This is a genomic window from Subtercola frigoramans (assembly GCF_016907385.1).
GTDB lineage: Bacteria > Actinomycetota > Actinomycetes > Actinomycetales > Microbacteriaceae > Subtercola > Subtercola frigoramans.
The window spans coordinates 3,554,858-3,611,939 of sequence record NZ_JAFBBU010000001.1 but is presented as its reverse complement, the minus strand read 5'-3'; the positions used below and the strand labels follow the sequence as shown (position 1 = coordinate 3,611,939).

Below are 57,082 nucleotides of genomic sequence, written 5' to 3'. Positions count from 1 at the left end.
CGTCGACGAGTTCGGGTGGAAAGTCGACGAACCCGCCCCCGTTGCCGAGGTCGACCGCGTGGATCCAGACCTCCCGTGTGCGCATCCAGACCGTCTCGGAGACCGGCACCAGCCGGCCGAGCGCGGTGCGGACTTCGTGGGTCCACGCTGACGGTTCGAGATCCCGCCACTCCACGTTGAGGTGGATGGCCGCGTGGTCGGACAGGTTGCGGAGCGCCTGCGTTGGCAGCGTGGCCGTGAACTCGATCTCCTCGTTGCGCTGGGTGGGGGAGGAGTACATCGGCGTCTCGATGCCCGTCGCCGCCCACTCGGTCAGCCGGGTGAGAGCCCGCGCGTTCAGGCCGACGTGGGCGATGAGCTGGCGACGACTCCAGCCCGGCAGCAGCGATGGTTCGTCGAAATCGTCGTTGTGCAGCTCGTTCAGCTTTCGCGAGAAGTACGCCTGCCCCCGTCGGGCCACCAGGAGCGCGCTGCGGATCTTCGGGTCGGTGACCCGGTCGGTGCGGGCGACCATGTCAGTCTTCGACGATGACGGCGTTACGCATCGTGCCGATTCCCTCGATCACCGTCGTGAGCACGGATCCGTCGACGAGGTACCGCGGGGGCTTGCGGGCGTGGCCGACGCCACCCGGCGTTCCGCTTGCGATGACGTCACCCGGGTTCAGGGTGAAGATCTGGGAGATGTACGAGACGAGGGTGGCGGGGTCGAACACCAGGTCGTCGGTGGTCGTTCTCTGTACGACATCGCCGTCGACTTCCGTGCGCAGCTCGGTGTCGACGAGATATTCGTCGCCGGTCACGAGCACCGGGCCGAAGGGCGAGGAACGCTCGAGGGTCTTGCCCTGGAACCACTCAGGGGTGCGGTACTGGTAGTCCCGCATGGTGACGTCGTTGAGGATCGAGTAGCCGGCAATGGCTCCTTCTGCCTCGTCCACGCTCAGTCGGCGTGCGGTACTGCCGATGACGATGGCGAGTTCGCCCTCCCAGTCGAGAGCATGGCTCGCGTATTCGGGAACCAGGATGGGGTCGTTCGGCCCGATCAGTGCTTCCGGGTATTTGGCGAAGAGGGTCGGGTACTCCGGCAGTTCCCTGCCCATCTCGAGGATGTGGTTCCGGTAGTTCAGGCCGACGCAGACGATCTTCGAGGGCTGCAGTACTGGCGCGTCCCAGTCGTCGGGGCCGACGGAGTCGAGGGGCGTGACAGCGCCGTCGGCTGCCTCGGCGATCGACCTCCAGTCCGCGTGGCGGAGAAGGGCGCCGACGTCGGCCATCCCGGAGATCTCCACGCAGACGTCATCGTCGACGCGAACGGCGATCGTCGTGTCACCGGTTCTCAGTGTTGCAAGCTTCATGTCTTCTCTTCTCTCAGGTTCGGGCAGTAGTACAGGCCGGCGGCGCGCTCGCGCGCAGCCGGAAGGGGAAAGGTACGGTGGTCAGGCTCTCGACGGAACGAACGTCCGCGAGAAGTTCAGGCGGTCCATGATCGGGCCGTCGTTGAAACGGAACAGGTCGAACTGCGAGTCTGCATGAATCGACCATGGTACCCAGCTCGGCACCACGAAGATGTCGCCGGTCGTGAGGCGTGTCTCCTCTGTGCCCAGCACGACCGTACCCTCACCCTCGAAGACCTGCCACACCGAAGAGCCGACTTCGTGCCGCACAGGCGTCGACGCACCGGCGCGCAGGCGGTGGAACTCGCAGCGGATGGTCGGCATGACGTCTCCGCCTGTGGTCGGGTTGGTGTACCTGATCGCCGCATGCCCCTGCTCGACGGTGGCGGGATACCCCTCGTCCTCCAAAGTGAGCTGTTCGCGCAGTGCGGCGTCGGTGTGCTCCCATCGGTAGGCGCTCAGCGGAGAACTGGCGGTGTTCTCGAGCACCGACAATGGGCGAAGGCCCGGGTGGGCCCAGAGGCGTTCCGCGCGGGAGGTGGGGGGAGACGCTTCGTCGGTGACCCGGTCCGAGCCGAATTCGAAGAACCCGACATCCATCTGACTGGAGAAGGGAATGTCGAGGCCGTCGATCCAGGCCATCGGGTTGGCCGTGTCGTTGTGGTGGCCGTGGAAGTTCCAGCCGGGAGTGAGCAGCAGGTCTCCCCGGCGCATCGCCACCGGGTCGCCGTTCACCACCGTCCAGACTCCTTCGCCTTCAACGACGAACCGGAAGGCATTCTGAGAGTGGCGGTGTTCCGGCGCCGTCTCGTAGCCGCCCAGGTACTGGATGGCGCACCAGAGGGTCGGCGTCGCGTACCCGGTGCCAGGCAGGCCGGGGTTCGTCAGCCCGACCGCTCGGCGCTCCCCCCCGCGGCCCACGGGCACCAGGTCACCCGATCGCCGGGCGATGTCGAACAGGGTCGACCAGCGCCACACGAACGGCACGGCTTTGGGTGCCGGGGTCATGGGCATCAGGTCATCGCGCTGGGTCCAGAGGGGCGCCATGTCATTGGCCGCGAAGTCGCGGTAGAGCTGCACCAGTTCGGGAGTGTCGGCTGTGCCGTCCATCTGCTCCATTGCATACCTCCATATAGTTGGTGCACCAACTATTCCATGGGAGGTGTTTGTCTCGCAAGTCCTTCTGCATGACAGTCGAAGGCAGGCGCCACGCTCGACCCGTCGACGCGCCACGTCAGCTCGACCGAATGACCACGCCCCAATGAACTAGTCAAAGCTTTGATTACTTTGTTAGGCTGCGGTCATGGATACCGACGCCCCACCCCTTTCGCCGACACACGGCTCAGACACCCTTCCCTCTGCCGAGCGCGCGTTCGTCACGAATGACGACGATTCTGCGACCGCAACAGCGGTGGTGGCAGCTGCGCAGCGGATCGCCGAAAGGCTCCTCGCTGAAGCAGCGGAGTCGGAGTCGCGTGGCCACTATTCCGTCGAAGCCCACGAGGAGATGCTGGCCGCCGGCCTCTACACGATCACTGTTCCGCGGATGTTCGGCGGCAGTCAGCTGCCCCTGCCCGTGCACACCCGGGTGGTCATCGAGTTGGCGAAGGGTGACGGCGGCAGCGCCTGGTGCTTCTCGCTCGCGGCCGGGCACAGCATCACGGCGACGGCCTTCTGGCCCGAATCCGTGCAGGCAGAGCTCTTCGCCGCCGACGGGAACTTCCTGGCACCCCACCAGTTCGCGCACGGCGGTTCGGTGGTGCCCGGGGAACGCGACGGGATGCCCGGGCTCATCGTCAACGGAACGTACCCCTTCAGCTCGGGCATCCCGTTCTCGACGCACCTGATGGTCAACTCCCCCGTGACAGACGGCGAGCTGGCGCCGTACGATGTGACGTTCGTCGTGCCGCGATCCGACTACGCGATCCTCGACAACTGGTCGGGAGCCTTCGGGATGAAGGCGAGCGGCTCGAATGCCGCGGTGCTCACCGATGTCTTCGTGCCGATGGAACGGGTCTACGACTACGGGCGTGCCCAGCCGTCCGCGTCATCGCACGGCACCGAGCTGCATGGTTCGTCGATGTACCTCGGCGGGCTCGACGCCTACCACCCCGCCGGAATCGCCGCAGTCATCGTGGGCGAGGCACGGGGAGCCCTGCGCGAGTTCGAAGAGATCATGGGCCGCTCGAAGAGCGGTCGCTCCGCGTCGAGCAAGCTCCACGACGCGGACTTCCAGCAGACGTTCGGCCTGGCGCTCGAACTGGTCGACTCGGCTGAGGCACTGGTGATGTCGAGTGTGAGTGCCTACCTGTCAGCCTGCGAAGCGGCCGTCACCACCGGCGTCCCCCTCGCCTCCGACCAGGTGCGGCGCATCGGCGGGCTGGGCCAGAGCGGCGGCCGTTTCGCCGCAGAGGCCATTGACATGCTGTTCGCCCACGTGGGGAGCCTGCACGTGATAGACGGAACTCGAATGCAGCGCATCCAGCGCAACGCGCTCATGTACCGCACGCATGGGCGAATGCAGCAGCGGGCGAACGCGGCCGGAATCGCTCGTTCGTACTGGGGAATCGCCGAGCCGGCCTAGCCGGACGCCCCAACCCGACCTTTTCGCTGGTCAGACCTCGGGGGACGCCGTCGACGGGTCTGGCAGGGCGCCAGTGTCACCGGTCGATCCGGCGGCCGGGCTCCCGCGAAGAACCTTCTCGAGCAGGCGCACGAAATCCGCCTGCTCGTCACGCGAGAGGGCCGACGCCCACTCCGACTCGCGGGCGTTGACGCGACCGAAGGCCGTTGCGATCATCCGGGTGCCTTCGGGCGTCAGCGAGTAGATGACAGAACGGCCGTCGCTCGGCGAGGGGGAGCGCAGGAGCACGCCGTGTTTGACGAGGGTCTTGGCCAGAGCAGAGACGGCTGCCCGGCTCATGCCCGCGATGGCAGCAAGGCGGGAACTCTCGAGGGGCCCGGCCAGCCAGAGGATTCCCGAGAGGTAGAAGCCGGGTGAACTGAAGCCCGACGGGCGCTGCGCGCGCGCCTCCAGGTCGAAGCTGATCACGCTCGACACCCTCACGAGCAGCAGGATCAGGTGCATCGCCTCGCGGTCGGTCTGTGGCAGCTTCTCGATCGTGGCGCTGGTGAAGAGTTCGGCGTACCGGGCGACGTGCAGGGGGTCAAAGGCCTCGGTCGCCGAAATCGAATCGAGTGCTGCGACCGCATCAGACTTCATGGATTCTCTGGCTTCCAGACCTCCCGCAGGCCGGAGGCGACCCGCGATCAGTTCAATCGTAACGAACCGATGACCGGGGTCCCTCCGTGCCTGTCACTGCCCGACCGGACTCAGGCGGCGGGGTCGAGCAGGAAGTCGTACGTGACCTCCAGGCCCTCGCCGTCGGCGCGCGGCTGGGGGTCGAGCATCAGCTCCGGCTTGACCGCACCGGCGATGTCGTCGTCGTTGTGCGGGTCGCCCGGGAAGTAGAGCTGTGTGGTGAGCAGTTCGTAGCCGGGCTGGGACACCTTGAGGTGCATGTGGGCAGGTCGCCACGCGTGCCATCCGGCGGCATCGATGAGCTGGCCGCAGGCACCGTCGGTCGGGATCATGTACGGAGCCGGCTTGATGGCCGTGATCTGGAACTGCCCGTCTTCGTTCGTGGTGAACGATCCGCGCAGATTCCACTCGGGGATGCCCGGGGCGAACTGCGAGTAGAAGCCGAGGTCGTCGGCGTGCCACAGTTCGATCTTCGCGTTGGAGAGGGCGGTTCCGTCGGTGCTCTTCACGGTGCCCTGGAAGAGGAGAGGCGTGCCGGGCTCGTCGGCGCGCATGGGCAGGGTGCCGTCCCACGGCAGTTCGGGTGACCCCTCGACGTAGTAGGGCCCTTCGATGGTGCCCTTGCTGCCCTCACGGTGATCGCTGGCGACCTGCTCGACGGAGTGCTCGACGAACACGTCGAGGAACAGGGGCCATTCGCCGTCTTGCCCGACCCTGATCAACCAGGCCTTGAGGGCGTTGTACTCGTCGTAGGTGACGCGCTCCTCAATGATGAGGTCGTTGAGCGCCTTGATCGCGCGCGTCGCGAGCAGGTTCACTCTGGCGGTGTCGGCCGCTGCACCGGTCGAGGCGGCGACCCGGCTGGCGAACGCCGCCGTCGCGTTCGCACCCGAGTCTGCGGCCTTCGCGCTGAACTCGGTGGTGAAATCTTCTGTAGTCATGAATCGAACTCCTTTGTCAATTGATTCTTGCGGGGGTGGTGGGTGGTGCGGGGGGTCGTGCGGGATGGTGCGGTGGTGTGGATCACGGATTCCCGGGTGCCAGGTCTTCTTCTGCAGCTATCCGGGACGGATGCGCGGCCAGCGGTGTGACCTGGATGCGCATGTACGGGAAGAGCGGGAGGCCGGCGAGAAGTTCGTGAAGCTCGTCGTTGCCCGCTACGTCGAAGACCGAATAGTTCGCGTATTCGCCCACAACGCGCCACAGTTCTGCCCACCGGCCGTCACGCTGGAGCTCCTGGGCATATCGCTTCTCGCGTGCCTTGAGTTCGGTCGCGTCGCTTTCCGGCATCGTCGCTGGCAGAGCGACATCCATGCGTACCAGGTAGATCACGTCAGTTCCTTTCGTCGAGGCGGTAGTGGGCCAGCTTCTCGGGGTCGATCTCGACCCCGACGCCGGGGGCGGTGGGCACCGAAACCGAACCGCCGCTGATGACCAGCGGTTCGGCCACGAGGTCGTCGGACATGTCGAGGAAGTTCGACAGCTCGGCGGCCCGCCGGGACGAGTATTCGAAGGCCGCACCGAAGACGACTGTCGCCGTACTGCCGATCTGCGTGTCGATCTGGTTGCCCATGATCACGTCGATACCGAGCGCTTCGGCGTAGGCGAGGATCTTCTGCGACTCAGAGAATCCCGAGCGGGCCGTCTTGATGCTGAGGGCCGTGGCTCCTCCGGTCTGGATCTCGCGCGCGGCGTCTCCCAGCGTGGGTGCGGATTCGTCGGCGACGATCGGGATGCGCGAGAGGCCGACCAGCCGCCGCCGCCCCAGGATCTCCTGGGCGTCATCGGGCTCCTCGAAGAAGGTCAGCCCGAGGCCCGATGTCGCTTCGAGAACCTCGATCGCTTCACTTGCCGTCCAGCCCCGGTTCGCGTCGAGGTAGAGCTCGACGTCAGAGCCGAGGCCCGCCCGCAGGGCGAAGCAGAGGTCGATGTCGAGCGAGAGGGGCCGCCGCCCGACTTTGACCTTGAAGACAGAGATGCCGTACTGCTCGCGGTAGCGAAGCGCCTCCTCCACCATCTCCGGCCCGTCGGCGAAACCGATCATGTGGGCGGCGCGCACGGTGTTGGTGTACCCGCCGAGCAGGCGGTGTACGGGTTGGCCGAGTGACTTGCCGATGATGTCCCACACGGCGATGTCGACGGCGCCCTTGGTCGCGTGGTTGCCGATCGTGCGGTTGAGACGCGAATGGATGACACCGCGGTCCAGTGGGTCCGTGCCGATGAGCGCGTCTGCGAACAGCGTCGTCAGGAGACCGATCACGCTGGCCTGGGTCTCACCATAGGTGTAGGGGCGAGGTGGCACGTCCGCTACCCCGACGATTCCCGTATCGGTGGTCATCCGGAGAAGAACGTGATCGATCTTCGTCACGGAACCGCTCGCGAAGTGCAGGGGTTTGGCCATGGGTATGGAATACGGGATCGCTTCGATCCGGTCGATGATCACTGGGATTCTCCTTGCAGGTCTCTGATGACTTCTTCGAGAAAAGGAGCGAAGCGCCGCACAGCGCGTGAATCCTCGTCGACGCGCCACGCGACGGCGAGTTCGGCCATGGGGGCATCCACGACATCGCGAAAGACGGTGCCGCCCAGATTCAAGCTCGTGGCCGACTCCGGTACCAGCGCTGCTCCGACCCCAGCCGCCACGAGCGACAGCAGCGTCGAGGTCTCTGACACCCGATGGCGATACAGCGGCCGGATGCCGTGCTGCAGCCAGCAGGCGGCGAGCGTCTGGTTCACGGTCGAGTTCTCGGGGTACCCCACGAGCACCTGGTTGTGGAAGTCGTCCATGCGGATTGCGGCGAGTTCGAGCATCCGGGAGTTCGAAGGCAGCGCCGCGACGATGCGCTCGCGGGCGACGACCGTGTGCTGGATGAGCTCTGACGATACGGGTGGCCGCAGAACGGCGATGTCGATGCGGTGCTCGAGCAGCTCGGCTACGAGGCCCGGAGTCAGCATCTCGCCGGTAACCGACAGTGCGAGGCCGGGAAAGGCGCGGCTGGCCTCCCGAACGACGCGGGGCATGATGCCGTAGGTCGCTGCGCCGGTGAAGCCCAGGCGGAGCGCGCCTTCGAGGCCATCGCCCACACGTTTGACGTCGAGCTCCAGCGATTGCAGGTCTTCGATGATACGGCGCCCGCGCTCATAGAGAAGCTCGCCGGCCGGGTTCAATTCGACCTTGCGGGTGGTGCGCGTGAGCAGTTCGGTGCCGAGTGCCCGCTCGAGCAGCCGGATCTGCTGGGAGAGCGGCGGTTGGGCCATCATGAGCCGTTCCGCGGCCCGACCGAAGTGGCGTTCTTCGGCGACGGCGATGAAATAGCGCAGCTGACGGGTCTCGAGTGCCACTCTGCCTCCCCGTGCCTTCGCTGGAACGAACTCCTTGTACGCTACGGGTTCGCTTTGTGTAGGGGAAATATCTGAATCATCAGGTTCCATATGCAAAACGTATCAATGACGCGCTTCAGACGCGCTGGCGACATCTCGATGCGTGATTCAGACCAGGGTTGCGGCGATCGCGCCCCCCAGCGACGCTCCAGAAGACCAGGCGGTCGACACGGCCGAGCGTTCTCCCCAGGCGTCCCCGCACACCCCGATCGCCCCACGCAGCAGGTGGTTGCTGTCGTGCTGGGTGGCGGGCAGGGCGAAGCTCCAGCGGTGCACGGAGGCCTGGGACGGCCGTTCGGCAGTGCCGAGAAAGGCGCCGAGTGCTTCGACGACGGGCGCAATTGCAGCACTCGGCTCTTCGAGATACTGGCGGGCACATTCCGGGGTCGTGTGCGCCACGAGAACGGCCGCGCCGTCGCCGCGCCGGTCGCCGTCGTCTGCAACGAAGGCCAGTGTCGCCGACCCGTTCACGAACGCGCCGTGCAGCTCCGCGGGCCAGAGTCGTTCGGGCCACGTGGCGACGACGGCGAGGGTCGGCAGCCACTCCTCGGGCCCCTGCAGTGCCAGCGCAACACTCGAGCCGGGGGCCACCAGCCGCCTCGCCTGCGGGTCGGGCATTGCGAGCACCACCGCGTCATACCGGATGCCCGAGACCTCGCCCTGGTCGGAGACGCCGCTGACCTCGTGCTCCAGCTCGAGGGTCACCCCGTCGGCGCGGAGCCGGTCGGCGAGATCGACGGCGAGGGAGCGCGTTCCGGCGGGGGCCGCGAATCGCATCGGCCCCTCTTTGCGCTCGCGGGATCCGTCTGGCGCGACCACGTCGAAAGTCGACGTCCACGGGCGCGCCAGGCCGCGCGCGACCCAGTCCTCGACCACTGCCGCGAACCCGTATTCCCCCGGCAGGGAGCTGTCAGGCACGGTGAAGTATCGCGCACCGATGTCGACGGGCCGATCATCCACTCGCTTCGTCGCCAGGCGGCCTCCGACGACTCTGCCGCGGTCGACGACTCTCACGGCGACCCCGCTATCATGCAATACCCGGGCGCAGGCCAGGCCCGCGATACCGGAACCGACGACTAGCACAGACGGAGAGGGCGAGGGGGAGGTCATTCTCCTATCCTGCCTTCCGCGGTGCGACCGCACGTGAATCGCTGGCTCAGGGAGCCTCCAGTTCGTCGAGCCACCTCTCCAACATCAGGCCGGAAGCTCGGTGAAGTGGAGCCCCGTGTCGCTCGGCGTCGGAACGGATGACCCCAGGGTCGATTCCGCGCACGGCGAGTTCGTGTGCGTGGCCGACAAGCCATCGCTCGATGTGTTCGGCGTCGAGTTCGGGGTGGAATTGCAAGCCCAGCACCGTCGTGCCCACCGCGAAGGCCTGGCATGCGCAGGCCGGAGTTCGCGCCAGCAGTGTCGCGCCGTCGGGGAGAACAATCTGGTCGGCATGCCAGGAGAAGACGGGAACTCCACCAAGCCCGGCGAGAACGGAGTCGCTGTGATCCAGATCGAGGGTCAGAAAGCCGATCTCCGGCGCCGTGCCCGCCTCGACAGTCGCTCCCATGCTCGCAGCGATGAGCTGTGCGCCGAGGCAGACCCCGAGCGTCGGGCCCGCCTTCGCGATTCGACGGCGGAGGAATTCGAGTTCATCGACGAGAAAGGGGTACTGGGCTGTCTGGTCGACCCCGATCGGGCCACCCAGAACTATGACCAGGTCGGCGTCCTCGGCCGAGGTCGCCTGCAGGTCGCGCGCGTCGGGCACGTCCACATAGCTGACGTCGTAGCCGTGTGCTCTCAGAACTGGCTCCCAGGTACCCAGGTCTTCGAAGCTGACGTGTCTCAATACTGTTGCGGTCTTCACAATCCCTGGCTTCATCAGTGGTTGGCACGAAGTGCGGCGCTGCCGATCGAGGACACAACGAGGACCGTCGCCGGGCGCCCGGTCGGGTTCTGCACGAAGTGGGCTCGCTCAGCCCTGAAATGCAGGGCGTCCCCCTTCTGCAGAGAGGTGACCAATCCGTCAACGCTCACGTCGACCTTGCCTTTCAGGACGTGGATCCACTCCTCGCCCAGGTGCATGGCCGGTTCGCCTCTGCGCCCAGGCATCAGCGTCAGCTCGATCGCCTGGAGTGTGGTTGAGCGCGGGTCCGACAGCGAGATCATCTGGCTGTCTTCCAGGGAGATCTCGGCCCTCTCGGAGATGCGCGAAATGTGAACCTCACTCTCCGTCGTGGGCGCGCCGGCTAGCTCGCCCATCGACACCCCGAGTGCGCGGGAGAGCTGGAGAAGGATCTTGACGGAGGGAGAGCGTTCGCCGTTCTCCATTCTCGAGAGGTGAGCGATGGAGATCCCCGACAGCTTCGAGACCTGGGCAAGCGTCATGGCGCGATTGGTTCGATAGGCCTTCAGTATCGTCGCGACGCTGTTGCCCGGATTCGTGCCGATCAGATCACTCATCTGTGTCCCAACTTCTCATGTCTCCCATCATGGCCCGACCTGCCGGGCAAATGTTTCAAACATGTAACCATCGTATTGCGTTTTGCCAATTGGCACATAATTTTTGCCAGTTTGATCGTAAGTTTGCAGACATCGAGCTACGACCCCCCATCTGCCAAGGAGAATGTGATGCCCACCACCCCCGACATCCACGGAATCATCGCCTACCCGATCACCCCGTATGGAACGGACGGAATCGATCGGGAACGGCTCGGCCAACTCGTTTCGACACTCGTCGCCGACGGCGCCGACGCCATCGCTCCGCTCGGAAGCACTGGGGAATCAGCCTATCTCAGCCGTGAAGAGTGGCGGGCTGTGGTCGATGTGACCATCGCCGAAGTCGCCGGGCGCGTTCCCGTCATCGTCGGCGCGTCAGACCTCACAACGGCAGAGACCGTTGACAGGGCGGTCTACGCGCAGAATGCCGGTGCCGATTCGGTCATGATTCTTCCGTTCTCGTACTGGCCCCTCTCCGCTCGGGAGATCACCCAGCACTATCGCTCGATCAGCGATGCGCTGAGCATTCCGATCATGGCGTACAACAACCCCACCACCTCGGGTATCGACATGAAGCCGGAACTTCTCGTGGAGATGTTCGCCACGATCGACAACGTCACCATGGTCAAGGAGTCGACGGGCGACATCTCACGGATGACGGCTCTCACCGAACTCACCGGCGGTGAACTGCCCTTCTACAACGGGAGCAACCCCCTCGTGCTCGAAGCGCTCAAAGCAGGCGCCCGCGGGTGGTGCACTGCTGCCATCTGTCTGCGACCCGTGGAGGTCACAGGACTCTTCCGGGCATTTGCGGAGGGCGATCTCGAATTGGCGACCTCGATCTACACGGAACTCAAGCCGTTCCTCGAGTTCATCGTCTCGCGAGGACTGCCGACAGCCGTGAAGGAAGGACTCGCCATTCTGGGGAGCCCTGCTGGAGTGCCGCGCCCTCCTCTCCTGTCGCTGACGGTAGACGATCGGGCAACGCTCGCTTCGATGCTTCCCTCCGCTTAGGGGGCCAGGTCCTCTCATGGTGCGCATGATTCTCTCCCGGGTCGCCTTTGCGATACCCGTGCTCTTCGTGATGACCTTTCTCACGTTCTTCCTGGCCTCGCTCATTCCCGGCAATGTCGCGCTCGTGCTTCTCGGCCCGAGCGCGACGGTCGAGAGCGTGCAGGCCCTGACTCGAGACCTTGGGCTCGACAAGCCGGTGTTGGTGCAGTACTTCAGCTGGGTGGGAAACGCGCTGCACGGTGACCTCGGCAAGTCGATCTACACGGGCGATACCGTGAGCCACATCGTGCTGCAGCGGTTCTGGCCGACCCTGTCACTCGCCCTGCTCGCAGCAGTGGTCTCTGCGATCATCGGCATCTCCCTGGGGCTCTTCGCCGCCATCAAGGGGGGTGCCTTGAGCCGCATACTCGACACCCTGGGCATGGTCGGGATAGCCGTTCCGGGATTCTGGATCGCACTCCTGCTCATCGTCGTCTTCTCGGGCCAGTTGCGCCTGCTGCCGGCGATCGGATATGAGAACCCCTCTGAGGACTTCTGGGGGTGGATCAGGCATCTGATCCTCCCGGTATCGGCAATGGCGTTGGCCGGAATCGCGCTCATTGCGAAGCAGACCCGTGACGCGTTCTCCGAGGCGCTGAGCCGGGACTTCATCCGCTTTCTTCAAGCGAACGGCGTCCCTCGGCGCTCGCTGTTGTTCCGGCATGCGCTTCGGTACGCGTCTGTGCCGATCGTCGCTGCCTTCGCCGTGACGTTCATCAACTTCTTCTCTGCCACCGCCACACTCGAGATCGTCTTCGCGATCCCCGGGCTCGGATCCCAGGTGGCAACTGCGACGGCCAATCATGACCTCTCCGTCCTGCAGGGTGCCGTACTCGCCTACACGATCGTGACCGTGGTCACGATCCTCCTCGCAGACATCATCTATTCGTTGCTCAACCCGAAGGTCGGTACCCGATGACCGTTCCAACAGCAGCAGTCCCTGCTGCACCTTCTGCCTCGCGACTGAAGCTTCCGCACGGCGGGCGCGCGGTTCTGGCCGCCTGTGCGGTGCTCTGGCTCGCCATTGTGATTCTCGCCTGCTCTCTCGCGGGATGGCTTGCTCCTCACGACGCGTACAGACAGGACCTGACGGAAGTGTTTGCTGGGCCTAGTGCAAACAACCTGCTCGGCACAGATTCGGTGGGGCGCGATGTACTGTCCCGCCTGATGTTCGGTGGAACGACGAGCCTGATCGGTGTCGCCAGCGCCGTCATCATCTTCTTGCTGGTGGGCGTTGTCGGAGGGCTGATCGCCGGGTATTTCGGCAACATCGCGGACCGGAGCGTCTCCGCAGTCAATATGATCATCCACTCGACGCCGTCGTTCATCGTGTTGTTCGTGGTGCTCTCGGTATTCCGAGACAACACCTACATCGCGATGGCCGTGTTCGGCTTCGTCGCATCGCCGACCATGTTCTTCCTGATCCGCGGGGCTACCCTAGCTGTTCGAAACGAGCTCTTCATCGACGCGGCCAAAGTCTCGGGCCTTGCCCCCTTCTACATCATCTTCCAGCACATCCTCCCCCGGGTGCGCGGACTGATCATCGTGCAGGCCGCCGTGTTCGCCGCCCTGGCCCTGGTGATCGAGAGCGCCCTGAGCTTCCTGGGCTTCGGAGCCCAGCCCCCAGAGCCGACGTGGGGCGGCATGGTCTCCGAGGCCGCGCGGCAGATCACGCTCAATCCATTCGTGCTCTACGCGGCTGGCGGCGTCATTGCGCTCACGTCCTTCTCTCTCGGGATTCTCGGAGACACCCTCCGGGATCGGATGGCGAGCAACTGGGCGGTGACCAAGCTCACCAGAGACCCGCGAAAACCGCGCCCTGAGACCGTTCAGAAGGTGCCAACCGGTGCGCTGCTGTCAGTGACGAACCTGAGTGTCGGGTATCGGTCGGGCGCCGAGATCGTTCCGATCGTGAAAGACGTCTCCTTCACTATCGGCAAAGGAGAGATCGTGGGGCTCGTCGGCGAATCTGGCTCGGGCAAAACGACGGTTGCGTTCGGTGTTCTCGGTGTGATCGGTGAGGGAGTGGCGATCACGGACGGGGCCGTAGTCTTTGCAGGAACCGATCTCGTGGGGCTGTCAGGCAGGCAGCTCGCCGAATTTCGAGGCAGACGCGTGGCGTATGTCGCTCAGGAGCCCATGGTCGCGCTCGATCCGAACTATCGGATAGCCGCGCAACTGGGCGAGGTCATCCGTCGGAACGACGGGTTGACCGGTGCTGCCATCAAGACCCGGATGCTCGAATTGCTTCGCCAGGTCGAGCTGCCGGATCCGGAAGCAGTCTCGCGCAAGTACGCCCATGAGCTCTCTGGTGGAATGGCGCAACGGGTCTCGATCGCGATGGCGCTCGCCGGGCGCCCTGAACTCCTGGTCGCCGACGAGCCCACCACCGCGCTCGACGTCACCGTGCAGGCAGGCATCCTCGGGCTTCTGATTCGCCTGCGTGACGAGATCGGGATGAGCGTGTTGATCATCACCCACGATTGGGGTGTCGTCGCCGACGTCTGTGACCGCGTTGTTGTCATGTACAAGGGCGAGATCGTCGAGCAGGCCGATGCCGAGACCATCTTCGCAAACCCGTCGCACCCCTACACCAGGGCGCTGCTCGTCTCGAATCCACACGGCGCCGAACCTGGCGTCGACCTCCCCGTCGTCACCGGAGTCTTCTCGACTCCGTCCCAGGGCCGCGAGAACGAACTGGAAGAGGCACGGGCATGAGCGCCGCAACCCCACTGCTGCAGATCGAGAACCTCGAGGTGACCTATGGCCACGGGCGCCGCGCCTTCACTGCGGTGCGCGACATCTCGCTTCACATCGACCAGGGCAGGACCCTCGGCGTCGTCGGGGAATCCGGGTCAGGTAAGTCGACCGTCGGACGGAGCATCCTCGGTCTGGCCCGTGCGACGAGTGGAACGATCCGTTTCGCCGGCGAAGACATCACCAAGGTCGACCGTAAGACCCGGCAGCGACTCAGTCGTGATCTGCAGGTGGTGTTCCAGGATCCTCGCAGCTCGCTCAACGAGGCGAAGACCGTGGGAGACATCCTTGCGGAGCCGCTCGTCGCCAGCCGCCAGATGTCGAGACGAGGAGCACGTGACCGCGCTGCCGAGCTGATCGAACGGGTCGGTCTCGGAACGGCGGCGCTCGGCCGATTTCCCGGTACCTTCTCTGGCGGCCAGCGCCAGCGCATCGCCATTGCCCGGGCCCTGATGCCCGCCCCCCGACTCGTGGTGTGCGATGAGCCGGTCTCCGCGCTTGACCTGTCTGTACAGGCGCAGATCGTGAATCTCTTCCGTGAGATCCAGCGAGACACGGGAACGTCCTATCTGTTCATTGCGCATGACCTCTCGATCGTGCGGCTCCTCAGTGACGACATCGCCGTGATGAGCCGCGGCAGCATCGTTGAAATGGGAACGGCGGAACAGGTCTACTCGGCACCGACTGCCCTGTACACCAAGAGACTGCTCGCTGCGGAGCCCTACCCTGACCCACGAATCCAGCGCGAGCGTCGCCGGCAATGGGAAGCGCTCGCCGTTGATCCCGCCGGGGCGCCACTCGGGCTGTGACCCACGCGCCGACCAGGCGCGCCAGAAGACGTACCATCCAGCACCACATCGCACTGCAAATCTGCACCACGCAACACCAGTCACCCGAATGCAATTCCCTCTATGAATCGGAGTAGTTCCATGAAAAAGAACGTCATCCAGGCAGTAGCGCGGCGTCCTCGCCGCACGCTGGCCTTCGCGGCTGTTGTGTCGGTCGCCGCGCTCACCCTCGCCGGGTGTGCGTCGAGTGACTCAGGTACGGCCGGTGCAACCGAGTCCAAGACCCTGACGCTCGTTGCAGCGGCGGCCCCCACCAGCATCAACCCGGCTCTCGCCAACGCAGACACCGTGGGCAGCTGGTACAGCCAACTCACCTATGACCCGCTCATCCGGTTGGCGCCGGATGGAACTCTGCAGCCGGATCTCGCCACCTCGTGGAAGTTCCTCGACGACCAGAGCAAGGAGCTCGAGCTCACGTTGCGCACAGGCGTGAAGTTCTCCGATGGCACGGAGATGACCTCGGAGGCTGTTGCTGACTCGATCAACTACATCGTCACGAACGGAGTGAACGGGAAGGCCTGGCTCGGAGGGGCAGACACCAAGGCCGAAGCCACCGGCGCCGATACCGTTGTCATGCATCTCGCGACGTCGAACTCCACAGTTCCCCGGTTCCTCACGCAGCGATCGCTCACAGGTTCGGTGATCGCACCGACAGGCCTGGCCGATCCAGAGACCCTGAAGAACAAGACGTTCGGAGCAGGCCCTTACGTGCTCGACACCGAACACACGGTGGCCGGCAGCAGCTACGTCTACATTCCGAACACGAACTACTGGAACCCCGACAACATCCACTATGGAAAGGTCGTGATCCAGGTCTCGGGCTCCAACGCAGCGTCGTACCAGGCGCTCGCAGCGGGTGACGCAGACATCATGCGCGGCGACCTGGCCACAGCCACGTCTGCGAAGGCGGCAGGCCTGACCGTGAAGACGACCCCGGCATCCATCCTCGGGATCAACTTCGCCGACCGCGACGGAACGGTGGTGCCCGAGCTTGCCGACATTCGGGTGCGCCAGGCGCTCTCGTACGCAATCGACAGGGAGACCATCGTCAAGGCGGCATGGGGTGAAGATGGGCTCTGGGGCAGTTCGCTGACCCTGCCCGAGAATGCAGGCTTCTCGAAGACTGTTTCGGACGCCTACGCCTACGATCCGGCGAAGGCCAAGAAGCTTCTGGCCGACGCAGGGCTGGCAAACGGCTTCTCGTTCACGATCGCCTCGGTGAGCACCGCACCAGCTGACGCAGTCACCCAGGCCATTGTGCAGAACTGGGCTGACATCGGCGTGAAGGCGACCATCGCGTTCTACAGCGACGCCAGCCTGCTGTCGACAGATGCGCTCGCGAAGAAGTTCGGTGTCCTGACCTACTACTACGGTGCGGGCCAGACCGGTGGAATCATGAACGACTTTCTCTCTGGTTCACCCACCCAGTACAACCCGTTCGGATCCACGGACCCGGCGATCAGCGAAGCTCTGGCCGCAGCGAAGACCTCGGCCGATCCAGACAGCCAGAGTGCAGCGTATGAGAAAGCCATGACCGTGGGAATCATCGATGACGCCTGGGTGACCAACGTCGCCTACGCGCCCTCGTTCGTGATCATGAGCGACAAGGTCGCTGGAACCGATTTCGGTTCGGCGCTGACTGCGCCTGACATCGCGCAACTGGTCAAGCCGGCCGGCAACTGACACACCAGCACCGGCCGCGGGGTGGGGACTGGACGCCCCTCCCCGCAGCCGGAGCCGCCGATCAGTATCGAACCGGATCCAACCCACTGGAGAAACACGTCATGACCTCCTCTGCCCCAGAGACGACCTTCCGCGGAGTCGTTGCCGGTCTCTACACCTGCGCTATCGCGGGCGAGGAGATGGCCATCCGTCAGTCACTCACGCTGATCGCGGGCCAGGGGGTGGAGGGGGATCGATATCTCCTCGGAACGGGGTACTACTCACGACGACCGCATGAAGACCGGCAGATCACGCTCATCGAGGCCGAGACCCTGGAGTCGATCAAGCGCGACCAGGGTATCGATCTGCCGCCAGAGGAGACTCGACGCAACGTCGTCACCAGGGGTGTGCCCCTCGCCCATCTTGTCGGGCGGGAATTCCGTATCGGAAACACCCGTCTGTACGGTGGGCGACTCAATGTGCCGTGCAAGTACCTCGAAGACCTGAACGACCGCCCCGGCGTCTTCAATGCCCTCGTCAATCGATCGGGCCTGAACGCCCGGATCCTCGAAGGAGGCGACATCCACCTCGGTGACGCAATCGAGGCCCTCGCGTGACGAAGCGACTCCTGATCGCCTCGCGGGTCGTCGGTCTCTCAGACATCGCCACGGGCATCCGGCGTTTCACCCTCCGACCCGAGCGAAGGGAACTCTTTCCGCCCAGTGTCGCCGGCTCCTACGTGACGGTGAGGCACCAGAGCGGCCTTCTTCGCACCTATTCCCTGTGCGGCGATGCCGACCGACGCGAGACGTTCGAATTCGCCGTTCAGCGCGAGCCCGATGGCCGCGGAGGATCAATGCTCTTCCACGATGACATCGACATCGGGGACCCTGTTCACGTGAGCTACCCGATACCGTCGCTGGTGCTCGCCGAGGATGCGCCTGAGCACGTGTTCGTAGCGGGCGGCATCGGAGTGACGCCTTTTCTGCCGCTGGCGCTCGAGGTCGATCGGCGGGGGCAACGGTCGGTACTGCACTACGCAGTACGCTCCCGCTCCCAGCTGGCATTTCTCGAGGAATTCGCCGGTATCGCGTCATTGACTGTCAAGGTCTATGTCTCGTCGGAGGGCAACCGCATGAGGATCGACGCGCTCCTGGCCGGCCTCAACGCGACGGCGCACCTCTACGCGTGCGGGCCGGATCGCCTCCTGTCGGCTGTTTCTGATGCGTGCGAGACGATGGCTGTCGGGCCTGAACGCATCCATCTCGAATCGTTCAGCGGACTCGACCCAGCGAAGGCGCGAGCTGGCGACCCCTTCACTGTGAACCTTCGGCTGTCCAAGCGGGAGATCGCGGTTCCGGCAGACAAGAGCATGCTCCAGGCGCTGAATGACGCCGGTGTCGGAGTCGACTACTCGTGCGAGGGGGGTGTCTGCGGTGCCTGCCGGGTCACTCTCGTCTCCGGCGACGTGATCCACCGCGACATCTGCCTGACCGACGCCGCCCGCGCCGAAACGATCATCACCTGCGTCTCCCGGGGGCGCGGCATTGTCACGCTGCAACTCTGACCATCTTCTGACACATTCGCCCTTTCGAGAAAGAACGCCGATGCCAACTCCCGCCCCACTGAGCCCCAGCCGTACGGTCGGTGACCTAGTCTTCCTTTCGGGAGTGGTCCCGCGGGATGCCACGGGCCTTCCGTCAACCGGAGACGTCGCAGAACAGACGCACACCGTTCTGCGGACCCTCTCCGGGGTGCTCGAAGCGGCCGGGTCATCGCTCGCCGACGTGTGTCGAGTCGGCGTCTACCTCAGCGACCTCGACGAGGATTTCGAGGCGTTCAATGCGGTGTACGTGCAGTACTTCACAGCCCCCTTTCCGGCCAGGACCACTATCGGCGCGCGCCCGCGGGGCGTCCGGGTTGAAATCGACGCGATCGCCGTCCGTCATGGTTGACGCGCCGGCGTCTGTGCACATCGTCATCGTCGGGAGCGGGCCGATCGGGGCGATCGTGGCCCGGCAGCTCCGGGTGTCCCACCCCGGCGCGACGATCGCCATGGTCGAGGCCGGGCCGAAGATCGGAACCAGGGCGGATGAACACCTCAGCACAACAGCAGACCCCGCGGTGCGCCGCTTCTACGCCAAAGCAGTCCGCTCGGCCGTGCAGTCCGAATATGTCTCTGCGTCCCCGGCGACGTGCCGCAGTGCCTCAGGTTCGGCTTGGGACCCGGGCGTACACCCGCTGAGTGTCTTGGGGGAGGCGCCCGGAACGATGATCGGCGCAGGCTTCTCCTGGAACGTCGGCGGCATGGGCGCCCACTGGACTGCCGCGTGCCCCTCTCCGTTCGGTCGCGAGATCCCCGCGTTCCTCGATCCGAGTGTGTGGGATGCGGATCATGCCGTGGCACAGCGGTTGCTCCAGGTCGACTCGTCGATCTTCCCGAAGACCACCGCCGGAGTGCAGGCTGCGGTCCGTCTGGCCGAGATGTTCCCTGAAATCGCGGAGGGTCGCGGAGTGCAGACGATGCCGATGGCGGGCACGGTCGACGAAACCGGCAGGTACCGTCGCACGGGCCCCGTCGACATCCTTCCCACCATGGCCGATCCGGCGGATTCCACCTTCGTCCTCTTGGCCGACACGCTGTGCACTTCGATCGTCAGCGACGGCGCGTCTGCAACCGGAGTTCTCCTGCGACACCTGCCAACCGGTGATACGTACGAACTCGACGCCGATGTGGTCGTCGTTGCTGCTGACACGTTCCGCACACCGCAGCTTCTGTATGCGTCAGGAATCCGGCCCCGGGCACTCGGGCGATTTCTCAATGAGCACGTTTTCGTGACGGGGTTCACGACCCTCAGCGAAGACCCGTCGGAGGACGTTCTGTCTCAGCTCGATGAGTATGAGCCGCACATCGGTGCCTGGTGGTTGCCGAGTGTGGATGATCGCCAGCCCTACCACGGGCAGATGATGGAGACGATCGATCGTGAATCAGGAACCCATCGGCTGGGAATCGCGTGGTACGTCAACACTGACATCGACGAGAGCAATCGCGTCGAGTTCTCGGATGACGCACGTGATGTACTCGGCATGCCCTCGATGAGCATCCACTTCGCGTATTCCGCTGCCGATGAGCAACGGATTGTCGCCGCGACAGCCAGTCACTCCGCTGTCGGCCGGGCTCTCGGCCGGTTCGACAGCGACTCGGTGACGCCTTTGCCTGTCGGTGGCTCGATGCACAGTACCGGCACCGTGCGGATGGGACTGGTCGACGACGGGAGATCAGTGTGTGATCCGACGGGCCGCGTCTGGGGTACTTCCAATATCTTTGTGGCGGGAAATGGCGTGATTCCCACTGCGGTCAGCTGCAATACGACCCTCACCGCCGCGACGCTCGCCGTGGGTACCGCCCGCGCGATCAGCGAATTCCTTACCACCTGCGGTGCTTCGACGCGTGTCGCAGGTCGGGAAACCGAATGAGCGGCGGATTGTCACGCCAGGTGGCGATCTGCCCCTTGCCTTGGATCCGCGAGGGCCGGGAGCGTTTTGACAACTCGCACTCGAACGTGGAACGAGCCCTCAGTGATCACCACGCTATGGGGTACGCCTTCGTCGCATTCGGCCTGCCCGACGAAACGGGCGAGAGTGAATACCGCGAACTGCTCGACCGCTATTCGTTCGCCCCCGCGCCTGGGTACTACTCATCGTTCTTCGAGAGCGACGACCGCGCACGTGAGAATGAAGAAGTCAGGCGGGTCGCCGCACTCCACTCGCGCTTCGGTCTGACAGATGTCTTCGTAGCGAGTTCCCTCCCGCCGGAGCGGCGAAGGAAGCCTGCCGTCGGCCACCTCGCCGATGCAGATCGACTTCTCCGCATCGCGGATAGGTTGAGCGAGGTCGCGGGCATCTTCGCCGAGTCGGGAGTCACTGCAGCTCTTCACCCGCATGTCGCATCGTGGATCGAGACGGAGGACGAAATCCGGGCCGTCCTCGACGCGACGGAAGGGTCCGAACTCGCCTTCGGGCCCGACGTCGGGCACCTCTTCTGGGCAGGCGCGGATTCAGTCGCACTGGTGAAGGACTATCGACGACGGATTCGGGGGATCCACCTCAAGGATGTGTGCCGATCGGCCGTTGCCGCTGCACGGTTCGCCTCAGCCGACTATTCAACGGCAACGGCCGACTACGGCATCTGGATGGAACCAGGTCGAGGAGATGTTCCCCTCGACGGCATCTTCGTCGAGCTGGGATCGGACTTCGACGGCTGGTTCATCATTGAAATCGACGTACCTCACCTTCCGGACCGGTTCGATTCGTCGGCCGCCGCCCTGCAGTTCGTGACCACACACCCGTACTTCCGTGTCGGCTCCTCGTGACGGCGCCCGGCACGCTGGCACGCTTTCCGTGGTGGGGGATGATCAGTCTCTCGGGTGCAGTCTTCGTCTCCATCACCACGGAGATGCTTCCGACGGGAGTACTCCCCAACATCTCCAGCGACTTTGGAGTGAGCACGGCGCGTGCGGGATTCCTCGTCACCATCTTCGCGGTGACGGTGGTGGTACTCACCGGGCCACTGGCCGCGTTCACACGCAGGTACTCACGCAAGCGAGTGATCGTCTACGTGATGCTTGTTCTTGCGCTCTCGAACGTCCTTTCAGCAAGCGCCCCGACCTACGAATTCCTGGTGGGCGCTCGGATCCTCGGCGGAATGGCCCACGGTCTGTTCTGGGCAGTGGTCTCGGCGTACTCCGCCCACCTCGTGCCCAAGGAGCAGTTGGGGCGTGCCATTGCCCTCACCGCGGGGGGAGGGTCGGCTGCCTTTGTCCTCGGTATTCCCGCGGGTACAGCGTTGGGAAATGCTGTCGGCTGGAGAATGGCGTTCGCTGTACTGGGTGTTCTGGTTCTCATCCTGACTGCGTGTATTGCCCTCTACCTCCCGCGAGTGCGCCACCATGTCGCACAGAAGGGTGACCGTGCCGCGGCGAGACTCCGCACCGACCCGACTCTCGGCCCCGTACTGCTCGTCTGCGCCTTGGTCGTGATCATGATCGCCGGTCACAACACGTTCTACACCTACGTTGTCCCGTGGCTCACCGACGCGGCCCACATTCCACCAGGGGCCGTTGCGTCGTACCTCCTTCTGTTCGGCATTGCCGGTGCTGCTGGCGTCGTCGTCGCGGGTTTTGTCGTCGGTCGGTTTCCCCGGGCCGGATTCGCCAGCGCGATCGGTGGGTCTGCTATTGCACTGCTCATCCTGGTTGCCTTTCCGGAGAGCACCCCAGCGGTCATCGTCGCGTTCGTCTGCTGGGGTGTTGCGTTCGGAGGCTTACCCACGATGCTCCAGACGCGCCTCATGCACGTCTCCTCGTTCCGTATGCGGGATCCCGCTGCAGCAATGCACACCACCGCTTTCAACATCGGGATTGGGTCAGGCGCCCTGCTCGGTGGTGTCCTTCTTGACGGTGCTGGTGTGGGAGCCCTCCCTGTCGTGACGATTCTGGTGTTGATCGCGGTCGTGCTGACGAGCGCAGCTGCGGATTTCGTTCTCGGTTTCCGGTCGAAGCGCCTGCCCCGGGTCGCGGCGAGCGACTTCGCGGCAACCCGGTAGGAGCAGGCAGGTCGGGCCTCGCGTGTCAGGCCGGAACAGTCGCGTTGGTCATGATGAAGAACTTCTTCATATAGCGGCTCTTCGACGTCCATGTGATGTTCGGTCCCATGTACTGCGCGATGATGTCTCCGGGTTCGACATCGAACTCCTCACCCGAATCATGATTGACGATGTGCGCTCTTCCGTTGAGCAACAACATGCTCTCGTCACCGATTCCTCGTGAAGCGCTGATCGTGTGGCCAGCACATCGACTTCCTTCGCAGACCGAACCAGCCTCGGGCGTAACTGCCGCGAGCTCCGTTCCGTCACCGGTATCCGGCCCGCTCCGCCACAATCCACACTTGAGGCTGCCTGTGGAGCCCGTCGATCGCATCACCAAGTTCTCACCGCACCTCCAGTGCCGGCCATCCGCGTCGTCCCATTCGTAGGGTTCCCATGAGGCTGGGTCGTCGTCATCGACGTGGCGCACGTACAGGTGGTCGTCTGCAGCAGCAGCGTCCGGGCTGTCCCAGATCACCCAGAACTTCCTGAATGCCGCTGACGTGATCTCCCACGTCAGCCCGAGACCCTTGGGGTGACTGACGATCGATCCGGGGCGCAGAACATGGGTTTCGCCCGTACCGGTCACCGTCACGCGGGCTTCGCCATCGAGGACGACGAGAGTCTCGTCACCATCGGGTGCCGAGTAGTCGATCCGGCAGCTTCCGTCGGGCTCGCATCCGGGAACACCGATACCCGACCGCCAGAGGCCAGCACGGTGCAGGCCTGTGGTGCTTCCCTCGCGTATCACCACCGACTCGCCCTTGGTCTGTGTTCCGCTCGCGGGTTCGACCCACGAACCCGGCGCCCAGTGCGCCGGGTTGGCGTCTCGATTGCCGATGACTGGCTTGCCGAATGGCGATGTCACCATGACCCCTCACTTCCGTTCACTTTCAGAATTCTCATGCCCAAGGTAAACATAGAGCGAAATTGGCAAAAGATTATGCCAAATGGCAAAATGCAACGTGATGGTTACATCACCGAAACACGGTCGCGGCGACGCCGACCAGAATTGAATCCATTGCCAGAGAGGAACGAAATGACTGCAGTCACACCGTGCTCTGCTGCGCGCCGGCGTCGGCTGGACCCGTTCGGGCCTCTTGGATTCGGTGGGGCGTCACTCGGCAACATGTTCGACGCCATCGATGACCAGACGGCAGACGACACACTCTCCGCGGCCTGGGCGTCGGGGGTGCGCCACTTCGATACAGCTCCCGTCTACGGCAGGGGGCTCGGAGAGCTCCGGTTCGGACACTTCCTGCGACGCCAACCGCGAGCGGACTACCAGGTGTCCACGAAGGTCGGGCGAATCGTCCGGGCCTCGTTCACACCGTCGAGTTCCCAGGTCGACACCAGCCAGGGGCCGGGCGCTGCCGAGACTTCGATCTTCACCGAAGCGCTCCCTTTTCGTGTCGACGTCGACTACGGGTATGACGCCGCATTGCGGTCCGTCGAAGGAAGCATGATCAGGCTCGGCCTCGACTTCCTGGACATCGTGTATGTGCACGACCTTGGTTCGGACCATCTCGGTGATGAGTGGCGCCGACACTTCACGGTCGCCGAGAGCGGGGCCTTCAGGGCCCTGGCCGAACTCCGGGACCAAGGGGTCATCGGGGCGTGGGGACTGGGAAACAACGTGCTCGCGCCGCAGATCCTGGCGATGGAACACGCAGACCCTGACATACTGCACATCTCCGGCAGGTACACGCTTCTCGACCAGACCGCACTGGATGACCTGCTGCCCCGCGCCCATGAGGCGGGCATCCCCGTGGTGATCGGCGGCCCGTACAACTCCGGCATCCTCGCCGGCTCCCATCGGTACGACTACCATGCTGCCTCACCGGATCTATTGGCCGCCCGGGACAGGATCAGCACACTGTGCGCGGAGTTCGACGTCGATATCCGTTCCGTCGCCCTTCAGTTCGCCACGGCTCACCCCGCCGTCGCGATGGTGATGCCGGGGACGAAGCATCCCCGGTTCGCCGCAGAGAACGCAGAACGCATGACGGATCCGATTCCGGAAGGCCTGTGGTCGGCTCTTGCTTCCGCAGGATGCATCAGCCCCGAATCCCCGATTCCGCAGCTGGTCTGACGCTACACATCACAACGCCAGGAACAGGAGAATATCAATGAGCCAACCGTCCGTGCAGCTCTACAGCATTCGCAATGCCATCGATGAAGATCTGCAGCGTGCAGTCGCGCGCATAGCCGACATCGGCTTCACCCTCGTTGAGCCGTATGGATTCGTCGACCGTGTCGATGAGTTCGAACGTGCCTTCGCCGACGCCGGGGTGAGTGCACCCTCGGGACACGCACCGGTCATCGATTCCGCAGAGCCAGAGCGCGCCTTCGCCGCCGCCGCGCAACTCGGCATCACGACCCTCATCGACCCATACATTCCGAGCGACCGCTGGCAATCGGCTGACGATGCCCATCGGATCGCCGATCGGGTGAACGAGCTTGCCACCCAGGCCGCGACCATCGGACTGTCTTTCGGATACCACAATCACCAGTGGGAGTTCGCGAACACGGTCGGCGGCCGAGCCATATATGAACTGTTCGTAGATCGGCTTGAGCCCGATGTCGTTCTCGAACTCGACACTTTCTGGTCGACAGTCGGTGGCGCCGACACCCCCGCGTTGATCTCTTCACTCGGGGACCGACTGAGGTTCATGCACGTGAAAGACGGTCATACGACGGGCGACATCGCTACGGCCCTGCCTAGCAGCGAGAGCGCGCTGTCGGTGCCAGAGGCGCTCGCAGCCGCCTACAAGAACCAGAAGCCGGCGGGCCAGGGCGATGTCGATGTGCGGGCGATCCTCGCTGCAGCCCCGAACGCCCTCCGTGTTGTCGAGTTCGACGGGTATGCGGGTGATGTATTCGACGGAATCGCCCAGTCGTTCGCGTGGCTTCAGGAGAACGACAAGTGAGCGCCGCGGCAGGGCCTGTGGGCGTCGGTGTCATCGGGGCCGGGTTCATCTCCAGCACCTACCTGGAGAACATGAACCGGTTCCTCGATCTGAAGGTGCTCTTCGTCGCCGACATCGATCTCGCCCGGGCGCAAGCACAGGCGGAAGCGTTTCACATTCCCGGATTCGGTCCTGTCGATGAGCTGTTGGCCGTCGATGACATCGAGATCGTCGTCAACCTGACGACTCCGGCGGTGCACTCGGAGATCGGGCATCGAATCGTCGCGGCCGGCAAGCACGTGTGGAGCGAGAAGCCGTTTGCTCTCGACCACGACTCAGCGCGCGATCTGCTGGCTGCCGCAGAAACTGCAGGTGTTCACGTCGCCTGCGCCCCCGACACGGTTCTCGGCGCCGGGGTGCAGAGTGCACTGAGAGCAATCGCCCGCGGCGTCATCGGCGAGCCCCTCACCGCGACGACAGTGTTCCAGACGCCGGGACCCGAATCGTGGCACCCGAATCCCGCGTTCCTCTTCAGCCACGGTGCCGGGCCCCTGCTGGACATGGGCCCCTATTACCTGACAACGCTCGTGCACATCTTCGGGTCGGCCTCCCGGGTCTCCGCGGTGTCGTCCACATCACGACAGACGCGCGTGGTCGGAAGCGGCCCCATCGCCGGCACGGAATTCCCCGTTCAGGTGGCAACGCACCACGCCGCACTGATCAGTTTCGAGACAGGCCAGTCGGCACAGTCGACATTCTCGTTCCAGAGCGCCCTCCCTCGCGCCGGCGTCCTGGAGATCAGCGGTACGGAGGGAACGATCGCCCTGCCAGACCCCAATCGTTTCGACGGGGCGTCAACGCTCTGGGAATTGGGCAGCACGGAGCCCCAGACGCTTGAGCCACACGGTTCGACGTATGGCCGGGGCAGGGGCGTTCTCAATCTGGCGAGGTCGCTCCGTGGTCTGGAGACGGTCAGAGCGAGCGGCGAACTCGCGTCGCACGTTCTCGATGTGCTTCTCGGGATCGCTTCGTCCGCAGACTCTGGTCTGCCCGTTGAAATCGGTTCCACCGTTTCGAGACCAACACCTCTACCCGAGGGATGGGATCCGGCACTTCCCCTTCTCTGAGGCAACAACGCCCACGACGCGGCTTTCTGGTGCTCTGCAAACTTGCCCGCAGCAGATGAATTGCCAATCTTCTGCGGACTTGGCGCCGCGACAGGGCCCGTCGCGGTGCCAAGCTGATCTGGATGACCTCGGAGGCACTTTCATGACAGCGACCGCAGACCTGTACGACGAACGGGGAGACGAACTCCAGTCCCTGGCGCTGCAGCTGGAATCCCTCGGGGGTAAACCTCGTTTCGAGGGGAGAATCCGAACGATCCGCTGTTTCGAAGACAACGGCCTTGTGAAGCAGGTGCTGAACTCCCCCGGCACGGGCGAAGTTCTGGTGATCGACGGCGGTTCGTCTCTCCAGTCTGCCTTGATGGGCGACCTGATCGGCGCAGCCGCCGTCGAGAACGGCTGGCACGGCGTCGTGATCTTCGGCGCCGTTCGTGATCGCGCTGCCCTCGGCATGCTGCCGATCGGCGTCAAAGCTCTGGGGAGCAACCCCCGCAAGAGCGCGAAGACCGGTGACGGCGAACTGGATTCGGTGCTGACCGTCGGCTCCGTGGTCTTCAGGCCAGGGGCCGGAATCTGGTGCGACGAAGACGGGATCCTCGTGGAGCGGTGAGGCCCCGTCGGCCCCGCGTTCGGATTTTCGGTTTGCAGAACTTTCGCCAATCTTCTGCTGCTGAATCCGGTTCGGAGGCGGTGCGTGGCCCCCACAGTGGAGTGAGAAGGCACAAGAGCCACCCACGAACGACACAGGCCACCGAACAACGACTCCGGCCACCGAACACGGAACCCTTTCAGAAGGAACAGACCAATGGCTACACAACCCCGCATCGAGATCCTCGGTGAGAACGAATACCGCTTCGACGAGATTCTGACACCGGATGCCCTTGCCTTCGTGACGCGGCTGCACGATCAGTTCGCGCACCGTCGCCAGGAGCGGCTGCACGATCGCATGAACCGCCGCGTGAATGTCGAGAACGGCCGCGACTTCCGCTTTCTGCCCGAAACGGCGTCGATTCGTGAAGACGCGACGTGGCACGTTGCCGGCGCAGGCCCAGGCCTTGAAGACCGACGCGTGGAGATCACCGGGCCCGTCGACAGGTTCAGCGCTGTTGCCGCCCTGAACTCGGGAGCCAAGGCGTGGGGCGCCGACCTCGAAGACGCCACCAGCCCGACGTGGTCGAACATCATCGGCGGCCAGTTGACACTGTTCGACGCGGTTCGCCGGCAGCTCGACTTCATCGACGACGATGGAGTGAGCCACCAGCTTCGCACCGGCGAACTGCCGACCATCGTGATGCGGCCGCGCGGCTGGCACCTCGTTGAGAAGCACCTGAAGTTCACCGATCGTGCAGGGCAGCGGCAGGCAGCGTCGGCCTCCCTGGTCGACTTCGGCCTGTACCTCTTCCACAACGCACAGAGGCTCATCGACTCGGGCAAGGGCCCCTACTTCTACCTTCCTAAGCTCGAAGACCACCTCGAGGCGCGCCTGTGGGACGACATCTTCACCTTCAGCGAGAACGCGCTGGGTATCCACCACGGCACGATTCGCGCGACGGTGCTGATCGAGACCATCTCGGCCGCCTTCGAGATGGACGAGATCCTCTACGAACTGCGCGATCACTGTGCTGGGCTCAACGCTGGCCGCTGGGACTACATGTTCAGCCTCCTGAAGAGCTACCGTGAGCGCGGGCGCCAGTTCGTCTTCCCCGACCGCACCCGCGTCACGATGACGGTTCCGTTCATGCGCAACTACACTGAGTTGCTCGTCGCCACCTGCCACAAGCGGGGAGCATATGCCATCGGAGGCATGAGCGCCTTCATCCCTGACGCGCACAAACCAGAACTCACCGAAGAGGCGCTGGCACGAGTCTCAGAAGACAAGCGTCGCGAAGTGCAGGACGGCTTCGACGGCACCTGGGTGGCCAATCCTGCCCTGGTCCTCACGGCGCGCGCAGAGTTCGACGAAGTTCTCGGCACGAACCCGAACCAGATCACTCGCCAGCGCGACGACGTCGAGGTGACCGCAGAGCAGCTGCTCGATGTGCGTTCCCTCGACAAGGTGGTGACTGATGCGGGTGTCCGCTCGAACGTGACCGTCGCTCTGCGCTACATCGAGAGCTGGCTGCGCGGCGTCGGAGCTGTCGAGCTGGAGAACATCGTCGCTGACGCCTCGGCGGCCGAGATCTCACGTGCACAGTTGTGGCAGTGGATCCACTATTCGATCGTCACGGCGGAAGGACACCGCATCACCACAGAGTCTGTCACCGCAGAACTCGCGGAGCAGGTGCGCTCTGCAGGTCGATTCCCCGGCGACCAGTTCGATGCCGCAGCCGACATCGTTCGGCTCGTGGCTCTCGAGGAGGAATTCCCGACCTACCTCACCATTCCGGCGTACGCTCACTACCTCGTCGATGTTCCCGCCCGAATTCCTGTGGCCGCCTGAGTTCTTGCTCGAACTGCCAGGAGTCGTGCGTCCCCAGCCAACGCCAGGGAGCACGACTTCTGGGCGTGTGCCTCATCGACGAAGGCCGCACGACTTCTCTGAAAGGATCTGTACCGTGATCGACAGAATAGATGTTGCTGGCCTCTCCGTGGCCGTGCCGTTGTATGACTTCGTCTCCGAGGCGCTGCCCCTCGCTGGGATTGAAGCGCAGGTCTTCTGGAATGGCGTCGCCGACCTCCTGGCAGACCTCACGCCGAGAAACCTCGAGCTGCTGCGAACGCGAGACGAGTTGCAGCGCCGCATCGACGACTTCCATCGGGCTGCCCCCGGCCCGGTCGAACCGCAGCAGTACCTCTCCTTCCTGCGGGAGATCGGTTACCTGGTCGATGCAGACGCTGGCCAGGCGGCCGGCTTCGTCACCACTGAGGGTGTGGATGATGAGATCCGCCGTCAATCGGGCCCCCAACTCGTCGTTCCCCTGCTGAATCGTCGCTTTGCGGCCAACGCCGTCAACGCGCGCTGGGGTTCACTGTATGATGCGCTCTACGGCACGGATGCGATCGACCAGTCGGGCGACCAGGCCGCGGGAGGTGCCTACAACCCCGTGCGCGGCGCCGCCGTCGTTGCCGAAGCGCGCCGATTCCTCGACTCGGCCATCCCGCTCGAGACCGGCAGCCACACCGGGGCACTCGGGTACTCGGTCGATGCCGAGGGGTTGAGGGTCGAGACGATGGCCGGGCCCGTCCGGCTCGCGGAGCCTTCCGCCCTGCTCGGGTACCGCGGTGACGGCGCTCAGCCCGAGGCGCTGGTTTTCGTTCACCACGGCCTGCACTTCGAGGTGCTGGTCGACCGCGAGCATCCTGTCGGCTCGACCGATGCGGCTGGCGTGGCTGACGTTCTGCTCGAGTCGGCCGTCACGACCATCATGGATCTCGAAGACTCCGTTGCGGCCGTTGATGCCGACGACAAGGTCGTGGGGTACCGCAACTGGCTCGAGCTGATGACGGGCACGCTCGCCGAAGAGGTGACGAAGGGTGGGCGTACCTTCGTGCGCGGCATGAACCCTGACCGCGAGTACCAGGCGGTCGCCGGTAGCACGGCAACACTTCGCGGCCGCTCGCTGCTCTTCATTCGCAACGTCGGTCACCTGATGACCACCGATGCGATTCTCGACCCCGATGGCCAGGAGGTGTTCGAGGGAATCCTCGACGCGATCATGACCGGCCTGGGTTCTGTCACAGACATCCGCGGCGGCGGCGCACTGCCGAACTCGCTCACCGGATCGATGTACATCGTGAAACCCAAGATGCACGGGCCGGAGGAAGTCGCCTTCGCCGTCGAACTCTTCTCGCGGGTCGAGCAGCTGCTCGCTCTGCCCGAACGCTCGATCAAGCTCGGCATCATGGACGAGGAGCGCCGCACCTCGGTGAATCTGCGCGAATGCATCCGTGCGGCATCCGACAGGGTGGTGTTCATCAACACCGGGTTCCTCGATCGCACCGGCGACGAGATCCACACCTCCATGCTCGCCGGGCCGTTCGTTCGCAAGGCGGAGATGAAGTCTGAACCGTGGATCGCGGCCTACGAGGCGTCGAACGTCGACATCGGCATCGCAGCCGGGCTGCCGGGGCGGGCGCAGATCGGTAAGGGTATGTGGGCCATGCCCGACCTCATGGCCGACATGCTCGAGCAGAAGATCCAGCATCCCCTGCAGGGCGCGACGACGGCGTGGGTTCCCTCACCGACCGCTGCGACCCTGCACGCGCTGCACTACCACCGAGTCGATGTTCCTGCCGTGCAGCGCGAGCTTGCCGGGCGAACACCAGCTGAGGTCACCGAGATCCTGCGCATTCCGCTTGCCACGCGCGAGTACAGCGCCGCAGAGCGACAGGCTGAGCTCGACAACAATGTGCAGGGCATCCTCGGCTATGTGGTGCGCTGGGTCGATGAGGGCATCGGATGCTCGAAAGTGCCCGACATTCACGACGTCGCGCTGATGGAAGACCGTGCGACCTGCCGCATCTCGTCGCAGCACGTGGCGAACTGGCTGCTGCACGGCATCGTGACGCTCGCACAGGTCGACGAGACCCTGCGGCGCATGGCGGCGATCGTCGATGCACAGAACTCCGGCGACCCGAACTACCGGCCGATGGCTGCCGAATTCGATGGTGCTGCCTTCGCCGCTGCGCGGTCGCTCATCGTCGAGGGTACCCGCCAGCCGAGCGGGTACACCGAGCCCATTCTGCACCGCTACCGCCGCGAGGTGAAGGCGGCAGAGCAGCCCCAGCTGATCGGCTGACGGGCTGCCGCGCCTCCTACTTGAGTCGGCCGAACCACGTCGAATAGCCAGTTGGAAACACCGAGAACCTGCGACGTTTCTGAATGAGACCCCAGACGCCGCCTCGGAAGAACAGCGCGAAGACGATCGCGATGATTCCCAGGAGGATCAGGTACAGCGACCCGTAGTCGGCGAGAGCTTCACGGAGTCCCCAGAAAATGAGCGCGCCGATGATGGGTCCCTCGATCGTTCCGACGCCCCCGATGACCACCATGAAGATCATCAGCACAGACCACTGCACGGAGAACAGGGAATCCGGCTGCACGCGCAGGGTCGAGATGGCGATGATCGCGCCGGCCATACCGGTGCCGACGCCGGAGATGACGAAGACCAGGCGTTTTGCGCGGCTCACGTCGACGCCGGAGGTGGCGGCGGCAATCGGGTCGTCCCGCAGCGCGGTCAGTCCGAGCCCGAAGCCCGAGCGCACGAGGAGCACGCAGATGAGCAAAGCCAGCACGGTGACGCCCAGGGCGATCCAGTAGCTCACCGCAATCCGCAGGTCCCGGTCGAAGGCTGACATTGCGTAGAGGGAGATACCACTGCCCAATCCGAGAGAGGGGAACTGCGTGATGATCAGCTTGACCACTTCGGCGATCACCCAGGTGCCGATGGCGAAGTAGCCACCGACGAGCCTGAAGGCGAGGAACGAGAAGAGGAACGCGATGATCCCAGCGATGATTCCCGCCAGTGGCACCGCCAGGAAGATGTTGATGCCCAGTTGGTCTGCCAATACGACGAGCCCATAGGCACCGAGCCCGATGTAGGCCTGCTGGCCCACAGATTCCATGCCTCCGTACCCGGCCATGATGTTCCACATCGATCCCAGGATGATGAAGATCAGCAGGTCGGTCACGGATCGCACGTTCGAGAGGGCTGTCATGAACGGCAGTGCGAACATGATCACGAACAGCACCAGTACCGCCGGAGTGCCGACCCTCGATGTTCGGGTCCACCTCGTGACAGTGACCTGTGGCACGTCTGCTCGGGTAGTGGTCATGAGCGCTTCACCTTTCCGCTCAGTCCCTGTGGCAGGAACGCCAAGAAAATGAGGAAGACAATGTGTCCGATAAGGATTCCCTGGGACGGGAAGAAATTGGCGCCGACCGTCTGGGCGACACCGAGAACGAGTGCTCCCAGAAAGGTTCCCCAGAGGCTCCCGATTCCGCCGATGATGACGGCTTCGAAGGCGAAGATGAGAAGCATGCCTCCCGAGGTGGGGCTGAACGACGTCTGAATACCCGAAGCGACACCACCGATGGCAGCGAGGGCCAGGGCGATGGCACCCGACCAGGCGTAGATCGTCTTGGGCCTGATACCCAGGAGCTCGACGGTCGGTGCGTCTTCGCTGATGGCGCGAACGGCCCGGCCGAATTGGGTCTTCGCCATGACGAGCGCCAGGATGCCCAGCAACACCAGCGACAACACGAAGAGCCCCAGCGGGTACACGCCGAGCCGGACGACGCCGAGATCCAGGGCGGCGGTGTCGACCCAGCCGAGGGTCATGCGCTTCTGGTCGGCCGATTCCGTGAGGAGCAGCACGTTCTCGATGATGATGGCCAGCCCGAAGGTGACCAGAATCGAGGGAAGGGCGGACTCGCCGAGAGTGCGCTGGAGCACGAAACGCTGCAGAACCCAGCCGAAGGCGGCCATGACCGGCACGACGACGACCAGGGTGAGTGCGGGAGACCATCCGGTGACCACGGTCAAGTGCAGTGCGATGAAGGCTGCCATAACGGCAAGAGCGCCATACGACAGGCTCACGATCTTCATCACTCCGAAGATGAGCGACAGGCCGGCGGCGAAGATCGCGTACAACCCGCCCAGCATCAGTCCCTGGACAACAGCATCAAGCAGGTTCACCGGTGCTCCGTTCCGAAGTAGGCGGCCGCGATCTCAGCGAAGTCGAGATTGCGCCCGGCCAGGGAGGTCTGGCCTTCGAGCAGGCAGTGCACCTGGTCGGCGACGGAGAGCGCGCGTTTCACGTCCTGCTCGACGAGAAGCACAGCCGTACCCCGTTTCGTGATCTCACCCAGACGGTCGTAGAACTCCACCACGATCGCAGGAGCGAGACCCAGGCTGATCTCATCGAGCATCATGACTTCCGGATTTCCGACCAGTGCGCGGGCAATCGCTGTCGCCTGTTGCTCGCCTCCTGACATCTGCCCGGCCGTGCGATTCAGGCGTTCGGCAACGAGCGGGAACAAGTCACAGACCGTTTCGATGGTCCACGCTCCCTTTCTGCCGGTCGATGTGCCCAATTGGAGGTTCTCCTTCACCGTCAGGGAGGGAAAGAGGCGGCGGCCCTCGGGGACCATCAGAACTCCCCGGCGTGCCCGCGCGCTTGCAGGCAGGGCGGTCACGTCTTCACCGTCGAGCACAACGGAGCCGGTGAGCGCCTTCAGCTGACCGGCGATGGTCTTCAAGAGCGTGGACTTCCCCGCCCCGTTGGCGCCGATGATGGCGAGGATCTCGCCGGCCTCGACGCTGAACGAGATGTTGCGAAGCGCCGTCAGTTGGCCGTAGCCCGCTGACAGGTCGTTGACGACAAGGGTCATTTCTGGTCCGCCCCATCAAGTCCGAGAACGTCATCGTCGGGTTCTATTCCGAGATACACCTGCCGAACCGCAGGCGATTCCATCACATCGTGGGGGTCGCCCTCGGCAAGAATGCTGCCGTAGGTGAGGCAGATCATCCGTGTTGCTACAGAGAGAAGTGCGTGCACGACGTGCTCGATCCAGACCACAGTGACTCCGGCGTCGAGCACGCCGCGCACGAGAGCAAGCAGCTCGGGAACCTCGCTTTCGGTCAGTCCGCCGGCGATCTCATCCAGGAGCAGGAGGCGGGGCTTCGAGGCGAGAGCACGAGCGACTTCCAGCCGCTTACGGTCGAGAAGTCGCAAATCCTTCGCCTGGACATCCGCGAATTGCTCGAGATTGGCCAGCGAGATGGCTTCCACTGCTGATTGCTGCGCCTCGCGGCCCCGGAGATTTCCGGCGAAACGAGCTGCCACGAGGGCATTCTCGTACACCGTCATCCCGAGGAAGGGTCGAGGGATCTGGTAGCTGGTGGCGATACCCTGCCGGGATCTCCAACTCGATCGCCTGGAGGTGATGTCGACACCGTCGAGCACGATCCTGCCGTCCTGGGGGGAGGTTGTTCCCCCCAGGACGGACAGGAGTGTCGACTTACCGGCGCCGTTCGGGCCGATGATGCCGAGCAGCTCGCCACGATAGACGGTCAGGTCAAGATCGACGAGAACGTTCAGGCGCCCGAATCGAACACTGATTCCTCTGGCGGCGAGGAGCTCGGCAGACACTACTGCTTCGGCCAGTCGATCGGCTGAACGTCGCTCGTGGTGGCGATCTCGGGGTGGCCCACGTTCGAGACGATCTCGATCGAGTACGTGGCATCACCCGTCAGCCGCCACTGGCCACCCGTCACCGGCGACGTGGCAACACCGGGCATCGGGCCCTTCGACCAGTCGAGATTACCCACCAGCGTGTCCACGTTCAACGTGGACATCGTTGCGGCGAGGTCGTCTGGGCTGGTGGTCTTGGACTTCGAGAATGCCGCATTGGCAACCTCGAACAGCGACTCAGCAAAGCCGAGAGGCATCGTCCACTGCTTGCCGGAGGCCTTCTCGTAATTGGCCGCGAAGGCCTTGCTCGAATCGCCGGTCAGGCTGCTCTTGAACGGGTACGACGGAGACCACCAAACCTCGGTCGACAGGTTGTTCCCGAGGTTGCCCAGGGCTTCGACGACCGAGGGGAACTCGATCGCCTTCGCGACGGTTGCGACCTTGGGCTGGTATCCCTGCTGAACGGCCTGCTTCCAGAACGTGATGAAGTCCGGCGGAACCATGATCGAGACGAGAGCGTCATCCTGGTTCTGTTTGAGGGAGGCGATCTGCGACGAGAAGTCGGTGGTTCCGTTGGGGAACGCGCCCGGGTTGTTCACGGTGTAACCGTTGCTCTCCGCAAACGAAGGAACTGCTCCTGCCCATGCTGCGCCGTCACCGTCGTTCGGGAACAGCGCGCCGAGGTTCTTGTTGCCGGGGGCCGCCTTGCTCCAGATGTCGTTGTAGACCGGCAGCACATCGCCCAGGCCCCAGAAGAAGTGGAAGGTGTACTTGAAGTGCTTCGTGTCGGAGCCGCCGCGGCCGTAGTACCAGGTCTCCCACGGTGCGACCGTCGAGATGCAGACGACCTGGTTCGCCTCGCACTGGTCAGAGACGGGGTTGTTGGTTTCCGGCGTCGAGGAGACAAGGATCATGTTCACCTGGTCTTTGAGGATGAGCTCACTCGCCACATCCGCTGCACGCTTCGAGTCGGACTGGGTGTCCTTCTTGATGATCTCGACCTTGTGCTTGGTGCCGTCGGCAAGGGTGATGCCGTTGGCCTCGAAGTAGGTCTGCATCTGGCCGAGAACGAAGTCGTCGGACTCGCTGAACGCGGCAAGCGAACCCGTCTCCGGTGTGACGTACCCGATCTTGATGGTGTCGCCGCTGGCTGCGGAGGTACTGCCGCCCGACGAGCTGCCGCCGAGCGAGCAGCCGCCCATGGCGATGACGGTTGCACAGGCGACAGCTAAGGCTGCAACCCGTAGCGGTGGAGAAAGCTTCATTGCATTCTTCCTTTCGATGAACATTCAGTTATTAGTCCGCGCCCCTGGGGGCACCGAAATCGATGGTCGACCAGATCATCTGGTGCGCATCGGGATGCAGACGAAAAGCGTTACAAAAATTTGTCTACTGACCAGTATTTGTAGCACCGATGATTCGCGAGCGTCAACGCATGCGGTGGTTCCGGCGCGACAAAATAGTAACAATTTGGCAACGGATGCCCATTTCCATATCTAATTCATATGAATAGGCGATAAGAGCCTGCGGTCATGACGAGGAGATCCGAGGCAGGAATGGGCACTCTCGACTGCCCTAAGAGGTCTCCTTGGCAGAGACCGAGGCTGGTGGGTAGTCGGTTCTGCGGTCCATCTCCACGCCAGTGATGCGTTCCAGAGCGCTCTCCGCTTCGTCGGTGAGTCCGGCGTACACCCGCGTGAATTCCTCGTGGGCCTGGTGGCCGCGCCAGTCAGCGGGAAGGAGCTCGATCGGAAGATCGGGGTCGCGAAACGGGAAGAGCCGGTAGGCGCCAGCAATGCGCACACGCTGGATCAGGGCATCCACCCCCGTCGGTTCAGGCTCGGTGGGCCCGCAGAATTCAGCGATGAATGCCCGGTAGTCCTCGTTGAGGGCGTCGAGGTCCCAGCACCGCCGCGCGATGTCCCGATCCTGCTCCAGGCTGCGCCCCCGCGAATAGAACATGTCCGCGCTGTTGGTGGGCGCGCCCTCGAACAGGGCCTCTGCCGCGGCGATCCTGTCGTGAGGACTCATCCAGATCGAGGGCGTGAGCTGCCCGAATCCGAGCCAGGAGAGCTGTTTGCGCACCGCTTCGCGCGCGGCACGTTCGCTGTCGGGAAATCGGTAGCTCACCATGGCCCACTCGCCCGACCACTTCACATCCGGATGCACGAAGATGCGCGCGCGGCCCTCATTCATGAGCCGCCAGCCCTTCTCGCTCAGGAGGTAGCTCGTCTCGCGCCCATCGCGCCGAGTGTCGAACCATCCGTCCTTCTTCAACCGCGTCATGACGACGCGCGTGGTTCCCGCGTCGACATCGAACAGCCCGAGCAGTTCTGACAACGCGCCGAGCTTCGCCTCCCCGTGACCGATATATCGGAGGTAGTCACCGAAGAGAGTAAAGACCATGGCGCGGGGTTTCATCCCACTAGTGTGGGCCACAGGATGCCCGGACCGCACTCTCGGAGTGGTTGGCTCGGCCCTGTCAGACGTCGCTGAGCTCGGCCGACAGGTTCGAGGGCTCGGAGCGCACCGCTTTCACCGCACCGGTTTCGGAGTGCATGTACTTGCCGCCGGCGAAGAACGAGGCGATCGCCCCGAACACCGAGAGAACCGCGGCGACGGTGAACACGATGACCAGGCCGGAGTGGAACGGGTCGGAGATCAGCTGCGGAAAGAACGACTGCCCTGTCAGGGCCGCCGCGTTTGCGGGCGAGAGCGCGTCGAGAGCCCCGATCGGCCCCAGGATGGACTCGATGGGATTGTACCCGAGGAATGCAGCGAACAGGCTGCCGACCGGCGGTGTCGAGGCCACCTGGTTGGCCACATCAGAGGCGAGGCCGTGCGCGGTGAGGCCGCTATACATGGCCGTCGGCAGGGTGGCGGCGAGGCCGGCGATCATCAGTGAGAAGAAGATGCCGATCGAGAGCGAGTTGCCGGCATTCTGGAAGGTGCCTGTCATGCCGGATGCTGCGCCACGCTGGTTCGCCGGAACGCTGTTCATGATCGCGGTGCGGTTCGGGGCCGCGAACATACCCGAGCCGACTCCGTTCAGGAAGGTCAGTACCGCGAAGATCCCGTAGTCGAAGTTCACTGGAATGAGCAGGAGCGCCACGAAGGTGACGGCGACCAGCATCAGGCCGCCGACGGCAAAGGTCCTGGCGCCGAATTTGTCGCTGAGCGCACCGGAGATGGGGCCCGAGACGAGAAAGCCGATGGTCAGCGGAAGCAGGTAGATGCCAGCCCAGAGCGGGGTGCTCTCGTAGGAGAAGCCGTGAAGCGGCAACCAGATGCCCTGCAGCCAGATGATCAGCATGAACTGCAGGCCGCCCCGGCTGATGGCGGCCGTGAGGCCGGCCACGTTGCCCCAGGCGAAGGCCTTGATGGCGAAGAGCCGCACGTTGAACAGCGGGTCTCTGTGGTGGAGTTCGACGAACACGAAGATCACGAGCAGTGCGATGCCGCCGATGATCGAACCGAGGACCCACGGGTTCAGCCACCCCATCGAGTCGGTGCCATAGGGCTGGATCCCGTAGGTGATGCCGGTCAGCAGGGTGATCAGGCCCACAGCGAAAAGCACGTTGCCGGGGATGTCGACCTTACCGGGGTTGCGTTGACCGACCTCGTGCAGGGATTTGAACGACCAGATCGTGCCGAGGATGCCGAAGGGCACGCTGACCAGGAAGATCGCGCGCCAGTCGATGGTGGCGAGCACACCGCCGATGAGCAGGCCGAGGAACGAGCCCGCGATGGCGGCGATCTGGTTGATGCCGATGGCCATGCCCCGTTTGTCAGACGGGAAGGCGTCGGTCAGGATCGCCGTCGAGTTGGCGAAGATCATCGCGCCGCCGACGGCCTGGATCACGCGCCAGCCGATGAGCCACATCGCACCCTGGCCAGAAGTGAGCGGGTCGAAGACGAGGGCGATGGCCCCGACGGTGAAGATCACGAAGCCCATGTTGTAGATCTTCACGCGGCCGTAGATGTCGCCGAGACGGCCGAAGGTCATGGTGAGTACGGCGGTGACGAGAATGAAGCCCATGAGCATCCAGAGCAGGTAACTCACGTTGCCAGGTTCAAGGGGGTTGAGGTCGATGCCCTTGAAGATGGCGGGAAGCGAGATCAGCACGATCGAACTGTTGATCGTGACCATGAGCATCCCGAGGGTGGTGTTGCTCAACGCCACCCATTTGTACCTGGGGTTGTCTGTGCTGAACATGCGGCCGCGTTCACGGGTGATTTTCGTCGCCACGATTCCTCCGGAGTGTCGGTCTCGTCGTTGAGCTCGGCAAATATAGTTTGTAAATAGTAACTATATCGTAACTCAGGTGTTCAGCGTCGAGGAGTACCCCATCGCGTCGACCCATTTCTGGTAGAGCTCATCTCGAGCATCGGTCGAGAGTCTGGGTTCGAAGACCTTGTCGAGACGCCAGTTGGCTTCGACTTCTGCCACTGAATCCCAGAAGCCCACTGCGAGCCCGGCAAGGTAGGCGGCACCGACGGCTGTCGTCTCGACAGTTCTCGGTCTCTCGACTGGGATGCCCAGGATGTCGGCTTGGAACTGCATGAGAAAATCGTTGCGGGCCCCCGCCCCATCAACCCTCAGCACCGCTGGACTGATGCCTGCACTGGTCTGAATTGCCTCGAGCGCGTCACGAGCCTGGAATGCTATTGCCTCAAGCGCCGCGCGAGCAATGTGCTGTCGTGTCGACTGGTGAGTGAGCCCCATCAGAAGACCGCCTGAATGACCGGGTTTGGCACGGGACGCCGCGGGTGAACGGCGATCCGTTGGCTGCTGGCCCAGCGAAGGAATGAAATGAAGTCCTCCTGAATCCGGGACCTGCAGGGCCAGCGACTCTGCTTCCCGCGCTTCGCCGATGATGCGCAGACCATCCCGGAGCCAATCCAGGACCGAACCGGCATCGTCTGTCATGTACTCGACGCCGTACGTGACGGTGCCGTTGGCGGACCACAGGACAGGGGAAAACGTTCCGTGGCTCGGTGGCTGGTAGTGATCGCCGACATTGAGCATGGTGAAATTCCCGGCGCCATACGTGTTCTTCGCCATGCCCGGGCGAATGCAGCCGACCCCGAACATCGAGGCCTGCTGATCCCCAGCGCACCCTGTGATCGGTATCTCGACGCCGAAGGTGTGCTCCGGTGCGGTGTAGGCCAGGGTCTCGCTAGAACTGCGCAGAGCGGGTAGAACACCGCGGGGTATGCCGAAGAAATCGATCGCCCTCTCGGAGTAGCTCAACGTCCGTGCGTCTTGGAGCATGGTCACCGACGCGTTCGAATGGTCGGAGACGTGGGACTTGCCTCCGGACAGGTTCCACATGAGCCAGGAATCGACGGTCCCGCAGATCAGTCGCCCATCGGCCATTCCGCGCTGCACGTTGCGGTCGTGACTCAGGAGCCACTCGATCTTCGGGCCTGCCGAATTGGTCAGCAGCAGCATGCCTGTTTCGTCTTCCAACCGGTCACGGTCGGAAGGGTCGACCTTCTCACAGAATTCGAGAGTTCTCCTGTCTTGCCAGCCGATCGCCCGGCCGGAGGGTTCGCCCGTGTGACGGTCCCACACCACGATGGTCTCTCGCTGATTGGCGATTCCTATCGACTCGATCTCGTCGGGCGAGACCCGCGCATCCTGGATGACCGCCCTAAGCGCGCTCCTGGTGGCCAGCCAGATCTCCGTCGCATCCTGTTCCACCCAACCGAGCTGTGGTGTGTAGCGTTTGATCGCGAGCTTGCGGACGGCAACGACCTCACCCGCGTCGTCGATGAGAATGACAGTGGTACCCGACGTACTTTGGTCTACGCCGATGATGTAGCGAGACATTGCTTGGTGTCCTCTTGCTCGGTGAAGGAATACTAACGGTCAGTGCCGTGCGTCAGCATCGCCCTCACCAACGACGCCACGTTGGGAACGTCCAGCTTGCGCATCGCCTCGCGACGTTGCTTTTCCACCGTCTTCGGGCTGGTTTGGAGTCTGGTCGCAATCTGTTTTGTCGACAGTCCATCCACGATCAGGTTGACGACACTCCGCTCCCTCGGCGAGAGCCGCTCGACCGGATCTGTTCGTGGCGAAGCCGCAGGCAGGAGGACAGCGGAGACTTCGGAAGACAGATAGATGTTTCCAGCCGCTGCGGCGAGCACGGCTGCGCACAGATCGGAGGTCACGGATTCCTTGAGCACGTAACCGATTGCGCCGGCACTCAACGCGGCTCGAACGATGTCGAGCTCACCGTGCACAGAAAGCACGACTATTGCGGGCGGAGATGAACGGTCTGCAGAAATCATGTTCGAAATGGCGTCGATGCCGGTCGAACTGGTGCTGGTGGACGGAACACGATCATCGAGCGGCATCGTCAAGTCGACGACGACGACATCCGGATGAAGCGAGGCGGCCAGCGCCGCGCATCCCGCTCCGCTTGAGGCTTCTCCCACCACGGTGATTCCGACCGCCGACGACAGAACGTCGCAGACACCTCTCCTCACGATCGGGTGATCGTCGGCGACCAGGACGGTGATCACGTGGCGCTTCGTTCGGTCATGACATTCACCGGTACAGAGCCGCTGAGCCGAGTGCCCCCGCCTGGCCGAGTGTCGACATGGCTGTCGCCTTCGAGCATCGAGAATCGTTCCCGCAGACCTGCTATTCCGATTCCGGCACTCGAAGACTCCTTGTCGAATCCTCGCCCATCGTCTTCTACTGCGATGTAGACCGAATCCGCGTCTGTTCCCAGCGTGACCCACACCGACTGAGCGGAGGCATGCTTGATGGCGTTGTTCAAGCCCTCCTGCAGCAATCTGTACAGGGCAGTCGCCTTCGCTCCATCCATAGCCGGAATCGCGTCTTCCGCGTCGAAGAGAATCTTCAGGCCACTCGATTGTGCTGTAGTCGCGCAATAGTCGGCCATCGCTTCAGGAAGGCTGGCATCACGAAGTGACGGCGGTCGAATCCGATAGAAGATTTGTCGCATCCGTCGCGTGAGCAGTTCAACCTGGGCTGTCGCATCGCGCACCGCGCGCGAGAGTTCCGGAGACGCTGGCGCGACGTCGTCGAGCGCACGCACCGTGAACAGCAGAGCGGTCATGCCCTGGCCGAGTTCGTCGTGAAGATTCTGAGAGATGGCTCGGCGCTCGTCTTCCTGAATGGTCAGAATCTTCAGGCGAAGCCGCTTCAGTTCCTCTTCAGCAGACACGACAGAATCGATGTCCCGATACACGACCGCTAGGGGCGACTCCCTGTTCTCAGGCTCGATTCGGTGAATCGATATCCGCGCCCAGCGACCTGAGACCCGCTCTACCAGCCGCGTGACTCCGCCGGCAGTGGCCACGTTCGCGAGCAGGAACCTGCGCTGGACCAGAGGTGCTGCTGCTTCTGAACTCCAGAAGTCAGCGGAAGCACCCGGAACTGCTGCGTGACCGGGCCAGATACGGAAGTGGTCGTTCACTTCGAGCACCTGACCGCTCGAGTCCACGATCACGACAGAGTCATCAAAGCCACTGGGTGGATTCCTGGTTTCCATCGATGAGTTCCTCGTGAATGGAAGCGCTGGAGAAGCTTCCTCGCTTCGGGTCCTGTTGCGCTGACGCCACAGCTCCGCATACAAACATAGCGCCCGGGAAGCCGGGAGTCGCCGGTTCGAGTGCTCCTTTGGAGTACGTGGGCATACGTGCATTGCCCCATCGCGGCCCCGGAACGCAAACCATATCGTTTCGGAAGAGGGTCGCCACCGCATCGAGGCCTGCCCCGACTTACGCACTCAAGGGAGAGGTTATGACGAAAAAACGATTGGTTCTGACGGCAGGAGCTGTTGTCGGATTACTACTGGGAGTTGCTGCTTGCGCAAGCAGCCCCGCCGGCGGCGACGGCGGCACCGTGAAGGTCGGTGCAATCCTGTCGCTCTCCGGGGTCAACTCCACGCTCGGGGCGCCAGAGCAGAAGTCGATCCAGATGGGGGTCGAGGCGCTGAATGCGCAGGGATTCCAGGTGGACGGAAAGACCTACAAACTCGAATTCGATTTCGCGGACGACAAGAGCGACTTCGCCACAACCGGGGTCGCGGCACTGCGCCAGATGGTCGAATCCGACAACCTGCCCATCGTGTCATTCGGCCTCGGATCAGGCGTCTACGGGCCGGCTCTGCTTCGCAACCCTGTTCCCGCCATCAACATTCTCGACAGTACGTATCCGAGCATCCTGACCTACAGTCCGGACATCTTCCTGATGCGAGGAGATTCGACCACCTACACAATCGGGTGCGTGGATTGGGCCTCCACTCAGCTGAACGCAAAGAGCCTCAGCGTCATCAATACAAGCGGCGAACCGTACGGGGAGGGCCTGAGTCAACTTGTCGAAAGCCAATCCAAAGCAGCCGGGCTCACTGTGACGGTCGCTGACGCCCCACTCGGCACGTCCGACTACGGTAACGCCATCGCCACTGCGCTCGCGTCGAAACCCGAAGTCGTGTACATCAGCAGCGTGACTGGCATCGTCCTGCCGATTCTCAAGCAGCTTCGTCAGGCTGGGTTCACCGGAGCCGTCATGCACAGTTCCGGAGTCACACCCGAGCAGGCGCAGACCATCCTGGGCGCCAACTTCAACGACATGATGGCAAACAATTACGACTGCGCAGGCACGACCCCGACCACGTCGTCCAATCCGGCGGCCGCTGCCTTCGGTAAGGCCTACCAGGCTCGCTACAACGAATACCCGCAGGACCTCACCATGTGGGCCTACGATCTTCCCTTCGTCATGGCGGCTGCCATGACGAAGGCTGGTTCGATCACCGATCGTGCAGCGATAACGCAGGCACTCGGCTCGATCGATGTGCCGTCGGCAACCGTCAGCGGATGGCTCCCTTCGGATTCAGGAACCATGTTCACTGACAGGGATGCGCGCACTCTCTCAGAGATCACGCAGTGGTGCCCGACATCCCAGTCCATCGCGACGGTGGAGGTCTTCGATGGGTTGGGTGCCAAGATCGGGTCGCCGAAGATAACGGCAGACGCCTGCACGTCGGAGAAATAAGACGATGGTCCAGACTCTCGCCAACGGGCTCTTCCTCGGCAGTCTCTTCGTGCTGGTCGCTCTTGGTCTGACCCTGGTGTACGGCGTGATGGGCGTACCGAACTTCGCGCAGGCTGGGGTGATGGTGCTCTCCGCCTACACCGCATGGGCGATCCAGACAGCTGGCGCTCCCTATGTCGTGGCGGTCATCGCTGCAGTGCTCATTGCAGGCGGGCTGTCGGTGCTGACCGAGGTGGGCGCCTACCGGTGGATCAGGGAGAAGCCGGCCGCCGCCCCGGCGATCGCCCTCGGGCTGTCACTTATTCTGCAGAACGTGGCTCTCGTGATCTGGGGAGGTGAAGGAAAGGCGCTCAACACTCCGTACTCGACCTGGGTCGTGCGCCTCGGCGACGTCAGCCTGTCCGGGGTGAAGGTCGTCGTGATCATTGTGATGCTCGTCGTCACGGCTGCTCTGACGGTCATTCTGAGCAAGACGTCGTTCGGCCGATCCATCCGGGCCGTTGCGCAAGACAGAGGAGCAGCGGTCATCCTCGGGCTGTCGGTCGGGCGGCAGATCACGATCGCCTTCTTCATCGCTGGCGTCATCAGCGGCCTGGCGGCTGTGGCCTTCGCGCCTACGTACCAGGTCTCGCCGTACATGGCCGACACGTTGCTGTTGAGCGGGTTCGTCGTCGTGATCATCGGAGGCCTGGGCAGTGTGCCCGGGGCCGTGATCGGGGGCCTTGGACTCGGAGTCATCCAGAGCTTTGGGGCGACGCTTGTGAGCGCTGCGTACGAGACGGCGTTCGGGTTCCTGCTCCTGGTGTTGGTGCTCGTCTTCCGGCCATCCGGGATTCGCTCGGTGAACGGACAGAGGGTTGGTTGACATGCTCGTGAAAGATGCCTCGACGGTGACCGCGACACCGAGTTCGCGCCGGGCACGCCTGCGGGAACGCTCCACCAGCACGATCGCCATCGTCATCGTCGGAGTTCTGGCGTACCTCGCGGTCACTTTGCTGCGCGGCGACCAGGGATTGGTGGCTGTGCTCGTCGTTGCGTGGGCGATCTCGCTCACAGGGCTGAACATCGTTCAGGGGCTGGGAGGCTACCCGAGCATTGCTCAGGGCGCATTCTTCGGAATCGGCGCATATGTCTCATCGATCCTGTTCAATGCAGGCTGGTCTTTCATCTCGGCAGCCGTCGTCGCCCTGGTGGCTACAACGGGTGTCGGATTCCTGGTGGCTGTCGTATTCAGTCGCACCCGTGGCCAGTACTTCTCGATCGGTACATTGTTCTTCGGCGCTGTGACTGCCCTCGTGTTCTCCAACGAAGCCCAGGTCACCGGCGGCCCAAATGGTCTGCCTGTCGGCCTGGGGCTTCCATTACGAACGCTTCTCATCACGATGGTCGTTTCGTTGGTCGCCGCACTGCTCATCTTCGACGCGATCTCCCGCTCGGCGGTCGGAAATCGGCTGAGATCGGTGCGTTCCGATGAAGATCTCGCCGAACACCTGGGCGTTCCCACGGCACGCACGAAGGCGATAGCAGTGATCCTGTCTGCCTTCTTCGGGGCGTGGGGCGGAATTCTCCTTGCCCAGTACAACGGTGTCGTCGCGCCGTCACAATTCACCTTCATGCAGGGGTTTCTGATGTTCGTGGCGATCGGCGTCGGGGGCTACGGTCGGCTGTTCACGCCGATCGTCGGCGCAGTCATCGTCGTCGGGTTCTCCCAGCTTCTGCATCTGCAGCCCGGTGTGAGTCAGATCGTCCTCGGTGTCGTGTTCATTCTGATCACTCTCCTGATGCCCGGTGGGATCATCGGTTCCCTTGAACTCGTGATGCGCCGTGTCCACTCTCGAAAGCTGGTCACCAAATGACAGTCCTACTCGAGGTGAAGGCCCTGTCGAAGGTCTTCGGTGGAGTCCACGCGGTCGACGGGGTCGACTTCTCGCTGGACCGCGGGAAGGTCCTGGGGCTGATCGGTCCGAATGGCTCGGGCAAGACAACCCTGCTCAACATGATCGCTGGCACTTCCCGGCCGTCCTCTGGTCATGTCTCGCTCGACGGCACCGACGTGACCGCCTTCACTGCTCATCGCAAGGTGCGTCGGGGAATCGCGCGCACGTTCCAGTCGACTCGACTGATGCGGGACTGGACCGTTCGCAGCACTTTGGAGCTCGCTTCGGGCGCGCGACGTGGACCGCGGACACCGGCCGAGATCGCCGAGCTCGTGGGAATCACTGACACGCTGGACAGGCTCACAGGATCCCTGCCCAGCGCGATCCAGCGGATGGTGATGGTCGCTTCGGCACTCGCCACCCACCCAGAGCTTCTGCTTCTCGATGAGCCGGCCGTCGGAATGGACATCGAAGAGGCAGATCGACTTCAGAGCGTCATCCGCGTTGCGAGTTCAGAACTCGGAACCACGGTCATCGTCGTCGAGCACAATATGCGGTTCCTGATGCCGTTGGCCGACAGCGTTCTCGTCATGGCGTCGGGCAAGGTCCTCTCGGAGGGTACACCGCAATACGTTCGCAATGACCCGGCAGTAGTCGCTGCCTATTTGGGAGACTGACCGATGGAACTTCTCACAATCACCGATCTGCGCGTGACCTACGGTGCCGTGACAGCAGTCCGGGGAGTCGAGCTGGGCGTCGCGTCCGGTGAGGTCACGGGAGTCTTGGGTGCCAACGGGGCAGGCAAGACCTCGCTCCTGATGGGCATCATGCATGCGGTGAGCCGCACCGGGAAGCTCGTTCTCGATGGCACAGACATCTCTTCGTCTGACACGAGGGATATTGTTCGATCGGGAATCGCACTCTGCCCACAGGATCGGCGGCTGTTCGCGAGCATGTCGATCGAAGACAACCTCCTGCTCGGTGCCGCCCAGGAAAAGCCGCGAGTTGCTCGTCAACGCCTCGCAGAAGTCTACGAGCGAACTCCCTGGCTGGGTCAGCGCAGCAGGGAACCCGCGGGTCGATTGAGTGGCGGCCAGCAGCAGTTGGTCGCGATCTCACGAGCCCTGATGTCCGAGCCCCGGCTCATCATGCTCGACGAGCCGTCGAGCGGCCTTTCTCCGGTCGCGGTCCACGAAGTGCGCGAGCTGCTGGAAGGCGTCGCACGGAGCGGGCTGACTGTTCTCCTCGTCGAACAGAACACGAGTCTGGTGCAGCATCTGTGTTCCTCTGTCTACGTCCTGGCAGAGGGGAGGGTCGTCGGGCACGACACCATCGCGAATCTCGTGGCCAGTGACCTTCTCTCTGACGCCTATCTGGGGTGACGAGCCAGGGCGCTGCCGAAGCGAGACTATTCCGTAATTCGTCGGCTATCCATGAGCATTCCGCGACAAAACCATCAGAAAGAGAGACCAGTGACAACGACCAAGAGAATTCTCTGCTTCGGCGATTCCCTCACCTGGGGGTGGATTCCCACCAATGAAGGAGCCCCGACATCGCGGTACCCCATCAACCAGCGCTGGACTGGCGCGATGCTCGATGATCTCGGCGACGGCTACGAGATAATCGAAGAAGGGTTGTCGTCCCGCACGACGAACGTCGACGACCCGGTGGACGGTCGTCTGAACGGCGCGCGCTACTTGCCCACGGCGCTTGCCAGCCACCTGCCACTCGATTTCGTCGTGCTGCTGCTTGGTACGAATGATACGAAACCCATCTACAACAGAACCGCCTATGAGATCGCCTACGGAATGGCAGAACTCGTCGGGCAGGTCCAGGGTTCGGGTGGCGGCGTCGGCACGCTCTACCCTGCGCCCCGCGTGGTGGTCGTCGCGCCCCCGCGCCTGGGCACGATACCCCACCCCTGGTTCGGTGAGATGTTCGCGGGCGCTCAAGCGAAGACCGAACAACTGCCTGCGCTGTATGCAGCACTGGCATCGTTCGCAGGTGTTGCCTGGCTCGATGCCGGGGCGCACATCTGCACTGATGGTGTCGACGGCATCCATCTCAGCGCTGAAAGCAACACCATTCTCGGCCGGGCCGTGGCGCAGAAGATACGAGAACTGATCTAGTCATTTCGTTCTCGGCCTGCTCCTCCGAGAGTCCATGAGCCGCTCATTCCGGAAGTCCACGTCTGGAATGAGCAAGAGGGGAGACGCGCGGCGGAACCCGCGTCTCCCCTCGATTCCCGATGCCCACCACGCATCTTCACCAGTAGAGAGGGCCCTGCCCGGCCATGCCAACCATCCAATCCCACTCCCTCGGCGGTACCTACGTTTCGGGCTGCCAACCAGCCATCGACCGGGGTACGTTTACAGGATGCTCGGAAGTGCCGACCGTCGGGGGGTACGTGACGATGCTCTCGCAGCCACTTGCTGTGGGTCGTTACACGGACCAGAGCCAACAGTGAGCCCGGCAGCGCACCAAAGGTGGTCGACGTCGACAATGGTGACCGTCGATGCTGTCGAACTGAAGTAAGGAGAAACGATAGTGGCTATCCGCGAGGTCGAGTTTGCATCGCACAACGGACGCGATGTGATCCAATCCTGGATCTATGAACCAGTTGTTCCGGCGCGCGCCATCGTGCATGTTGTGCACGGCCTCGGTGAGCATTCGCGCAGGTACCTGAGATTGATCGAGATCCTTCTCGACGCTGGATTCGTCGTGGCCGCAGACGACCACGCCGGTCATGGTCGCACCGCTGCCGTCTCGGGTGTGTGGGCTGATGCGGGCGAGGACGCGGAGGCCACAGTGGTGGCAGACGAACGGACGCTGCACGGTCTCGTTCGCGAACTGCACCCTGATCTTCCGTACGTCGTGTTCGGACATTCCTGGGGATCGATGATCGCTCGGGTGTTCGCCGCAAGCGTCGGCAGTGTGATCGACGGCCTGATCCTCGGCGGGATCGCGGCGCAGATCGAGAGCGTCGACAAGGTCGTCGATCGGCGCGCCCTGGCTGCCGAGCCAGATCCCATGGCGCCGGCACCGGGCTTCCTGCTCGAACAGGCCTTCCGTGGCTTCATCGATCGGTACCCTCAGGGTTCCGGTCCCCTTGACTGGGTGGCACTGAGCGCAGATGTCGTCCGCGACCATGCGGCCGACCCGTTCAACAACTTCGCTGTGCCGATGTCAGTACGCTTCCTGCGGGGGTTCATCGGAATCTATGACACAGCAAACTCCGACGACTGGTACGCGGCCGTCCGGAACGATCTGCCGGTCTTGATTCTCGCCGGAGACCAGGATCCGGTGGCGAACTATGGGGAGGGTGCGTACCACGTTGCCAATCGGCTTGTAGCCTCAGGCACGACCAATGTTCGCACACGCGTCTACTCCGGATTCCGTCACGAAGTCCACAACGAACCCGCGATTCGCGACGACGTGGCGGGCGAGATCGTTTCCTTTGTAAAGAGGGTGATCGGCTGATCGCGGCGTGGTTCCAACCTGATCATTCATCACCTCCCCGCGCCTTTCTGCTCTGCGCCTGACCGCGATCGCCCCGCGATGGGTGGATCGACCTTCGACGTTCATTATCGCCGCAGCTTCCGGTAGGTCGTGCACGAATATACGTATCGCACGCTATTGAAACGGTATCGGCAGCGCGTCTGTAATCTCGCGGGACGGTCCTAGGCTTCCGAGGTGTGAGGTACCTTCACTCTTTGGTTGCGCAGATTTGACTCTCCATGAGTCGCGAATCCAGGGGGAGGCGACCTCACCAAATGAAACATGGAGGAGACACAATGAATGACGAACGCGGCAAGTCACTGGCGACCGCTGAGGTCCTGATCGAGGCCATGAAGAGCCTCGAACCGACGATCATGGCGCCGCTTTTTGCGCCGGAATCGATCGTGTGGCACAACACAGACGGCATTGAACAGAATCGGGACGACTTCCTTGCCGGCCTCGGCACTCTTCGGGCAGCCTGCAACGCCGTAGGCTGCGCGGCCGAGATCGACGTGAAGGAATGCGAAACCATCACGAACGGATTTGTTCAAAGCTATCGATGGTTCTTCAGAACGCCCGGGCAGCCGACGGTGGAGATCCCGTGCGCAATGTGGGTCACGTTGAACGCCGAAGGCACGATCACCCGCTTCGAAGAGTACCTCGACAGCGTGGGTGCCAACGCGCTGAATGCGGTCTTGGCGGGCGTCTGACGCCTGCTTCACCTTCGGCCGCTTCGCGCATGTTTCGGTATCGCGTGATACGGAAGCGGTCGCGGCTGAGCGCACCGGCAGAATCGGGTGCTGGATAGATTGATCGACATCTCGGGCCCTGCCAAGGGCCCGTCAACTGGGACGCCAACAATGGCAGTCCCCCTGTAATCGCAAAGAAGCGACAGTCGCAAAGGTGCGACAGAGGGAGATTTCAATGAACAAACGTCTGGCACTGGTACTGGTGCCACTGCTGATTATCTTGACCGCATGTGCAACCACATCGACCGGGGGCTCGTCGAGTTCTCAGTCGAGTTCCAGCCCGTCAGCAGAGCTCACCAAGCTCCCTACGGGAACGATCGGTGTATTGCAGATCACCGCCGCCGCAGAAAGCGTCGTCCGGTCTGCCGCAACCATCGAAAAGGCGAACACAGCCGCGGGATGGAAAACCGTCGTGACAGACGGCAAAGGCACTCCAGCGGTGATGAGTCAGGCAATGACGGACTTCATCGCACGGGGAGTGGATGCCATCATCACGATCGCTGTCGACGCTCCACTCATCGCCCCACAGATCGAGCAGGCGAAGGCTGCCGGGATCCCCGTGGTGTCTGCTCCCTATGGCTCATCGGACCCGAATCACCTGTACACGGCGATCTTTGGTCCCAGCACGGACGGGTATATCCATTCGATGAGTGGCTACCTGATGAAGAAGTATCCTTCTGGCGCCAAATTCGTCGCGGTCGATGTACCTGCAGTCGCCACCGCCCATGAGTTCGTTGTGGGTGTTGCTGACGACCTGGTCGGCGCAAGCTTCGACTACCAGGGAGTCGCCGACGCTGACCCCGCAGACGTTGTCAATTCGTTCACTACCGCAACGTCGAACATTCTCCAGGCTCACCCCGACACCCAGATCATGCTGAGCTGCTGTGACTTCTCTCCGCCAATCCAGGAGCGCGTCCTGCAGTCGATGGGGCGTCAAGATGTGCTGTTGACAGGGCGCTTCGACAACTTGAGTTCGCTTGCGCTCTTCGAGACCAACAAGAATCTCGTGCTTGGCGCGGCCAACTCCGACCGGGGTGTTCTGGTCGCGCTCGATGCCATCTACGCCCACAAGGCGAACGGCACCGCCATCCCGACGGCGAACGACCAGTCCGTCTACACATTCACAGTCATCGACAGTTCCAATGCTCCCGCAACGGGAAAGTTCTACTTCGATCCCGATGAGCAGATCAACGAATTCGTCGCCAAGTGGACGAAAGACTATTCCTGATGACGGTGTCTGAACACGGGGTGAGTGCTGCCACCAGCGCTCACCCCGCACCCGGGCTGTCGTCGCAGCTGAACTCATCCGGAACGAAGATCCTTTCTGCGCTCGGCAGGTTCGTACTGCCGGGATCGCTCATCGCCATGATCGTGATCTTCTCGGTGATGACGTCGAATTTCTACAGTGTGGCGAACATCCAGAACATCCTCGATCAGACCGCTGTACCGTTGCTTCTGGCGTGCGGTGTGACCTTCGTGCTCTCTGTCGGGCAGTTCGACCTTGCTTTCACCGCGGTGCTCGGGCTCGCATCCGCTGCCGCGGTGACCCTGATGGCTAACCAGGGCGTCAACTGGGTGGTAGCTGCGCTCATCGTGATTCCCCTCGGCCTGATCGTCGGTGCGGTGGTTGGTCTCCTCGTGACCTACGGACGAGCGTCTTCGTTCATCATCACCCTTGCCGTCGGCTCGGCGCTCACCGGGTTGGAGCTCGCGATCACGGGCAATCAGACGATCTACCAGAACATCCCGCCCGGGTACGGGGCATTGACAAGCGGTACCTTCCTCGGACTTCATTGGCCGGTGTGGTTCGTGCTCGTCGTTGCGTTGCTCTGCTTTGTGGGTCTCCATGGCACCCGTTTCGGGCGACACGCACAGAGTATCGGGGGGAACGCTCAGGCTTCCAATCTGGCCGGTGTGCGAGTTCGCCGGATCACGATCATCTGTTTCATCATCTCGGCCCTGCTGGCATCGGTGGCGGCGGTGATACTCACGTCGCGGGCGAATTCCTATTATCCAAACATCGCTGGAAGCCTGATCCTCAGCACGTACACGGCAGTCTTCCTGGGAGCCACGTTCGGGCGAACTGCAGGCTTCACAATCGGTGGATCCGTGCTGGGGGTCCTGTGGATCATCGTCCTGCAGACCGGGTTGACTCTCAACGGCGCGCCAACGTGGTCTGCGAGCCTTATCCAGGGCGCGGTGCTGGCACTCGCTGTCATCATCGGTGCCAGAGCAAAGGCGCGCACGTGAGCGAGGAGTCACAGAATCACCCGACTGGAGGGGCCCCGTGGCTCAGCGTCAGGGGAGCGGCCAAGAGCTACGGCGGCGTGCGGGCTCTTCGGGGAGTCGACCTCGATCTCTCGAGCAATCAGGTCTACGGAATCATCGGCCCGAATGGCGCAGGCAAGTCGACTCTCATGAAGGTGCTCGGCGGGCTGGTCGTTCCGGACTCCGGAGAGATCGTCATCGAGGGCGTTCCTGTTTCCCTGCAGAATCCGAGCGTGGCGCTGAGTCACGGCCTCGTGCTCATGCCACAGGAAATGACGGTGGTTCCTGAGTTCACGGTGAGCCAGAACATCAACCTGGGAAACGAGCCGACGCGCTTCGGCATCCATTCGCGCAGCGCCAGTGCCGCGCGAGCACAGGAGGCGCTGACGAAAGTGGGCCTCGAGGTCGAGCTCTCCGTCTTGGCCTCGTCGCTCCAACCGGTGGAGAGGCGTCTGCTGATGCTCGCCAAGGCCCTCGCCCAGAACACACGCTTGCTCATCCTGGACGAACCCACTGCTGGATTACCGCCGGCGATGAGTCGGCAGGTCATCGACGCCGTTCTGAGACTCCGCAGTCACGGCTTGACGATCGTCTACGTATCGCATCATCTCTCGGAGGTCGCGGCGCTGAGCGATCACGTCGTGTGTATCAGGGAGGGTGCCGTCTCCATGCGCCTGAGCGGTCAGGAGATCAGCAAGGACACGCTGATCCAGGCTATCCTCGGGAAACCCACTGAGCCAGTACTCGGCCGTTCTGTCGTCAGCCCGGCGGGCGGTTCGATTGGCTCCCGTTCTGTTGCACGGTCGAGATCTGGCGCGGGTGGAGGTGACGTGGGTGCCCGTGACGATCTCACTCTGAGTAACATCTCTGGAGACCGGCTCAGGGAGGTGAACTTCACCGCGCGCAACGGCGAAGTCACCGGCATCACTGGATTGCTCGGTTCGGGGGTTTCGGAGCTCGTCGCAGTCATCAGCGGTTCCACCAGGCCGCTTGCTGGGCGGATCAGGCTCGGGGCTTCGGAGGTTGTGCTCCGAAGCCCCGCTGACGCACTTTCGCACGGGATCGGGACCGTGACCGGCGACCGTTCACGGTCTGCGATGCTGTCGCGCACGATTCGAGAGAACGTCAGCGTCACCGCCCTACGCAGATGGTTTGGTAGGACAGGCATCATCCGGCGACCGGTGGAGCGGAGTCGCGTCGCCGACGCACTAGCCTCGTTGTCGGTGATCGGGGACGCGGAGCGACCGCTCACCGCTTTGTCGGGCGGTAACCAGCAGAGAGTTCTTGTGAGCCGTCTGCTCGCCGCAGACCTTCGTGTCATGGTCTTCGACGACCCCACCGTCGGAGTGGACATAGCATCTCGGGCGGAGTTGTGGCGGGAACTTCAGGCGTTGGCAAGCGGTCGCGTCATACTCGTGGCAAGCGCGGAGGCAGAGGAACTGATCGGGGTGTGCGACCGGGTGATCTGCATTCACAATGGTGAGGTCTCGCAGGTTCTCGAGGGCGACGCAATCACGGAACACGCCCTTGCGCGGGCGACGTCCTGAGTGCGACGCCTGGGCGACAGTTTCGTGAGGGGTGATTCTGAATTCGATGCACCAGTGATTGCATTTTCCTGCCTAGGCAGACCGGCGGGCCTGTGTCACGCTGGCCTGAGCGCAATGAGTCGGCGATCACCGTCGGCTTTGCCTTCCGCATGGTGGCGGATTCTTCCGCCGAAGACGCCGAGGAGATTGTAATGACGCCGACTCTGTCGAGAATGACTGCACTCACAGATGACCCGATGCTGGTTCGTAAGACATTTGCCCATTTTCCCTCGGGTGTCTCCTTTCTCTCTGCTGAGAGGGATGACCACAAGCACGCCCTCGTGGCGTCGTCTTTCATGGTGGGTGTCTCCCTCGAACCGTGTTTGGTGGCCTTCGCGGTGCAGAAGAGTTCGGAGACCTGGCCTCTCCTGAGAGACGCGGAGCGTATCGGGGTGTCAGTCGCAGGCGAAGGTCAGGCTGATCTGACGCGGAAGCTCGCTGGCAGGGATCGGGCACGTCGGTTCGAAGAGGTGAGTCACTCCGTTGAAGAGTCCGGTGCGGTCTTCATCGACGGAGCTGCACTGTGGTTGGAGTGCTCGGTCTACAGCGAATCCGACGCTGGCGACCACTGGCTGGTGCTGCTTGAGGTGCGAGATCTCGGCATGAACGACATCGAGCCCTTGGTATGGCACGGCTCGCGATTTCGAGGATTGGCGCTCGAAAGTTCGGTCGACGTCGAATAGTCACGAGAAGTCGTCGTACCGACTTCGAGGCCCAAAATTCCGGGGCTGTTACACTTTGTTCACTGGTTCTGGCTCGATGATGAGGCGATCGCAATGATGCGATCGGGCGAATCTGGCGAAGGGAAGTTTCGATGGATCTACGCCAGCTGCGCTATGTTGTCACCGTCGCCCAGGAGGGCGGGTTCAGGCCTGCAGCGCGGGAGTTGCATATCGCCCAGCCCCCGCTCTCGACCGCGATCCGGCATCTGGAGATCGAGTTGGGTACGAAACTCTTCGAGCGCAGCAAACGGGGGGTTGTCCCGACGACCGCGGGTTGGGAGCTGGTCGTCCGTGCGCGAGAGATCCTCGCTCAGGTCGATGGTGCCCGCGATGCGGTGCGGCAGGGAGGCAGTGCTCGCAAACCGATCATCAGGGTCGCGGTTCTGAATGGGGAGTTGGCCGGCGGTGAACTCACGGCGCCCATCATGGCCGCGCTTCGTGCGCGGTTCGACGGCGCAGAGATCGTCTTGCATGAGACGACGTTCGTCGACCAGGTCGACGAGTTGAGGAACGGAAAGGTCGATTTTGCTTTCGTTCGGCCACCGATCGTGAGTTCAGATCTCACCATCGTTCCTATCGCCCAGGAGCCTCGATGTCTGGTGGTCGGAGTGAATCATCCACTGGCCGAAGCGGAGAGCGTGAGTATCGACGAAACCCTCAAGTTGCCGATGCTCGGACTGTCGGCACCACCCAGCTGGGCGCAGATGTGGCAGCTTGACGACCTCCGCGGTGGCCCGCTGATCGATGACACGATGGGGCCTGCCCGCACCGTATCGGGCGCTCAGCTCGCTTTGGCCTCCGGACACCCCGCAATCACGATGACCAAATCCACCATGCGATTCTCTCCGTCGCCGCTGGTGACGTCGGTGAACGTCGAAGGCCTCACCCCCTCGGTATTCGCGGTGGCCTATCGCAAATCAGACACTCGCCGAATGACGCGGGTCGCCCTCGACGTCATCGCGGTGGCCGCGGCAGAGAACATCCATCTGGTCATGGATGGCGAGTTGCTCTCATAACTGGCGAACCCGTCACAAGCGGATGATCGTCTTTCCGAGGTTGATTCCCTCGTATAGCCCTCGTATCGACCCTGGCGCACTCTCGAGCCCGTCGAGCACGTGCTCGTGGTAGCGGAGATCACCACGCTCGACCATCGGAACCAGCTTCTGCACAACGCCGTCGACCTCGTCGGCATGGTCCTGTATGAGAAACCCTTCCATGCGGGCTGTTCGTGTCAGCAGGTGCCTAGCGACCCGTGGGCCATCTGGCCACGGATCCCACGAGGAGATCGCAGCGGTTCCGCACACAACGACGCGGGCTCGGTGGGCGAGGTGCGTCATGACAGCATCACTTATCGTGCCGCTCGTATTGTCGAAATAGACATCGGTTCCCTGGGCAAGGACGTCGGCCAGCTCCCGCTCGAAATCGTCACTGTGGTAATTCAAGGCCACATCGAAGCCGTAGTGACTCTCGCATACCTCGACCTTGTGGGCACTTCCCGTGATGCCCACGGTGCGGCAACCGGTGAGTCGCGCCAGCTGGCCTACTGCTGAGCCCACAGCGCCTGCCGCAGTGGAGACGACCACCAGATCACCCCGTTGCGGCTGCCCCACACCGAAGAGTCCAAGCCATGCAGTGGCCCCGTTGGTGCCGAGGATGCCCAGCGCGAGTGACGGCGGGAGCGATCGGGTATGCGCATCACTCAGCCGGCGCACCGCGAAGTCATCGACGATCGCGTAGTCCTGCCAGCCCAGTCTTCCCACCACGACATCGCCGACAGTGAGTCGCGTGCTCTCACTCTGGATCACCGTTCCGACGGCCGAAGCGCGCATGACCCCTCCCAGGGCGACGGGTTCCGCGTAGTTGCTCTCGGCGCTCACCCATCCACGCATCGCGGGATCCACCGACAGGTAGCGGTTCTGTACCAGCACCTGGCCCTCCGCCGGCTCACCGATCAGTGTCTCGAGGATGGTGAAATTGTCAGAGTGGGGTATTCCCGCTGGGCGTTCGATCAGAATCACCTGGCGGTTGCGCCGTTGTGCCATCAAGCTCTCCTTCTGCCGTGAGGCAGGGCAGGGGCGTCGATGCCTGGCTCCTGTCGATTATGAGGCACGTGCTGAAAGGCCGTCCAATACCCGTCAGCGATCACGGGATACCAGCGTGATCTCACTTGGCGATACGCCCGGAATTGCGTGGCGATACGTGATTGGCACCTAGTACGCACGGTCGTTGCCGTGTCAACCTGATCGCGGGCGCCGACCGCATAAGCGATGGGCGATACCAACGACGACAAGACTCGATGGAGAGGCATATGAAACTCGGACTCTTTCTCATGACCGGCCACCTTCCGGAGCAATCGCAGTCACGCGGTGGCTACAAGCGGGGTTTCGAGTGGGACCTCACAATGATCAAGGAGGCAGACCGACTCGGCTATTCAGAAGCCTGGGTCGGTGAGCACTTCACCAATCTGTGGGAGCCGTTGCCCTCGCCCGACCTGTTGATTCAGGCGGCCATCCGCGAGACCACGAATATCGTGCTCGCTGCAGGCGCTCACATTCCCGGTTTCCACCACCCCGCGGAACTCGCCGCGCGTATCTCGTACCAGGATCAGCTCCTCGAAGGCCGCTACATGGTCGGTATCGGCTCTGGTGGCACCCCGACAGACGCGCAGATGTTCGGCATCGACATGGCCGCAGG

Annotated in this window: 55 protein-coding genes and 1 pseudogene (2 of these 56 cut by a window edge); 33 read left to right on the top strand and 23 right to left on the bottom strand. The window is 63.3% G+C overall.

Going from position 1 to position 57,082, the window contains the following annotated elements; translation table 11 throughout:
• The 3 genes from JOE66_RS16655 to JOE66_RS16645 form a co-directional block, all read right to left on the bottom strand.
• Positions 1-514, bottom strand: partial view of a maleylpyruvate isomerase family mycothiol-dependent enzyme gene (locus tag JOE66_RS16655; protein ID WP_205111343.1) — the 5' portion only. 248 nt of this gene lie to the left of the window's left edge; only the first 514 of its 762 coding nucleotides appear in the window; it begins with the start codon at positions 512-514; the stop codon falls past the left edge of the window.
• Position 515: 1 nt separating this feature from the next.
• Complete coding sequence (locus JOE66_RS16650; protein ID WP_205111341.1) at positions 516-1,352, bottom strand: fumarylacetoacetate hydrolase family protein; 837 nt, start codon at positions 1,350-1,352, stop codon at positions 516-518.
• Between the two features lie 81 nt (positions 1,353-1,433).
• Complete coding sequence (locus JOE66_RS16645; RefSeq protein WP_205111338.1) at positions 1,434-2,510, bottom strand: cupin domain-containing protein; 1,077 nt, start codon at positions 2,508-2,510, stop codon at positions 1,434-1,436.
• Positions 2,511-2,694: 184 nt separating this feature from the next.
• Here JOE66_RS16645 and JOE66_RS16640 point away from each other — a divergent pair, with 184 nt between their 5' ends.
• Positions 2,695-3,975, top strand: coding sequence for an acyl-CoA dehydrogenase family protein (locus JOE66_RS16640; RefSeq protein ID WP_205111336.1), 1,281 nt, complete (start codon positions 2,695-2,697; stop codon positions 3,973-3,975).
• 30 nt (positions 3,976-4,005) lie between these two features.
• On the opposite strand, the gene JOE66_RS16635 is transcribed toward JOE66_RS16640, so the two are convergent.
• The 8 genes from JOE66_RS16635 to JOE66_RS16600 form a co-directional block, all read right to left on the bottom strand.
• On the bottom strand, positions 4,006-4,614 hold the full coding sequence (locus JOE66_RS16635) for a MarR family winged helix-turn-helix transcriptional regulator (RefSeq protein WP_205111334.1): 609 nt from the start codon (positions 4,612-4,614) through the stop codon (positions 4,006-4,008).
• Positions 4,615-4,724: 110 nt separating this feature from the next.
• Positions 4,725-5,594, bottom strand: a complete 870-nt coding sequence (gene catA, locus JOE66_RS16630; protein ID WP_205111332.1) for a catechol 1,2-dioxygenase — start codon at positions 5,592-5,594, stop codon at positions 4,725-4,727.
• An 82-nt stretch (positions 5,595-5,676) separates the two neighbouring features.
• Positions 5,677-5,985 (bottom strand): muconolactone Delta-isomerase, encoded by a 309-nt coding sequence (catC, locus tag JOE66_RS16625; RefSeq protein WP_205111330.1) that lies wholly within the window; start codon positions 5,983-5,985, stop codon positions 5,677-5,679.
• Position 5,986: 1 nt separating this feature from the next.
• On the bottom strand, positions 5,987-7,096 hold the full coding sequence (locus tag JOE66_RS16620; protein ID WP_205111328.1) for a mandelate racemase/muconate lactonizing enzyme family protein: 1,110 nt from the start codon (positions 7,094-7,096) through the stop codon (positions 5,987-5,989).
• On the bottom strand, positions 7,093-7,995 hold the full coding sequence (locus tag JOE66_RS16615; RefSeq protein WP_205111326.1) for a LysR family transcriptional regulator: 903 nt from the start codon (positions 7,993-7,995) through the stop codon (positions 7,093-7,095). The genes JOE66_RS16620 and JOE66_RS16615 overlap by 4 nt, the downstream gene beginning before the upstream one ends.
• A 147-nt stretch (positions 7,996-8,142) precedes the next feature.
• Entirely contained in the window at positions 8,143-9,144 is a 1,002-nt protein-coding gene (locus JOE66_RS16610) for an NAD(P)/FAD-dependent oxidoreductase (RefSeq protein ID WP_205111324.1), read from the bottom strand.
• Between the two features lie 46 nt (positions 9,145-9,190).
• The gene (locus JOE66_RS16605) at positions 9,191-9,889 is read right to left on the bottom strand and encodes a glutamine amidotransferase (protein WP_205111322.1); all 699 of its coding nucleotides are present in this window, start codon (positions 9,887-9,889) and stop codon (positions 9,191-9,193) included.
• Between the two features lie 14 nt (positions 9,890-9,903).
• Positions 9,904-10,485, bottom strand: a complete 582-nt coding sequence (locus JOE66_RS16600) for a helix-turn-helix domain-containing protein (protein WP_205111320.1) — start codon at positions 10,483-10,485, stop codon at positions 9,904-9,906.
• Between the two features lie 168 nt (positions 10,486-10,653).
• On the opposite strand from JOE66_RS16600, the gene JOE66_RS16595 reads away from it, so the two are divergent.
• The 11 genes from JOE66_RS16595 to JOE66_RS16545 all read left to right on the top strand — a co-directional run bounded on the left by JOE66_RS16595 (position 10,654) and on the right by JOE66_RS16545 (position 22,446).
• The gene (locus JOE66_RS16595) at positions 10,654-11,535 is read left to right on the top strand and encodes a dihydrodipicolinate synthase family protein (RefSeq protein ID WP_205111318.1); all 882 of its coding nucleotides are present in this window, start codon (positions 10,654-10,656) and stop codon (positions 11,533-11,535) included.
• Positions 11,536-11,560: 25 nt separating this feature from the next.
• Complete coding sequence (locus tag JOE66_RS16590) at positions 11,561-12,493, top strand: ABC transporter permease (RefSeq protein ID WP_205111316.1); 933 nt, start codon at positions 11,561-11,563, stop codon at positions 12,491-12,493.
• Positions 12,490-14,292: a dipeptide/oligopeptide/nickel ABC transporter permease/ATP-binding protein gene (locus JOE66_RS16585; protein WP_205111314.1), complete on the top strand. Its 1,803-nt coding sequence runs from the start codon at positions 12,490-12,492 to the stop codon at positions 14,290-14,292. Before JOE66_RS16590 ends, JOE66_RS16585 begins: the two co-directional genes overlap by 4 nt.
• Positions 14,289-15,140 carry an ATP-binding cassette domain-containing protein gene (locus JOE66_RS16580; RefSeq protein WP_205111312.1) on the top strand — a complete coding sequence of 284 codons (852 nt, stop codon included), beginning with the start codon at positions 14,289-14,291 and terminating at the stop codon, positions 15,138-15,140. The genes JOE66_RS16585 and JOE66_RS16580 overlap by 4 nt, the downstream gene beginning before the upstream one ends.
• 120 nt (positions 15,141-15,260) lie before the next feature.
• A complete protein-coding gene (locus JOE66_RS16575; RefSeq protein WP_205111310.1) occupies positions 15,261-16,862 on the top strand; it encodes an ABC transporter substrate-binding protein in 1,602 nt (533 codons plus the stop codon).
• Positions 16,863-16,963: 101 nt separating this feature from the next.
• Positions 16,964-17,458: an MOSC domain-containing protein gene (locus JOE66_RS16570; RefSeq protein WP_205111308.1), complete on the top strand. Its 495-nt coding sequence runs from the start codon at positions 16,964-16,966 to the stop codon at positions 17,456-17,458.
• Positions 17,455-18,408: a PDR/VanB family oxidoreductase gene (locus JOE66_RS16565; protein ID WP_205111306.1), complete on the top strand. Its 954-nt coding sequence runs from the start codon at positions 17,455-17,457 to the stop codon at positions 18,406-18,408. The genes JOE66_RS16570 and JOE66_RS16565 overlap by 4 nt, the downstream gene beginning before the upstream one ends.
• Before the next feature lie 40 nt (positions 18,409-18,448).
• Positions 18,449-18,796: a RidA family protein gene (locus JOE66_RS16560; protein ID WP_205111304.1), complete on the top strand. Its 348-nt coding sequence runs from the start codon at positions 18,449-18,451 to the stop codon at positions 18,794-18,796.
• Positions 18,789-20,318, top strand: coding sequence for a GMC family oxidoreductase (locus JOE66_RS16555; RefSeq protein ID WP_205111302.1), 1,530 nt, complete (start codon positions 18,789-18,791; stop codon positions 20,316-20,318). Before JOE66_RS16560 ends, JOE66_RS16555 begins: the two co-directional genes overlap by 8 nt.
• Complete coding sequence (locus tag JOE66_RS16550; RefSeq protein WP_205111300.1) at positions 20,315-21,214, top strand: sugar phosphate isomerase/epimerase family protein; 900 nt, start codon at positions 20,315-20,317, stop codon at positions 21,212-21,214. The genes JOE66_RS16555 and JOE66_RS16550 overlap by 4 nt, the downstream gene beginning before the upstream one ends.
• A gap of 38 nt (positions 21,215-21,252) precedes the next feature.
• Complete coding sequence (locus JOE66_RS16545) at positions 21,253-22,446, top strand: MFS transporter (RefSeq protein WP_205111298.1); 1,194 nt, start codon at positions 21,253-21,255, stop codon at positions 22,444-22,446.
• A gap of 25 nt (positions 22,447-22,471) precedes the next feature.
• On the opposite strand, the gene JOE66_RS16540 is transcribed toward JOE66_RS16545, so the two are convergent.
• Entirely contained in the window at positions 22,472-23,356 is an 885-nt protein-coding gene (locus JOE66_RS16540) for a cupin domain-containing protein (protein WP_205111296.1), read from the bottom strand.
• A gap of 168 nt (positions 23,357-23,524) precedes the next feature.
• On the opposite strand from JOE66_RS16540, the gene JOE66_RS16535 reads away from it, so the two are divergent.
• The 6 genes from JOE66_RS16535 to JOE66_RS16510 all read left to right on the top strand — a co-directional run bounded on the left by JOE66_RS16535 (position 23,525) and on the right by JOE66_RS16510 (position 31,257).
• Positions 23,525-24,577, top strand: coding sequence for an aldo/keto reductase (locus tag JOE66_RS16535; RefSeq protein ID WP_205111294.1), 1,053 nt, complete (start codon positions 23,525-23,527; stop codon positions 24,575-24,577).
• 37 nt (positions 24,578-24,614) lie between these two features.
• Positions 24,615-25,415, top strand: a complete 801-nt coding sequence (locus JOE66_RS16530; protein ID WP_205111292.1) for a sugar phosphate isomerase/epimerase family protein — start codon at positions 24,615-24,617, stop codon at positions 25,413-25,415.
• Entirely contained in the window at positions 25,412-26,521 is a 1,110-nt protein-coding gene (locus tag JOE66_RS16525) for a Gfo/Idh/MocA family protein (RefSeq protein ID WP_205111290.1), read from the top strand. Before JOE66_RS16530 ends, JOE66_RS16525 begins: the two co-directional genes overlap by 4 nt.
• 142 nt (positions 26,522-26,663) lie before the next feature.
• Positions 26,664-27,128, top strand: coding sequence for a ribonuclease E activity regulator RraA (gene rraA / locus JOE66_RS16520; protein WP_205111288.1), 465 nt, complete (start codon positions 26,664-26,666; stop codon positions 27,126-27,128).
• 195 nt (positions 27,129-27,323) lie between these two features.
• Positions 27,324-28,958, top strand: coding sequence for a malate synthase A (gene aceB, locus JOE66_RS16515; RefSeq protein WP_205111286.1), 1,635 nt, complete (start codon positions 27,324-27,326; stop codon positions 28,956-28,958).
• 115 nt (positions 28,959-29,073) lie between these two features.
• Positions 29,074-31,257 carry a malate synthase G gene (locus tag JOE66_RS16510; RefSeq protein ID WP_205111284.1) on the top strand — a complete coding sequence of 728 codons (2,184 nt, stop codon included), beginning with the start codon at positions 29,074-29,076 and terminating at the stop codon, positions 31,255-31,257.
• 16 nt (positions 31,258-31,273) lie between these two features.
• Here the strand turns inward: JOE66_RS16510 and JOE66_RS16505 are convergent, their stop codons facing one another.
• The 10 genes from JOE66_RS16505 to JOE66_RS16460 all read right to left on the bottom strand — a co-directional run bounded on the left by JOE66_RS16505 (position 31,274) and on the right by JOE66_RS16460 (position 42,183).
• Positions 31,274-32,293, bottom strand: coding sequence for a branched-chain amino acid ABC transporter permease (locus tag JOE66_RS16505; protein WP_205111282.1), 1,020 nt, complete (start codon positions 32,291-32,293; stop codon positions 31,274-31,276).
• A complete protein-coding gene (locus JOE66_RS16500) occupies positions 32,290-33,156 on the bottom strand; it encodes a branched-chain amino acid ABC transporter permease (RefSeq protein ID WP_205111280.1) in 867 nt (288 codons plus the stop codon). The genes JOE66_RS16505 and JOE66_RS16500 overlap by 4 nt, the downstream gene beginning before the upstream one ends.
• Positions 33,153-33,851: an ABC transporter ATP-binding protein gene (locus JOE66_RS16495; RefSeq protein ID WP_205111278.1), complete on the bottom strand. Its 699-nt coding sequence runs from the start codon at positions 33,849-33,851 to the stop codon at positions 33,153-33,155. The genes JOE66_RS16500 and JOE66_RS16495 overlap by 4 nt, the downstream gene beginning before the upstream one ends.
• Positions 33,848-34,612: an ABC transporter ATP-binding protein gene (locus JOE66_RS16490; RefSeq protein WP_205111276.1), complete on the bottom strand. Its 765-nt coding sequence runs from the start codon at positions 34,610-34,612 to the stop codon at positions 33,848-33,850. Before JOE66_RS16490 ends, JOE66_RS16495 begins: the two co-directional genes overlap by 4 nt.
• Positions 34,612-35,919, bottom strand: coding sequence for an ABC transporter substrate-binding protein (locus JOE66_RS16485; protein ID WP_205111274.1), 1,308 nt, complete (start codon positions 35,917-35,919; stop codon positions 34,612-34,614). The genes JOE66_RS16490 and JOE66_RS16485 overlap by 1 nt, the downstream gene beginning before the upstream one ends.
• Before the next feature lie 310 nt (positions 35,920-36,229).
• Entirely contained in the window at positions 36,230-37,075 is an 846-nt protein-coding gene (locus JOE66_RS16480; RefSeq protein WP_205111272.1) for a PaaX family transcriptional regulator, read from the bottom strand.
• 61 nt (positions 37,076-37,136) lie between these two features.
• Complete coding sequence (locus JOE66_RS16475; protein ID WP_307827258.1) at positions 37,137-38,903, bottom strand: MFS transporter; 1,767 nt, start codon at positions 38,901-38,903, stop codon at positions 37,137-37,139.
• A 72-nt stretch (positions 38,904-38,975) separates the two neighbouring features.
• Complete coding sequence (locus tag JOE66_RS16470; protein ID WP_205111270.1) at positions 38,976-40,490, bottom strand: FGGY family carbohydrate kinase; 1,515 nt, start codon at positions 40,488-40,490, stop codon at positions 38,976-38,978.
• A 32-nt stretch (positions 40,491-40,522) separates the two neighbouring features.
• Entirely contained in the window at positions 40,523-41,185 is a 663-nt protein-coding gene (locus JOE66_RS16465; RefSeq protein ID WP_205111268.1) for a response regulator, read from the bottom strand.
• Positions 41,182-42,183, bottom strand: a complete 1,002-nt coding sequence (locus JOE66_RS16460; RefSeq protein ID WP_205111266.1) for a sensor histidine kinase — start codon at positions 42,181-42,183, stop codon at positions 41,182-41,184. Before JOE66_RS16460 ends, JOE66_RS16465 begins: the two co-directional genes overlap by 4 nt.
• A gap of 251 nt (positions 42,184-42,434) precedes the next feature.
• Between JOE66_RS16460 and JOE66_RS16455 the strand changes: the two genes are divergently transcribed.
• The 14 genes and pseudogenes from JOE66_RS16455 (at position 42,435) to JOE66_RS16395 (ending at position 55,404) form a co-directional block, all read left to right on the top strand.
• On the top strand, positions 42,435-43,688 hold the full coding sequence (locus JOE66_RS16455) for an ABC transporter substrate-binding protein (RefSeq protein ID WP_205111263.1): 1,254 nt from the start codon (positions 42,435-42,437) through the stop codon (positions 43,686-43,688).
• A 4-nt stretch (positions 43,689-43,692) separates the two neighbouring features.
• Positions 43,693-44,553, top strand: coding sequence for a branched-chain amino acid ABC transporter permease (locus JOE66_RS16450; protein ID WP_205111261.1), 861 nt, complete (start codon positions 43,693-43,695; stop codon positions 44,551-44,553).
• A gap of 1 nt (position 44,554) precedes the next feature.
• The gene (locus JOE66_RS16445) at positions 44,555-45,544 is read left to right on the top strand and encodes a branched-chain amino acid ABC transporter permease (RefSeq protein WP_205111260.1); all 990 of its coding nucleotides are present in this window, start codon (positions 44,555-44,557) and stop codon (positions 45,542-45,544) included.
• A pseudogene (locus tag JOE66_RS16440) lies at positions 45,541-46,008 on the top strand (ATP-binding cassette domain-containing protein); the annotation flags it as partial. The gene JOE66_RS16445 and the pseudogene JOE66_RS16440, both read left to right, overlap by 4 nt.
• An 18-nt stretch (positions 46,009-46,026) precedes the next feature.
• A complete protein-coding gene (locus JOE66_RS17895; protein ID WP_443741978.1) occupies positions 46,027-46,242 on the top strand; it encodes an ABC transporter ATP-binding protein C-terminal domain-containing protein in 216 nt (71 codons plus the stop codon).
• Positions 46,243-46,245: 3 nt separating this feature from the next.
• Entirely contained in the window at positions 46,246-46,947 is a 702-nt protein-coding gene (locus JOE66_RS16435; protein ID WP_205111256.1) for an ABC transporter ATP-binding protein, read from the top strand.
• A gap of 90 nt (positions 46,948-47,037) precedes the next feature.
• Positions 47,038-47,694 carry an SGNH/GDSL hydrolase family protein gene (locus JOE66_RS16430; protein WP_307827257.1) on the top strand — a complete coding sequence of 219 codons (657 nt, stop codon included), beginning with the start codon at positions 47,038-47,040 and terminating at the stop codon, positions 47,692-47,694.
• Between the two features lie 418 nt (positions 47,695-48,112).
• Positions 48,113-49,045: an alpha/beta fold hydrolase gene (locus JOE66_RS16425; RefSeq protein ID WP_205111252.1), complete on the top strand. Its 933-nt coding sequence runs from the start codon at positions 48,113-48,115 to the stop codon at positions 49,043-49,045.
• A gap of 314 nt (positions 49,046-49,359) precedes the next feature.
• Positions 49,360-49,773: a hypothetical protein gene (locus JOE66_RS16420; protein ID WP_205111250.1), complete on the top strand. Its 414-nt coding sequence runs from the start codon at positions 49,360-49,362 to the stop codon at positions 49,771-49,773.
• Positions 49,774-49,987: 214 nt separating this feature from the next.
• A complete protein-coding gene (locus JOE66_RS16415) occupies positions 49,988-51,040 on the top strand; it encodes a sugar ABC transporter substrate-binding protein (protein WP_205111248.1) in 1,053 nt (350 codons plus the stop codon).
• On the top strand, positions 51,040-52,062 hold the full coding sequence (locus JOE66_RS16410; protein WP_205111246.1) for an ABC transporter permease: 1,023 nt from the start codon (positions 51,040-51,042) through the stop codon (positions 52,060-52,062). The genes JOE66_RS16415 and JOE66_RS16410 overlap by 1 nt, the downstream gene beginning before the upstream one ends.
• Entirely contained in the window at positions 52,059-53,627 is a 1,569-nt protein-coding gene (locus tag JOE66_RS17730; RefSeq protein ID WP_205111244.1) for a sugar ABC transporter ATP-binding protein, read from the top strand. Before JOE66_RS16410 ends, JOE66_RS17730 begins: the two co-directional genes overlap by 4 nt.
• Positions 53,628-53,839: 212 nt before the next feature.
• Complete coding sequence (locus tag JOE66_RS16400) at positions 53,840-54,349, top strand: flavin reductase family protein (protein ID WP_205111242.1); 510 nt, start codon at positions 53,840-53,842, stop codon at positions 54,347-54,349.
• A gap of 131 nt (positions 54,350-54,480) precedes the next feature.
• Complete coding sequence (locus JOE66_RS16395) at positions 54,481-55,404, top strand: LysR family transcriptional regulator (protein WP_205111240.1); 924 nt, start codon at positions 54,481-54,483, stop codon at positions 55,402-55,404.
• 12 nt (positions 55,405-55,416) lie between these two features.
• Here JOE66_RS16395 and JOE66_RS16390 read toward each other — a convergent pair whose 3' ends face one another.
• Positions 55,417-56,430 carry an NADP-dependent oxidoreductase gene (locus JOE66_RS16390; RefSeq protein ID WP_205111238.1) on the bottom strand — a complete coding sequence of 338 codons (1,014 nt, stop codon included), beginning with the start codon at positions 56,428-56,430 and terminating at the stop codon, positions 55,417-55,419.
• A gap of 266 nt (positions 56,431-56,696) precedes the next feature.
• Here JOE66_RS16390 and JOE66_RS16385 point away from each other — a divergent pair, with 266 nt between their 5' ends.
• On the top strand, positions 56,697-57,082 hold the start of the coding sequence (locus tag JOE66_RS16385) for an LLM class flavin-dependent oxidoreductase (protein WP_205111236.1). It continues 757 nt past the right edge of the window; 386 of the gene's 1,143 nt are visible here — the first part of the coding sequence; it begins with the start codon at positions 56,697-56,699; its stop codon lies beyond the right edge, outside the window.

Coding starts and splice junctions, on each gene's coding strand:
- JOE66_RS16650 (WP_205111341.1), bottom strand. CDS start 1,352: ATGAAGCTTGCAACACTGAGAACCGGTGACACGACGATCGCCGTTCGC.
- JOE66_RS16645 (WP_205111338.1), bottom strand. CDS start 2,510: ATGGAGCAGATGGACGGCACAGCCGACACTCCCGAACTGGTGCAGCTC.
- JOE66_RS16640 (WP_205111336.1), top strand. CDS start 2,695: ATGGATACCGACGCCCCACCCCTTTCGCCGACACACGGCTCAGACACC.
- JOE66_RS16635 (WP_205111334.1), bottom strand. CDS start 4,614: ATGAAGTCTGATGCGGTCGCAGCACTCGATTCGATTTCGGCGACCGAG.
- catA (WP_205111332.1), bottom strand. CDS start 5,594: ATGACTACAGAAGATTTCACCACCGAGTTCAGCGCGAAGGCCGCAGAC.
- JOE66_RS16610 (WP_205111324.1), bottom strand. CDS start 9,144: ATGACCTCCCCCTCGCCCTCTCCGTCTGTGCTAGTCGTCGGTTCCGGT.
- JOE66_RS16600 (WP_205111320.1), bottom strand. CDS start 10,485: ATGAGTGATCTGATCGGCACGAATCCGGGCAACAGCGTCGCGACGATA.
- JOE66_RS16595 (WP_205111318.1), top strand. CDS start 10,654: ATGCCCACCACCCCCGACATCCACGGAATCATCGCCTACCCGATCACC.
- JOE66_RS16590 (WP_205111316.1), top strand. CDS start 11,561: ATGATTCTCTCCCGGGTCGCCTTTGCGATACCCGTGCTCTTCGTGATG.
- JOE66_RS16585 (WP_205111314.1), top strand. CDS start 12,490: ATGACCGTTCCAACAGCAGCAGTCCCTGCTGCACCTTCTGCCTCGCGA.
- JOE66_RS16580 (WP_205111312.1), top strand. CDS start 14,289: ATGAGCGCCGCAACCCCACTGCTGCAGATCGAGAACCTCGAGGTGACC.
- JOE66_RS16575 (WP_205111310.1), top strand. CDS start 15,261: ATGAAAAAGAACGTCATCCAGGCAGTAGCGCGGCGTCCTCGCCGCACG.
- JOE66_RS16570 (WP_205111308.1), top strand. CDS start 16,964: ATGACCTCCTCTGCCCCAGAGACGACCTTCCGCGGAGTCGTTGCCGGT.
- JOE66_RS16560 (WP_205111304.1), top strand. CDS start 18,449: ATGCCAACTCCCGCCCCACTGAGCCCCAGCCGTACGGTCGGTGACCTA.
- JOE66_RS16555 (WP_205111302.1), top strand. CDS start 18,789: ATGGTTGACGCGCCGGCGTCTGTGCACATCGTCATCGTCGGGAGCGGG.
- JOE66_RS16550 (WP_205111300.1), top strand. CDS start 20,315: ATGAGCGGCGGATTGTCACGCCAGGTGGCGATCTGCCCCTTGCCTTGG.
- JOE66_RS16545 (WP_205111298.1), top strand. CDS start 21,253: ATGATCAGTCTCTCGGGTGCAGTCTTCGTCTCCATCACCACGGAGATG.
- JOE66_RS16540 (WP_205111296.1), bottom strand. CDS start 23,356: ATGGTGACATCGCCATTCGGCAAGCCAGTCATCGGCAATCGAGACGCC.
- JOE66_RS16535 (WP_205111294.1), top strand. CDS start 23,525: ATGACTGCAGTCACACCGTGCTCTGCTGCGCGCCGGCGTCGGCTGGAC.
- JOE66_RS16530 (WP_205111292.1), top strand. CDS start 24,615: ATGAGCCAACCGTCCGTGCAGCTCTACAGCATTCGCAATGCCATCGAT.
- rraA (WP_205111288.1), top strand. CDS start 26,664: ATGACAGCGACCGCAGACCTGTACGACGAACGGGGAGACGAACTCCAG.
- aceB (WP_205111286.1), top strand. CDS start 27,324: ATGGCTACACAACCCCGCATCGAGATCCTCGGTGAGAACGAATACCGC.
- JOE66_RS16505 (WP_205111282.1), bottom strand. CDS start 32,293: ATGACCACTACCCGAGCAGACGTGCCACAGGTCACTGTCACGAGGTGG.
- JOE66_RS16495 (WP_205111278.1), bottom strand. CDS start 33,851: ATGACCCTTGTCGTCAACGACCTGTCAGCGGGCTACGGCCAACTGACG.
- JOE66_RS16485 (WP_205111274.1), bottom strand. CDS start 35,919: ATGAAGCTTTCTCCACCGCTACGGGTTGCAGCCTTAGCTGTCGCCTGT.
- JOE66_RS16480 (WP_205111272.1), bottom strand. CDS start 37,075: ATGAAACCCCGCGCCATGGTCTTTACTCTCTTCGGTGACTACCTCCGA.
- JOE66_RS16470 (WP_205111270.1), bottom strand. CDS start 40,490: ATGTCTCGCTACATCATCGGCGTAGACCAAAGTACGTCGGGTACCACT.
- JOE66_RS16460 (WP_205111266.1), bottom strand. CDS start 42,183: ATGGAAACCAGGAATCCACCCAGTGGCTTTGATGACTCTGTCGTGATC.
- JOE66_RS16455 (WP_205111263.1), top strand. CDS start 42,435: ATGACGAAAAAACGATTGGTTCTGACGGCAGGAGCTGTTGTCGGATTA.
- JOE66_RS16450 (WP_205111261.1), top strand. CDS start 43,693: ATGGTCCAGACTCTCGCCAACGGGCTCTTCCTCGGCAGTCTCTTCGTG.
- JOE66_RS16445 (WP_205111260.1), top strand. CDS start 44,555: ATGCTCGTGAAAGATGCCTCGACGGTGACCGCGACACCGAGTTCGCGC.
- JOE66_RS17895 (WP_443741978.1), top strand. CDS start 46,027: ATGGACATCGAAGAGGCAGATCGACTTCAGAGCGTCATCCGCGTTGCG.
- JOE66_RS16435 (WP_205111256.1), top strand. CDS start 46,246: ATGGAACTTCTCACAATCACCGATCTGCGCGTGACCTACGGTGCCGTG.
- JOE66_RS16420 (WP_205111250.1), top strand. CDS start 49,360: ATGAATGACGAACGCGGCAAGTCACTGGCGACCGCTGAGGTCCTGATC.
- JOE66_RS16415 (WP_205111248.1), top strand. CDS start 49,988: ATGAACAAACGTCTGGCACTGGTACTGGTGCCACTGCTGATTATCTTG.
- JOE66_RS16410 (WP_205111246.1), top strand. CDS start 51,040: ATGACGGTGTCTGAACACGGGGTGAGTGCTGCCACCAGCGCTCACCCC.
- JOE66_RS16400 (WP_205111242.1), top strand. CDS start 53,840: ATGACTGCACTCACAGATGACCCGATGCTGGTTCGTAAGACATTTGCC.
- JOE66_RS16395 (WP_205111240.1), top strand. CDS start 54,481: ATGGATCTACGCCAGCTGCGCTATGTTGTCACCGTCGCCCAGGAGGGC.
- JOE66_RS16390 (WP_205111238.1), bottom strand. CDS start 56,430: ATGGCACAACGGCGCAACCGCCAGGTGATTCTGATCGAACGCCCAGCG.